Raw genomic sequence first — 57,671 nt, forward strand, 5'->3', positions numbered from 1 at the left:
CTGAGCTTGCTGCGCAGCTGACCTGTGCTGTTGGGGCTGAATACCATCTTGAAAAGAGGCTTGTTGTCAGAGATGTACCGGACTATCTGAGAGAAAAACTCCTCCGCAGGAAGCTCCTCCAGCTTCAGTACCAGAAGTCCCAGCTCAACCAGAGTTTCAGACTCTATCTTGTCGTAAAGGTCATATACGTCCAGATAATGCTTGTAAAAGGTCACACGGTTGACCTCTGCTTTGTCGGCGATCTCCTGAACGGTCACCTTGTGAAGTTCTTTTTCCATAAGCAGTTCCGCAAGTGCATCACGCAGTGCCCTTCGGGTCCTGAGAGTTCGGCGGTCTGTAGTTTTTTCAGCCAAAACGGTTCACCTCTGTATAAAATAGTTGGGTTTACTGTGCATTTCCAATTATCCACCTTATTATAACACATATTTTTGATTTTTGCAACACAATGAGAGGGCAAAAGAGAAAAAACTGATTATTTCAATGTACGGACGGGGATCTTTGGCGACAATTTATCGCTTATTTGTAAATTAAGCTACAGCTTTCGCAGGGGATGTAGTTTATACTACATTTGAGAGGCGATTTGATTGTTGATTTTAACTAAAATGTGTGCTATCTTATACACAGAACAAAAAAGCTGGACAAAACAGAAAACAAAAAAAGAACAAAAGATAACAAATGGATAAACCAAGAAAAAGGAGGGAAGCTGAATGAGAGACTGTGACAAGAAAACAAAGACAGACAGAACAAACCCCAAGCTGGTAGTTTCACTGTGCTCAGGGTTTGTTGCACTTGCAATGCTCACAGGGGTCGCAGTGTTCACCGCATCAGCTTCCGGAGTTTCACAAAACCGTCCCAAGACGGTGAAAGCTGCCGAGGTGACGCAGTCACAGTCAGATTACCGGGATATCCTGCTGGCACAGCAAAGGTCAGATAATATGACAAAGGTCAAGTCTTCCGGGTCCGGCACTCAGCTGGCAGCAGGTGCTCAGGACAGCAGAAAAACCGCTGACAGCAGTTCGCAAGACGAAGCGTACAAAAGAAATTATATATACTACGTTCCGGCACAAGCCCACAAAACAGTAAAAAACAAAGAGGATCTTACAGGCAGATATATTGAAAAAGAAAACAAGAACATTCAGATAGAATTTTCAAAGAATGACAATAAGTCCTACCGCTGCGTGGTAACTAAGGATGAGTCGGAAAAAGGAAAGGCAGTATACGAATTTATATGCACCACAGGTGATTCATATCTGACATATACAGGCGGTATCAGGTACCGTATCACTCAGAACGCTGTAACAAAGGCTCTTGAGAAGAAACAAGAGAGCAAGGATCATTGCGGAAAGATCTATCTCAGCGAGTCGGGACTTACCTGGACCGACAGCGACGGATCCCACGGAACTTTCACACAGATCACGGACTAAGCCCAAAATTCCCCCCAAAGGAATTTTCCATATATTCTCTCCCCCTTTTCAGACGCTCGTAATAATACGGGCGTTATTTTTTTTGAAAAAAGCGGTATTTAAACTTGGTTTTAAGCAGGCAGATTATACTGTGTTCAGAAAAAGAAAGAGGGTGACAAAATGTTCGTAAAAAAAACAAGACTTCTGGTAGCTGTTCTTGCCATTTGTATGCTGGCAGCAGGCTGTGCGGATTCCTCCGGCTCATCGTCGCAGGACTTGTCCGAGGCGGGACAGGAAAGCTCCGTTTCCGTATCGGCTGACAGCGAGGGATCGTCCGAGGGCGACAGCAGCTCGCAGAAGGAAAAAAAGTCAAAGAGCAAAACAGACAGCTCGGCAGGCTCTGATGATACCTCTGCGGATACCTCCACAGGAGCAAGTGAAAAGAGCAGGAGCAAAAAGGACAGCTCACAAAGCTCAGGGGATAACAGCGGTTCTTCCTCCACAGGGAAAAAGTCCAAAAAGAGCAAAAAGAGCAAGACCGAAAGCGGCTCTGACAGCAGCTCAGGTTCGTCGGAGAAAAAGTCAAAGAGCAAATCCTCGGCGGACAGCTCAAAAGGAAGTAACGACAGCGCTTCTGCCACATCGGGCAGCGGCGCTTCCGCTTCTTCAAAAAAGAGCCGATCAAAGGTGAAAAAATCAAAGAGCACCTCAAGTGAAAGTGCTTCGGATACACAAAAAAGCAAGTCTGCAAAGACAAAGTCACAAAGCTCGTCAACCACTTCGGACAGCACCGTGAGCAGTGCTCAGTCATCTCAGGACAGCAGCACTCAGACGATGACGGATACCGCAGCGGAAGCTCAGACTGACCTGAGTGTGCAGACACCGGTCGAGACGGAGCAGGATCAAAGCGCACAGGAAACCTCGCCAAGCGAGCAGACACAGGAAAATACCGCTGATATTGAAGCTGACGGCGAAAATGAGCAGACAGACCAGAATGAACAGCAGGAGCAGACCACGGACGAAAATATAAATGGATCCGAGGACACAGAAAGCGTGCAGCAGCCTGCTGACGCTGAAAACATACAGGACGAGGACCCGTCGCCGCAGGAGCAGACATCTGATACCGAAAACGAAGAAGAGGGCGGTGAAAATGAGCAGACAGACCAGAATGAACAGCAGGAGCAGACCACGGACGAAAATATAAATGGATCCGAGGACACAGAAAGCGTGCAGCAGCCTGCCGACGCTGAAAACATACAGGACGAGGACCCATCGCCGCAGGAGCAGACATCTGATACCGAAAACGAAGAAGAGGGCGGCGAAAATGAGCAAACAGACCAAGAACAGCAGCAGGATCTGACCACGGACGAAAACAGCGATGAAGCCGAGAGCACCGGCAGCGAGCAGCAGGAGGATCAGGACACACAGGATACACCGACAAAAACATAGTAAAATAACAACAGCCCGATGACCGTCAAGGTACATCGGGCGTTTTGCTGCATCTTGTTATTTTATTCCGTAGGTGGTGTTGTAATCGGCGACTCTGAAGGTAACAGGGAATTGTGTGCTTCCCACGGTGGAAAGCTTGACGGTGAAGATAAAGCCGTCCTTTTTGCCGTTAAAGAACCTTGCCGAGCCTTTCCCGAAAGCAGGCACATTTTCCTCCAGTTTGTTCTCAGCCGGCAGCTTTTCTTTCAAGCATTTGATAAGCGCCTGTGAAACTGCGGTGGGCTCCACCTTATCGTCGTCATCACCGATAGAGTAATATATTCCTCCGAGCTTGCCGTCCTCCTTGTAGGAAAGGATCACCTTTACACTTGCCTCTCCGCCCAGCTTGACTCTGCCGGCAAAGACCTCCGACCTTTTGCCCAGGTCAAAGGTGAACTGTCCGCTGTAGTCTTCCACAGCATTTTTGTTGTCAAAAGCACCGTTTGTCTTTGCGCTCACCTCATCGGCGGTAAGACCTATGAACTGTGTGCTGCCCTCTCCCATAAAAGCACCAAGAAAATCAGCCTCTTCAACTACCTTGCCCTTTTCCGCATTGCTTGAGGATGAGGACAATGTCACCTTTTCTCCCTCTGTCCTTGAAGAGCTGTCGCCGCAGGACGCAAATGCACTCAGGGCAACAACAGCTGATAAAACAGCAATAACTATTTTTTTCACTTTAACTCCCCCTTGTGATATTTTATAAATGATAGCACATTTTATTTGAAAAATCAAGGGTATTTTAATACCTGTAAAAGTTGACAATCAAAGGGTATAAGTGTATAATACATTCAGGTATGCAAATTTTCTTTTACGAGGTAGGCAATGGAGTATTTTTATAAGGCGTATTCCCACACAGGAAACAGAGATAAAAATGAGGACAGCTTTTCCCTGCGCCAAGGGGAAGGCGTACTTTGTGCCGCCCTTGCAGACGGCATGGGCGGATTCGGAGGGGGAGAGATAGCCTCCCAAACGGTGATACAAGCCTTTGAGCAGGCGTTTGACCTTGACCCTATGACCCAGCCCTGCCGGATCGTTTTAAATGCCAATGAGATGATACTTCAAAAGCAAAAAGAGCTTGGAAATAAAATGAAGACCACCGCAGCGGTGGTGAGGATAGATGCCCAAGGGGCACATATAGCCCATGTGGGAGACAGCAGGGTGTATGCCTTCAAAAACGGCAGGATAGTGATGCGGACCGTTGACCACAGCGCAGCCCAGATGAGCGTGGACGTGGGGGAGATAACTGCCGATGAGATACGAACCCACCCGGACAGATGCGTGCTTACCAAAGCGCTTGGCTCATCCCGGGAGCTCAGACCTGCACAGGCGCAGCTTCCTGCGGACAGCTTTGACTGTATGCTCATATGCTCCGACGGGTTCTGGGGGAGCGTTACGGAAAGTGAAATGTGCCTGTGCCTTGCCCAAAGCCAAACCCCCGGGCAGTGGCTTGAGCTTATGCAGAGCGTAAGGCAGAACAATATCTCACAGGATGATGATAACAATACGGCGATTGCCATAATGAAACAAAGGGAGGGATAAGCGATGCTGTGTATGTACTGTATGAAGGATATGGAGCAGACTGCACAGGTGTGCCCGCATTGCGGCAGCAGCAGGAGCTATTCGGTGCCTCCCCACAGACTTATCCCGGGTACAATGCTTGCCCAAAGATATATCGTGGGCGTGGCAAAGGGCGAGGGCGGCTTCGGTATAACCTATGCAGGCAAGGATACACGCCTTGACAGGATAGTTGCTGTAAAGGAATATTTCCCCTCGGGACTTGTGAACAGAAATGCCACAGTCTCTCCCGTGGTGACAAGGACAACGGAGGAAAACGGCGCTGATGCCTTTGAAAGGGGCAGAGAAAGATTCCTTAACGAGGCAAAGACCCTTGCTAAATTTTCCGGGGAACTGGGCGTTGTACATATCCTTGACTTCTTTGAGGAAAATGATACCGCATACATAGTTATGGAATACCTTGACGGAATGAGTCTGGGGGAGTACCTTAAAGTCAACGGCACAATGACAGCGGCGGACACGATAACCATACTTATGCCCGTTATGCTGTCCTTGAAAAAGATACACAAGCAGGGACTTATCCACAGGGATATAAGCCCGTCAAACATAATGGTGCTTAAAAACACCGTCAAGCTCATAGATTTCGGTGCGGCAAGACACGCCACAGGAAGCGGCAACAAGAGCATTTCGCTTATGCTCAAGCCCGGCTATGCCCCCGAGGAGCAGTACCGCAGCAAGGGAGTTCAGGGTCCCTGGACAGATGTTTATGCCCTTTGCGCCACCATTTACAAGTGCATTACAGGCGTTACTCCCGACGAGGCAAATGACAGACTGCACTGTGATGAGTTAAAGACACCGTCACAGCTTGGAATAAACGTTGCTCCGTCCTTTGAAGCTGCGCTTATGAAGGGTATGAGCGTCCTGCAGCAGGACAGGTATCAGACTGTGGATGAGCTGCTTGAGGCTCTTACCGGCTTTGAAATATCCGACGACCCCAAGACGCTTGTGGGAGCTTCCGCAGGCAAAAAGGCATATGACCCCGAGGACGATAACCGCACCACCATGGTCTCTCAGCTTTCAAGCGAGGACAATGTTACACGCTTTGTCCCAAGGGAGCAGGCAGTGCAGCAGCAGGCTTACAGAGCACCTGTGCAGCCGCCGCAGTTTGCCCCCGAGCCGTCCTTCCCCGGAGCTGTGCAGGGATTTGCCCCCGGCAAGGAAAACTCCGAGCTGGATAACAAGGTTGCCGACAGGATAAAAAAGCGCAGGCAGAAAAAGGCGCTTATGGCGTTTTTTATCATACTGCTGATAGTTATAATTGCGCTGGTGGTAATGGTGCTGGTGAAAAACTCCTCGGGCAAAACGGGAGGCTCTGACAGCAGCGGAAAGACGGTTACAAACAAAGACGGCGTTGCCATTACAAACAGCAAGGTGGATATGGACCTGGAGTCAAGGTACGTGAACTTCTATAAAACAGCCGTTACCGTGGACAGCATAAAGGAAGTCAAAAACAACAGCAGCATACAAAGCATCTATATAAGTCAGTGCGAGGTCACCCAGGGTGCTATTGACGAGATAGGAGAGCTGGGGGATAGGATAAAGACACTGAGCATTGAGGAGAGCAAGGGCTTTGATGACCTTACCCCTGTTTCAAAGCTCACCAATCTTTACAGCCTTTCCATAAAAATGTGCGGACTGAAAAACGACGACTTCAAAAAGATAGACACAAGCGCAATGAAGGGACTGGGATATGTTGACCTTACAGGCAACCCGGACCTTTCGGACATAAGCTTTTTGAAGGGCGGAGAAAAATCAATATATACCCTGGGCATATCCTACACCGCCGTAAGCGACCTTTCTCAGATATCCGGCTTTGAAAAGCTCAGCAGGCTCACTGCGGAAAAGTGCAGGATATCCGATATATCTGCTCTTAAAAACAAAAGGATAGGCTTTCTGACGCTTACGGATAACAGCATAAAGGATCTTTCTCCCCTCAGCGGCAACACGGCCATAACCAATCTTGACCTGGCAGGCAACCAGTTGGAAAGTCTTACTGCGCTGGAGGACTGCACCAACATAAAAAATCTTAATGTAAACCACAATAAGATAAAAAGCCTTGCAGGACTTGAAAAGCTTATAAGGCTGGAAAAGCTGGAGTGTGCCGACAACCGGATAAGCGACATCGGCGGCATCATCAACTGTACTGTGCTTTCCTATGTGAATATAAGCCAGAACCAGATCAGCGACATAAGCCTTCTGAGCAAAAGCAGCCAGGCGCTGAAGAGCCTCTTTGCAGACGAAAACCGGATAAGCGACCTGTCCCCTGTGAGCAAGGCGACCGGGCTGAAAGCCATCAGCTTTAACAGCAACAAGGTATCCTCCCTTGACCCGCTCAAGGACTGCACCAAGCTTGCCGCCATATCAGGCGATAACAACACCATACAGTCCCTTGAGCCGATAAAGAATATGTCGGGGCTTACTCTGATAAGCTTTGCCCACAACAAGATAAGCGATATGTCCCCGGTGGAAAAAATATCTTCCTCCAGAATGTATGTGCTTGACCTGAGCAACAACAACATAAGCACCCTTTCCCTTGCCTCGGGAAAGACCTATGAGAGCGTGCTGGTGTACAGCAACCCCATAAATTCTCTTGACAACGTGAAAAACATAAGGGGTCTGACCATTGCCATTTCCTATTTTGAAGGCATCAAGCTCAAGGAGCTGAAGGAAGGATACCTGAAGCTTTCCATTGTGGATTGTCCCCTTGACAAGCAGGTGGCTATCGAAAAGGAAGTGGGAAGATACTCCGTAAGCTTTGTCAGCGCAGAGGAAAAGGAAAAAGAGACCAATGAGAAGAAACAATCTGTTTTCAAGCAGATAAATTCGTGATAACGGCACAAACAGGGAGTTGGGAAAATGGCGAACACAGTCTATTACAGCGAAAAATATAAAGGACCGCAGCTGCTTGTGGTGTGGCAGGGTACCATAAGAGCGGTGAGCCTGGGGGGAGAGATGACCCTGGGCAGGCGCACCCCTGAAAACGTGGTGGATATACCTGTTGATGCGGACTTTGTTTCACGCTCTCACGGAAAGTTCATCTGTGACGAGCAGGGCTGCTTCTACGTGGACACCAAAAGCATGAACGGTACATATTACAACGGCTGCGCCGTTTATCCGGATAACCCATACCGGCTGGTGAACGGTGACGTGCTGCATATTTATAACGGCGAGCCAAAAAGCGGCAGCGATGTGGTGACACTTATCTTTATGTTTGACCACCCCCAGAGCTTTACCGCCCAGACCATAATGCTTGACGGGCAGACTGCGGAAATAAATATCGGCAGAAGCTTTGATAAGGACGTTACCGTGGGTTCCCAGGCGGTATCTTCCGACCATGCGGCATTTTTTGCGGATATGTACGGCTGGGCTGTGGCGGACCACGCAAGCGTAAACGGAGTGTTCCTTAACAACAGCAGGATAACCTCCCCACTTTATCTGAAAGTAGGTGACTGCGTAAGGATAGTGGACACCAACTTTGTATACCTGGGAGACAGGATAGTTTATCAAAGCTTTAAAAGTGAGGACAATACAGGCGTGGGCACCACTCTTGAGGTTCATATCGCTAAAAGGACTATCCGCAGCCTTTTCAGCGTCCATGCACTTCTCAGAGATATAAACGTGACCTTCCACAGCGGAGAGATGATACTTATCCTCGGGGGTTCCGGAGCGGGAAAAACCACCCTTGTCAACGCAATTCTTGGATACGAGAAGGCGGACGGCAAGATAACCTATAACGGCATTGACCTTTATACCGACGAAACAGGCTTACAGCAGAAAATAAGCTTTGTGCCCCAGTCGGACCTTATGAGGGATTTTGACAGCGTATATTATACCCTGCGCAATGCAGCGGATATGAAGCTCCCTGACAATATGTCCGATGAGGAGATAGAGAAAAAGGTGATCGAAACCCTGCGGCTGTTCAACCTTGACAAGGTGGAGGACAGCCTGGTGAAAAAGCTTTCCGGCGGTGAACGCAAAAGGCTCAGCGTTGCCATTGAATATATCGCCGACCCGGAGGTGTTCTTCCTTGACGAGCCGGACAGCGGTATCGACGGACATTACACTATCCAGCTTATGAGCATATTGCGAAAAATAGCCGACAGAGGCAAGATAATCGTTATCATCTCCCACAGCGCAAACCGTATCGCCGAGAACTTCGACAAGGTCCTTGTGCTGGCAAAAAGCAAGCAGGATCAGTGCGGATACGTATCCTTTTTCGGGACTAAGGAGGACGCATACACCTTCTTTGATACCGACAATCTTGAGGATATAGTGGGCAGAGTAAACGACCAGCCCGATCATTATATTCACAAATTCAACAGCCTTTACAGGTAAAGGAGAATATATATGCAGTCATCAAGGGGAGAACAGATAAAGGTATACTTCGGCAAATGCTGGAGAATATTCAAAAACGAGAACGGCTGGAAGGTGTTTATCAGCTCCGCAATAATCACCTTTCTCATAAGCCTTGTTACCGGAGCGGATATGTTCAAGGGCTACCGTGCCACACGAAACGGAGCCTTTGCCATGGTGTGCGCCTGTATCTGGATAGGCATTTTCAACTCTATCCAGTCGGTGTGCAAGGAAAGGGATATCATCAAGCGTGAGCACCGCTCGGGCATGAGCATTTTTTCCTATGTGAACGCCCACGCACTTTTTGAGCTTATACAGTGCTTCCTTGAAGCGGTGATAGTAACGGTGATGACCCTTATCTTCAACAGCGATACCGTTCCCTCTGCGGGAGCGATAATGCCTGTGGCGCTGGAGCTGACGGTATCGTTTTTTGTTATCATCTTCAGCTCGGATATGCTTGGACTGATGATATCCTGCATAGTCAAAACACCCCAGACAGCCATGACGGTCATGCCCTTTGTGCTTATCCTGCAGCTGATAATGTCCGGCATGATATTTGAGCTCAAGGGATTTACCGACAAGCTTTCCAACCTTATGATATCAAAGTGGGGTCTTAACTCCATATGCATAAGCGCAAATGTCAACGCAATGGCAGGCGCACCCGGGGACGAAAGCTATAAATTTGAAGCTTTGAACCTGCTGAAAATGTGGGGATTGCCAATGCTTTTTGCACTGGTCTATATCCTTGTGGGGATAATGTTTTTGTCCCTGGTGGACAGAGATAAGAGATAAAACGGGCGCAACAGGTTAAAAATACCCGGTGACAGGTGATTGATTTTTGTGAAAAGATAATGTATAATGTAACAAAACAAGGTAAGGGGAGATGAAGCGCTATGGCATACAAACGTTATAAAATGAAGAAAAACCCCACTTTTTTTGATGCAGCTGTGCTTGCGGTGTTCATCCTCTGCCTTATATTTGTGGCAGGCTACTTTTTACAGCGCTTCATTCACAGCGGTACACGCAATTCCATAAAAGGTCTGAAAGAACCGGTACAGCGTGAAGTTGAAGGCGGCACGGTGTATATGGATAAAGGCGGTTTCGATATTACTGTAACCTTTAAGTGCTCCTATGATATTGAGGCACTGGTGGTGCATACCAAGGATTACCGTGGGGACGACAATATGGCGGACGCTATCTCACCTGTGGACCTGGGACTTGCCTGGGGCAGAGTTGCCGCGCTTAACGAAAAAGTGGATTTCCAGTGGGACCAGGCTAACAGGCGGTGCTACTGTGAGGTCAATAGCCAGGAAGATATGTATCTTGTCGGCGGCATGGATTATCTGAGCCAGAACTTTTCAAACAACCATATCATACCCGCCGAGGAGAATGTGAGAAAGGATATCGAGCGTGTACGCCGGGGCGACCACATCCGGCTGCGGGGATATCTGGTAAATGTGGACGGCGTGGAAAAGAAAACCGGTCAGGGAGGATATTACTGGTACAGCAGTACCACAAGGACTGATACCGGTGACGGTGCCTGCGAGATCATATATGTCACCAACGTTGACTGGATAGACTGAATGCAGGAGAAAAAATAGCAGGGAGATCGTATATCTGCTTGACTTTTGCAATGCAGATGTGATATACTGAAAGCGGAACCAATGAATGTCAGGAAAGGAGATTTGTTATGACTATCAATAAAGAATCAAAAGGAAGCAAACTTACAATGGCTATCCAGGGAAGGGTGGATACTACTACCGCCCCTGAGCTGGACAAGCAGCTGAGAGAATCTATCGACGGGGTCACAGACCTGATACTGGATTTTACAAAAGTTGAGTATGTATCTTCCGCCGGACTCAGAGTCCTGCTGTCGGCACAGAAGATCATGAACAAGCAGGGTCAGATGAAGCTGATCGGCGTCAGCGACGATATAAAGGAGATATTTGACATCACGGGATTTTCCGAGATACTTACCTTTGAATGATCCCCTTGCAGAGCATAAAGGAGAAAAAATGAAGGAAATAGATATTACTGCTGTGGTGGAAAATTTGTCCACGGTCATTGATTTTGTCGATGAGCAGCTTCAGGCGGCAAACTGTCCCATGAAGATACAGATGCAGATAGATGTGGCAGTTGAAGAGATATTTGTGAATATTTCCAACTATGCCTACGGCCCCGATGTAGGACCTGCCACGGTGAGAGTCAGCATTACTGACCAGCCTCCCATGGTGGACATCACGTTTATCGACAACGGCGTGCCTTATGACCCCCTGAAAAGAGAGGATCCTGATATTTCCCTGTCTGCGGAGCAGAGGGGGATAGGCGGTCTGGGGATATTTATTGTGAAAAAGAGCATGGACGATGTCAAGTACGAGTACCGTGACGGGCATAATATCCTTACGCTTAAAAAAGGACTTAACTGAAAATAATTATGTGAAAGCAGGACGGGAGACCGCCTCTGCTTTCTTCTTTAGGAGGATGTATATAATGGCATTTACGGTGAAGACACTGGAATTCCTCGATGAAAACTATGTGCGCAACGACAGAGAGTGGTTCAAGCAGAATAAACAAAGATATGAGCGGGAGGTCATCGCTCCCTTTGTGCAGCTGCTGGAAAAGCTTGCCCCGGTCATTGAGAAAACGGACAGCGAGCTTATTTGTTCTCCCAAATGTATCGCACGTCTGTACCGTGACGCAAGACGTGTTAAGGGCGGTGCGATCTTCAGAGATTCCCTGTGGTGTTCTGTGAAAAAGAAAAAAGCGAGCGCATATGACTGCGTTGCGGAGTTTTATTTCTATGTCTCCACCCGTGGTTTCGGATACGGCTGCGGTTATTATATAACCCCTACCGCCGTTATGGAACAGCTGCGAAAAGCAGCAATAGACGGCGATAAGCTCTTCAAAGCTGCAAAGAGAGCCTATGAAAAGCAGGACAGATTCTATCTCTCGGGGGAAATGTATAAGAAAAATCATTTTCCCGACCAAAAGCCCGATATCCTGGATTGGATAAACCGGCGCAGCATCTGTTTGTGCTACGACAGTCAGGACCCCAGCGAGCTCTTTGACGAGAACCTGTTTGACCGGGTGGCACAGGACTTTGAGGCTATCTCACCCGCCTATAAGTTTTTCAGCGAAATGGAAAAACGTGCCCGTGGAGAATCCCGGAAGCCCCATAACATTAAATAGTCAAAGTTTATTTTTGTGGAAAAACACAACATGACATCCTGCCTCTGATGTGGTATAATAATAACGGGTACATATTATCCCCAAGCAGCACTCCCGATGCGGCGGCAAGGCAGCGGGCAGACAGATGCTGCGCTTGTGAGGGTAAGTTTTCAGGTCATTCGCATATGCCGCAGTGCGTTGCCCTTTGTTTAGGAGGCGTGGAATGAATCCGCTGGAGACAATAAGAGAAAAAGTCAGAGTGTTAAGGGACAGTGACCCGAATATCCATGTGAATGTGACCATTGCCCGACCGAAGATAAAACTGGACAACTGTCCGGCACAGATACTTGAGATCTATCCCAATGTGTTCAGACTCAGAGATATAGGTCAGGATAAGCTTTATACAGTAAAATACTCCGACATTCTCACAGGACAGGTGGAGATAGTTGAGCTGGTAAGGAAAACCGGTGCGTGAATTGCAAAAAGCCGCTTCGATAAAGAAGCGGCTTTAATTTTATTATGGGAAGGAAATTATTGTTTTAACATCAGTCAACCTTGGGCATTTTAGCAACGCTTTTTGCGATCTCCTCATCGGTGGGGATATAGTCGCTCATTTTGCCGTCGTTGAACGCCTCATAGGCATACATATCGAAATAGCCTGTGCCGGTGAGACCGAAGAGGATAGTCTTTTCCTCGCCTGTTTCCTTGCACTTGAGAGCCTCGTCGATAGCGACTTTGATAGCATGGCTGCTTTCGGGAGCAGGAAGGATACCCTCGGTCCTTGCGAACTGTTCTGCGGCAGCAAAAACGCTGGTCTGCTCCACAGAGCGAGCCTCCATAAGACCGTCAGCGTAAAGCTGTGAAAGTACGCTGCTCATGCCGTGGTAGCGAAGTCCGCCTGCGTGGTTGGGGGAAGGCATGAAGGTGCTTCCAAGGGTGTACATCTTAGCCAGAGGGCAGACAGCACCTGTGTCGCAGAAATCGTAGCCGTAGGTACCTCTTGTAAGAGAAGGGCAGGATGCAGGCTCAACAGCGATAAACCGGTAGTCAGCCTCACCTCTGAGCTTTTCGCCCATGAACGGGGAGATAAGTCCGCCAAGGTTGGAACCGCCGCCTGCGCAGCCGATTATCATATCCGGCTTGATGCCGTATTTGTCCATTGCTATCTTCGATTCAAGACCGATCACCGACTGGTGCAGCAGTACCTGTGAAAGCACCGAGCCGAGAACGTATCTGTAACCCTCCTGTGTCGTCGCAGCCTCAACAGCTTCGGAGATAGCGCAGCCCAGGGAGCCGTTTGTGCCCGGGAATTCAGCGTTTATCTTTCTGCCGACATTTGTTGTCATTGACGGCGACGGAGTAACGTTTGCACCGTAGGTACGCATGACCTCACGTCTGAACGGCTTTTGCTCATAGGATACCTTTACCATATACACCTGGCAGTCAAGACCCAGATAAGCGCACGCCATTGAAAGAGCGGTGCCCCACTGCCCTGCGCCTGTCTCGGTGGTAACGCCTTTAAGACCCTGGTTTTTAGCGTAATAAGCCTGTGCGATGGCACTGTTGAGCTTGTGGCTTCCGGAGGTATTGTTGCCCTCAAATTTGTAATATATCTTTGCAGGTGTTCCAAGAGCTTTTTCCAGGCAGTACGCCCTCACCAGAGGAGAGGGTCTGTACATTTTGTAAAAGTCCAGTATCTCCTGTGGTATGTCGATATATGCAGTTGTGTCGTCCAGCTCCTGTTTTGCAAGCTCTGTGCAGAACACATGGCTCAGCTCCTCAAGGGTGCAGGGCTGATGTGTTGCCGGGTTGAGCAAAGGGGCAGGCTTGTTTTTCATATCTGCACGTACATTGTACCATTGCTTGGGCATTTCATTTTCTTCAAGATAGATCTTGTAAGGGATTGTTTTTTCGTTGTTCATAGCACTCATCCTTTCTGTAATTGCGGGAGACAAGGGAAATAAAAAACCTGCCCCATTCTTATAATGGGACAGGATATTTTTTCCTGCTGTGCCACCCAATATCAGCATTTCGCTGCTGTTAACGTACCAACATACGCCTCACCCTTAACGCAGGTTCTACGTCTTACCTAATTCAGCTTGCGCCTTTTCAGCTTGCCCTCACGAGTCCATTCTCAATATGTCCGAATACCGTGATCCCACCGTCCACGGCTCTCTTTGAAACGGGTGCATAAAGTTACTTACTCTCGATCAATGGTTTGTGGCTGTTATTCATTTGGTGTTGCCATAATAGCACATTATTTTTTGTTTGTCAAGGGGTTGTGGAAAAATTTTTTTACCTGAGCATGATAACTTTCAGATTTTCCTCGCTCAGTTTAAGCTCTATTCTGTCGCCCGAATCCTTCTTTTTCAGCACATATTCGCTTATCTCGCCCTTTTCCTTGAGCTGCTTTGCCAGGTCTTCCACCAGCTTCAGTTTATTCTCACGGTCTGAATTTGTATACTCCGGCGTGAGCATCAGTTCTTTGAATTTAAGGCTTATGTCGGAGGCTGCACTGCCCGAAGGTGAAGCGGTACGTTCCTTAGGGCCGTCAAAGGTATTTTCCTCTGCTTTTGCGGCTTTGTTGGTATTTTCCTCCGCCGGCTGAGCCATATCCTGTTTCCCCTCCATTTGCTTCATATCAACGGTGCTGCTTGTTTGGACAGCCACTGCTTTTTCGCTGTCGGTGGAGACCTTATCCTGCTTTGAGCTCATAAAAACAACCGTTCCTGCCACAACTGCCACAAGGCAGGCTGCGGCGGCAGCGTATTTTACAAAGCTTATGCCCTTGCGTTTTGTTTCAGGCTGCTCAGACTGCACGATCTGCTCAGTCTGCACCGGCTTGACCGGCTGCTGCGGGTCTATATGCTGCTGTATTTTTGCCCACATTTTATCCATATCGGGAGAGTTTTGCTCCATATGGCTGCGGTAGCCGTCTTGTATTCTGTTAGCCATAAGTTCCACCCTCCTTGTAGATCTTTTTAAGCTTTTCTATTGCCGTTCGGTAATTCCAGGACACCGTTCCCATCGGCATCTCAAGAGCCAGGCTTATCTCCTTCAGAGTCATCTCCATACCGATATGCATATCCACCACCATGCGCTGGTTGGGGTTAAGGTGTTCAAGAGCCTGTGAAAAGCTCATTTCACCTGTTACCTCTTTTTCAATGTCCCCCGTGTCGGGGATAATGTATTCATTTTCGCCTGCATCTATTTCAAAGCTTTGCCGCCCCGCCTTTCTCAGAAAGTCAAGGGCGAGATTTTTTGCCATGACCGTGAGGTAGCGCTTGTGACCGCTCCCCGGGCGGTACAAAGAGGCGTTGTCCCAAAGCTTGATAAAAAGGTCCGCCGTCAGGTCCTCAGAATCATGGGGGTTTTTCACAATGCCGTATATGACCTGATATATTCGTTTTGCATAAGCATCATAAATGCTTTTCAGACCGCTTTTGTCTCCTGCCGTGACAAGTGCTATGGCACTGTCAAATTCCGCATCGGTCATTGTTATCCCCCTTTATCATTTTATTATACGTTTGTGCGGGCAAGGATTTATGGTTAAAAGCTGCACAAATTTTAGTCCGCTGATTTGTGCAGCCTGTAAAATCACATACCGCTCGTCCACATTATACAACATATTCCCCCACATTGCAAGCAGGTCGGCAAGAAAACCGCAAACAAAAAAATCCCCTTCCCGCCTTTGAGCAGGAAAGGGATATGGATAATTGATCTTAGTATGCCTTGCCCCACAGGACCATGCACTTTGCAGGCTTTCCGCAGCACACGCAGGTGTCGCTTATATGCTCCTGTTCGTCGGGGATACATCTTGAGCCTACGCCGGTAACTTCCTTGACCTTGTCCTCGCAGGCTTCATCTCCGCACCACATTGCCTTGACAAAGCCGTCGCCGCCTGCTTCAAGAGCCTTGGCTATCTCGTCCATGTCCTTGCAGGTATATGTGCGCTTTGTGCGGTTTTCCAGAGCTCTCTCATACAGCCCGTCGTGAACAGCCTGCAAACGCTCTTTCACAGCCTCTGCAAAGCCTTTGAGTCCCCCGTTCAGGGTGATGAAGGTCTTTTCTCTGTTATGTCTTGTTACTGCAACGCACTGACCGTTGTCGATATCCTTGGGACCTATCTCGATACGGACGGGAACGCCCTTCATTTCATACTCTGCAAACTTCCAGCCGGGCGAGTTGTCGCTGTCGTCAAGCTTTACTCTTACCCCTGCGTCTTTGAGGCAGTCTGCAAGCTCCTTTGCCTTGTCCAGAACGCCCTCTTTGTGGAAAGCAATAGGAACGATGACCACCTGGATAGGTGCCACTGCCGGCGGCAGAGCAAGTCCGTTGTCGTCGCCGTGGGTCATTATTATGCCGCCGATAAGTCTTGTGGACACGCCCCATGATGTCTGGTGGGGATACTGGAGCTTATTTTCTCTGTTGGTGAACTGTATGCCGAAAGCTCTTGCAAAGCCGTCTCCGAAATAGTGGGAAGTGCCTGCCTGGAGAGCCTTTCCGTCGTGCATAAGAGCCTCGATAGCGTAGGTGGACTCTGCGCCTGCGAACTTGTCGCTCTCGGTCTTCTGACCCTTTACCACAGGTATAGCCAGGGATTCAACGCAAAAATCCGCATAGCAGTCCAGCATACGTCTTGTTTCCTCGATAGCCTCCTGCGGTGTCTCGTGGATAGTGTGACCCTCCTGCCACAGGAACTCTCTTGAGCGCAGGAAAGGTCTTGTGGTCTTTTCCCAGCGCACTACCGATACCCACTGGTTATACAGCTTTGGCAGGTCACGGTATGAGTGAACTATATTTGCGTAATGCTCGCAGAACAGCGTTTCCGAGGTAGGTCTTACGCACAGCCTGTCCTCCAGCTTTTCGTTTCCCCCGTGAGTGACCCATGCCACCTCGGGAGCAAAGCCTTCAACGTGATCCTTTTCCTTCTGCAAAAGGCTTTCCGGGATAAACATAGGCATACAAACATTCTCATGCCCCAGAGCCTTGAAGCGTGCGTCCAGATCCTTCTGGATATTTTCCCAGATAGCGTAGCCGTAAGGTCTGATAACAAGGCAGCCCTTAACGCTGGTGTATTCCACAAGCTCAGCTTTTTTGCATATGTCGGTGTACCACTTTGCAAAATCCTCGTCCATTGATGTGATGGCATCAACCATCTTTTCGTTTTTGTTTTTTCCCATGTTTGAAATCAACTCCATATATATCCTTGTTATAAATTTTGTAGTTAAGATCGTACTCCTCCAGCTTCTGGGGATCGAAAGGTCCCGAAACGGTGTAGTTCTCAGGGTCTGTGCCCGTGGGGGCATCGTCACCCTCCTCACCGCTGCTGCGGTTTTGGTCGATCTTACGGGCGATCTTAGGCGTAAGCAGGCAGGCAAGCAGGATAAGTCCCATTACTATGACTATGCCGCCCATATATTTCAGCAGCAGCACCACAAGCTCCCTGTTCACCCATATCACCTCACAAAATACATACAAAAGGATTATAACACACAATATATGAAATTGCAAGAACTTTTATATTAACAAATCCCCCGCAGCGCACAGGCGCAGTGGGGGAGTGCAGTATCAGTTGAGATAATATATCCCTGCGTTGAGATAGCAGGCAAATGCCACCCACAAAGCATAGGGTATCTGTAAATATGCGGCGACGGGAGAAATGCGCCTGAAGGCAGCTATCATGATGATGATAAGGATAAGCAGCCCCACAAGCCATATCAGCGACACCAGGAAGGTTTCCATTACAAAGAAAAATACATTCCAGCACAGGTTGAATACCAGCTGGATACCATAGATCCCCAGAGCCTCCTTGGTGTAGGAAGAGTCCTCGTTCCACACAAGGTAGCTGGAGATGCCCATGAGTCCGAAAAGAATGGTCCACACCACGGGGAACAGCCACGAGGGGGGAGAAAGGGGCGGGATGTTCACACGGTCGTAGATGTCCATTGAGCCTTTGGTTATGAAATAGCTGAGCAGCTGAACTGCGAAGGGAATGGCAAGAAAGATAACAAATGGTTTGAATTTAAGCTCGTTTATAAATTTTTTGATACTCAGTTCCAAAATACATCACCTCACAATATATTATGCGAGGCGCAGCTGTCATTATTCATAAACAGCTTAAACAAAGCAAAAAAACACCGCAGCTATTTTTCAAACGGCACACCGTATTTTTCGTAAAAAGCTTTTATGTCCCTGTCGCTGCGTACCAGCTCGCTGTATTTCAGCTCACGGGTCTTTGTATCGTAAAATCCTATGGTCCTTTCCCCTGTGCAGGTGCTGGACATAACTTTTATCTTCAAGCCCTCACAGTCTTTGGGCACGCCAAGAGCCTTCCTTTTCAGAAATTTCGTTTTTCACACCTCCGAGATCAGCTTTATATTCTCCGCACTCAGCCTGCTGTCGGTGTAAACGCCCTCCCACAGCCGGTCTGTGTTGTCTGAATATTCCACTTCCTTTGAGTATTCCTTGACCGCCGGTATCTGCCCGTCAAAGTCAAACTTTCCCTCCAGCCACAGCAGTATATCCCACATTCTCACAAACCATACGTTGAGTATGCAGCCTGCAAGAATAGCCATGCAGTCTGCGCCTCTGGCACATTGGATAACATACCTGTATATGTTGTATACCGCCACGGCGCAAAGCTGCCGCTCAGCCTCGGGGTGCGCCCTGTCAAAGGCGTCTGCGGCGGATAGTATATCTTCAAGGCGAAGTCTGATCCTGTCAATGACCCCGGGCAGCAGATCTTTCATATATTCAAGCTCCTCAAAGCACCCCATCACCTCAGCGCAGGCTTTAAGCCTGTCCGCCTCCGAGCCGTCCGCCCCCAGCTGTGAAACCAGCCGGCTCAGGTATTGCTTGTCCGAGAAAGCCTGTGCAAGCTCGTTGAAACAGTCTGCGATCTCCCCGTCATCGGCTTGCTGTGCGTTGAGCCCGAAGATAAGCAGTGCCTTCAGCTTCCGGGAAAGTGAAAGCCCCTGTTGCTGCATAAGGTCGATAAGTACCTTTCTGGCTTTAAGTACCGCATCTAAGCTTTGGCTGTCAAATTCAAGGTCATCCTCCTGCTCACAGGTCTGATATGCGCAGAATTCAATGTGTCCTGCGTGCTCCAGCCATAGCCTTGCGGACTCCTCACAGCAAAGCCCCGTGCCGGCTTCCTTGTACTCGCCGAACCATTGGTAGAACCGTGGGTGCTGGGCGCATATCTCGGAAATGTGCTCCTGGCCGTATTCAAGCAAAACAGAGCAAAGTCCTTCCCGGTTCAGGAAAGGACATTGCCCGTTCTCCTGTTTGATGTAGTATTCCCCGCCTTGTGAGGTAATATGGCTGCATATCCCGTTGTCAAGGGACTTGTAGTAGTTGTATGTATCAGGGTCTATCTCGATGTCCCACCCCATGCGGCAGCAGTTGTCCTTGCATTGGGAGCCAAGGCAGCGGAAATCCTTGAAAAAAACAGGGCTGAAAACCTCCATAATAGTAACTCCTTGATGTTTTATGCCAATATTATATTACACTTTCCGCCCTGTTGTCAATGAGTTATTTGTCTTTGTTTTTAAGCCCCTGCATGAAACCGTCAAGCTGTGTGGAGCACACGTCGCCGCCGATAAGCTTGTTGTCGCATATCATAAGGTTGCATACCACATCGCCCTTGTCCTCGTGGTCCTTGTAGTTGTTTATCTTGTAGGTGTAAATGTCGCACTCCTTGCCCTTGTAAGGCGTAAGGTCAAAGCCCTGCTGCTTCTGAAGCTCGTTGTAGCTTTCGTACACCTCGTTGAACTCCTGCGGGATGGTCACCTTTTTGCAGTCGGAAAACTCTTTTTCCGTCTCCCAGCCCATCTCCTTGATGAACTCCTGGCGCTGCTGTTCGCTGCCGAGCTCATAGCTTTTTTTGCGTGTGAACTTGTAAGCCGTAAGCCCCACTATCACCACAAGGCAGACTATTGCCGCCACCAGCGCAGCTGCCAGATAATTGGGTTTTTTTAACTTTATGGTCTTTATAAACATCTTGCTTCCTCCGTTCTTGTCAGGTTTGTACATATATATGTCCCGGCGGAGAAAATATTACACAAGGCGAAAAAAGCCCGTGACTTGTAAGAATTTGTTAATAAACACGTGGTTTTGACATAATGCGAACACCATATGTTGAAAAGTGTTTTAACAGCGTTGTGCATATTTACTAAAAGATAAAAGGCAAATTAATAGTAAATAACGATTTTACACTTTTTGTGTAATTTTGCTTTGACAATTTCAAAATATGTGCTAAAATAGAATGTAGGTAACACTAGAAATATGTGCTCCGGCAGAGCGGGAGTTAATCAACGGTTTTTCGTAGATATCCAAACAAAGCATAAGGTCGGGTACTTATATATTTGCCATTTGAAAGGAGTAATAGGTCGATGTCAAAAATTATAGCAGTTACTTCAGGAAAGGGCGGCACAGGTAAATCTTCGATCAGTGCGTGTCTCGGTTATGCTCTTGCAAAGCAGGGCAACAGAACTCTTATTATAGAGCTTGACTTTGGTCTGAGATGCATGGACATCATGCTTGGAATGCAGGGAAACATCACATATGACCTGGGAGATGTGCTTGAGGGCACCTGTGATGTGAACAAGGCAACCACCACAGTAAGGCTGGCTTCAAACCTCAGTGTGCTGTGTGCACCTTCGGATCCTTTTGTTCAGCTCAAGGCTGAGGATATCGAGAGGATCACTCAGGAAATGAGAAAGTATTTTGAATATATCCTTATAGATACCTCTGCGGGTATCAACGGTTCGGTATTTGACATTGTTACTAACTCAGATCTTATTCTTATAGTTACAACTCCCGACCCTGTATGCGTAAGAGACGCACAGATGATGAGCGACGAGTTCTATAAGAGAGGCAACCAGAAGCAGAGACTTGTTATCAACAAGGCAAACAAGAGAATATTCGAGTTTGATGAGATGGACGATCTGGACGCTATCATAGATACCGTAGGAGTTCAGCTCCTGGGAGTTATCCCGGAGGATTCGGCAATACCTCTTGCAACAGGAAAGGGTGTTCCGCTTTCATCCAGCTCGATGGGATTTCTGGCATTCTCCGCAATATCCCGAAGGATAAAGGGCGAGCATATACCGCTGTCCATAAAGATGTAAGGATAAAAAATCCGGATGTAAAAATGAAGAAGAAACGGAGGGTTTTGGTTGAATATAGCGCTTATTGCACATGACTCCAAGAAAGAACTGATGGTGCAGTTCTGCATTGCATACTGCGGCATACTCAGCAAGCATCGCCTCTGTGCAACGGGAACCACAGGCAAACAGGTCTCCGAAGCCACCGGATTGTCTATCCAGTGTTATCTCAGCGGATCTCAGGGCGGAGATCAGCAGATAGCTGCAAGGATATCCTGCAACGAGATAGACCTTCTGATGTTTTTCAGAGATCCTATATCTGCCAAGCCCCACGAGCCCAGCGAGGCAAACCTGCTCAGGCTTTGTGACGTTCACGATATACCCGTAGCCACGAACCTTGCTACAGCTGAGGCATTGATACACGCTCTTGAAAGAGGAGATCTTGACTGGCGTGATATCGTTAATCCAACAAATCATTGACAATAAAAAATCAGCATATGTGCGGTGAACGGGAGAGTAACCGAAGATGCAGCGGCATAGCGAGGACCGTATGGTGAAAGGGTCTGCGCACGTCAAGGCGAAGGACACCCGGGAGCATTCCGATCGATAAAAAGACCGGGCGTATGATCTGCGTTAAGGATCTCAGAGTGACAAAGATGCTGCGTGCAGCTTTGTAATTAGGGTGGTATCACGATCACGGTCGTCCCTTTGGGGTGACCGTGTTTTTTGTTTGCGGTTGACTAAAATGAGAAAATAGGTTATTATTAGTTATTGCAGATAAGCGATCGAAAGGAAAGGTTGAATAAAATGGCTTTGTTAGCAAAAAAACCAAAGGGAACGGCTGATGTGGTGCCGGGAAAGTCTTATATGTGGCACACGGTGGAAAAGATAGTCTCCGAGACCGCACAGCAGTACGGATTTAAAGAGATACGCATACCTACCTTCGAGGATACTGGACTGTTTGTCCGTTCCGTGGGGGAGACCACCGATGTGGTGCAGAAGGAAATGTATACCGTTTCCGCAGCAGGTGACTCAAAGTTCACCCTGCGCCCCGAGGGGACGGCAGGCACAATGCGTGCAATGCTGGAAAACGGCATTATGAACGAGGGATTTCCCCAGAAGGTGTATTATATCCTCTCCTGCTTCCGACATGAAAATGTCCAGGCAGGCAGACTCAGAGAGTTCCACCAGTTCGGCTGCGAAATGGTGGGAAGCGCAAGCCCCAGAGCTGATTCAGAGGTCATTGCCCTTGCAAAAAGCGTGCTGGACAGAGTGGGCTTGCAGAATATCGAGCTGAATATAAATTCTATCGGCTGCCCCCAGTGCAGGGAAAAGTACAGACAGGCTCTTCGTGAGTACTTTGAACCGTATAAGGACAAGCTCTGCCATACCTGCCGGGACAGGCTGGACAAGAACCCAATGAGGATACTGGACTGCAAATCCCCCGAGGATCAGGCTATTGCCAAGGACGCTCCGGTGATACTTGACTATCTGTGCGACGATTGCAGACAGCACTTTGAAAAGCTCAAGCAGTACCTTGGAGAGATGAAGATAGAGTTTAGCGTAAACCCACGGATAGTAAGAGGTCTTGACTATTATACCAGAACAGTGTTTGAGTTTATCACCACCGAGATAGGCGCACAGGGCACAGTCTGCGGCGGCGGAAGATACGACGGCCTTATCGGTGAGCTTGGCGGCGCACAAACACCTGCCCTGGGCTTTGGAATGGGACTGGAAAGACTGCTGCTTGTTATGCAGAAGCAGGGCTGCGACTTTATCGAGGAAAAGACCTGCGACCTGTATTTTGCCACAATGGGCGAAAATGCCGTAGGCAAAGCTCTGGAGCTGACAACACAGCTGCGTGACGAGGGGTATTTCGTGGAGTATGACCTGGTGGAAAGAGGCTTGAAGCCACAGATGAAATACGCCGATAAGATAGGCGCAAAGTTCGTGGTGGTGCTGGGTGACAACGAGATAGATTCCGGCAATGCAAAGCTTAAAAATATGGCAAGCGGCGAGCAGACGGATATAAAGCTTGACGCAAGCTTTGTGGACACGTTTTCACAGGCTGTTATCGGAGAGATGTTCAGCGGACTTGAAGCTGAAGTGGGAAATCTGTTTGGAAAGGACGAAAACTAATGAGTAAAAGATGCCAGCAGTGTGATATGATACCTATCGCACAGATACACAACCCCCAGGAGTATATGATATGCATAGATTCCTTCGGAAGAATGGTGGAAAAGGGAGAAATGGAGCTTGTTTACGCTACCTGCCCCCTTGACACGGTGATAGACGAGCAGGGAAGATTCTATTCCAGAAAGCTGTTCCACCAGTTCAGATGTACAAGCTGCGGAACTGTCTACGGAATGTATGTGGATGCCACCCAGGGGGGCGAGATAAAGATAAACGACAAGGTCTTTGACCCGGACGAGTACGAAGCAAAGGACGAGGACTAATGCTTATCATCATTCCACGGAAGTACCGGTTTGAGACGACCCTTGTCCCAAAGCGTGTGGCAAGAAAGCTTGACGGGGAGCTCACCGAGTTCAGACCCAGCCTCAACGTCCTTGCCACGGGAAAGTTCATGAAGTCACACAAGTTTGAAAACGTGTACTACGGCAGGCGTGAGGGGCAGCAGTTCAGGGTGTTTTACCACAGGTTCAAAAAGCGTGACGGAGGGGAGACGGGATTTTTCGGGAAGTATGAAAAGTCCGAACACGGCACGCTTATAACAGGAACATTCCGCAAGGGCGTATCCACCTATATTTTCGGTATCATCTGGGCGGTGCTGACCCTGCTCAGCGGGCTTGTCTGCCTGTCGCTGAAACAGGAGTACGGAGCTGTCGCCTGCGCTGTGCTGTTTGTGGCAGGAATGTTCTTTCTTTTCTGGGACAACAAGATAAAGTATCTTTACAGCTATCTTGACGGATTCCCAAGATACGAGGAGAAGAACGACGCACCAAGTGTGAGTGAGTAATAATAACAGGTTTTTCGATCAAGCCTTTTCTCGTAAAAAAGGCTTGCGGGTCGAGGGCAGAGCCCTCGTCGCTCTCCGCAGAGAGCGAAATCCCCTTACGTCAGGCGCACGGAAAAGGGTGAATTTCAAAACAGTCCGGTGGACTGTTTTGAGAGAGGGAAAGCCCTGCAAGAGAGGGCTTTCCCTAATGAGAGTATTGTACTATTTATCCTCAAGCCTACAGGCTTGACGGAGAAGATGAAAAAATAAGGAAAAAGGAAGTAATCAAAATGCTTGACACAATGAAAGGTCTGCGCAGGACACATTACTGCGCCAAGGTGCCACAGGAGGAGGGCAGCGAGGTCGTGGTATGCGGCTTTGCAGACAGGGTGAGAGACATCGGAAACCTGCTGTTTATAAATCTGCGTGACCGCACAGGACTTTTGCAGCTTGCTTTCAACGACAACACCGACAAGGAGATATTTGAAAAGGCAAGAACCGTCAGAGCCGAGGACGTGCTGCTGGCAAGGGGCGTTATAAGACCCAGAGAGAGCATAAATCCAAAGCTCCCCACAGGTCTTATCGAGGTGGACGTAAAGGAGCTGCGTATACTTGCAGCTGCGGAAACAACGCCGTTTGAGGTCACAAATTCCGACAAGGTAAGGGACGAGCTGAAGCTGAAATACAGATACCTTGACCTTAGAAATCCAAGGCTCCAGAACAACATCATCACCCGTCACAGAATAGCTAAGGTGGTAAGGGATTATTTCTACGAGAACGATTTTCTTGAGATAGAGACCCCCATGATGATGCGTTCCACCCCGGAGGGAGCAAGAGATTACCTGGTGCCTTCAAGGGTCCATCCGGGCAAGTTCTATGCCCTGCCCCAGTCTCCCCAGATATATAAGCAGCTGCTTATGATAGCCGGATACGACAGGTATATCCAGCTTGCAAGGTGTTTCCGTGACGAGGACCTTCGTGCGGACAGACAGCCGGAGTTTACCCAGATAGACCTTGAAATGTCCTTTGTTGACGTTGAGGATATCCTGGTAATGGCTGAGGGCATGGTGCAAAGACTGTTCAAGGAGATACTGGATATAGATATCCCCCTGCCGCTGCCAAGAATGACCTTTGCCGACGCTATGAACAAGTACGGCTCGGATAAGCCGGATACACGCTTTGATATGCAGATACAGGACATTACCGATACCGTTAAGGATATAGATTTTGTTGTGTTCAAAAGTGCTGTGGAAAACGGCGGCTCGGTAAGAGCTATCGTTGCAAAGGGCGGCGCAGAAACATACACAAGAAAAGAAATAGATAAGCTGGTGGAGCACGCAAAGGGCATCGGCGCAAAGGGTCTTGCGTACATACGCTGGGCTGACGAGCCGAACTGCTCCTTCAAGAAGTTCCTGGGGGAGGGCGACCTTGACAGGATACTCTCTGCCGTGGGCGCAGAAAAGGGCGACCTGGTGCTTATCTGTGCAGACAGAAACAAGGTCGTGCTCAATACCCTTGGCGCAATAAGACTTATCTGCGGCAAACGCCTCGGGCTTGTAAAGGAAGGCTACAACTTCCTGTGGATAACCGAAATGCCGTTCTTTGAGCAGGACGATGAAACAGGGGAGTGGGTCGCTGCTCACCACCCGTTCACAATGCCTCTTGAGGAGTGTATCGAGTTCCTTGACAGCGACCCCGCAAAGGTAAGAGCAAAGGCATTCGACCTGGTGCTCAACGGCACCGAGCTTTCGTCGGGTTCAATGAGAATTACCGACCCGGCATTGCAGAAGAAAATGTTTGAATCCCTGGGCATGACCGATGAGGAAATAGATGCCAAGTTCGGATTCCTGGTGGATGCTTACCGCTACGCTTCACCTCCCCACGGCGGAATGGGTATCGGCCTTGACAGACTTGCCATGATAATCTGCGGCGCAGACTCTCTGCGTGACGTGGTTGCCTTCCCTAAGGTACAAAACGCAAGCGAGCTTATGAGTGCCTGCCCTGCCGAGGTGGACGAAAAACAGCTTGAGGAGCTTTACATTAAAACCGTCGCACCCGAAGAATAGTATCTATTCAGGGGAACTCTTTTTGAAAAGGGTTCCCCTGTTTCTTATCTGAAATGCCTTTTTATGACGCAAAAAGTAATTGTTTTGTGCGGATTTACAGAATTGTAATGCAATGTTTGTGGAAATATGCTACAATGAAACGGTCAGTTATCATAAAACGCAAGGAAGTGTAATTTTGGAAAATATACAGGAAAATAAAATGGGTACCCAGCCTGTGGGCAGGCTTATGATCTCAATGTCTCTGCCAATAATGGTCTCCATGCTGGTGCAGGCTCTTTACAATATCGTTGACAGCGTCTTTGTGGCAAAGCTGGATCAGGACGCCCTTACCGCAGTTTCTCTCGCTTTTCCCATACAGACCCTTATGATCGCCCTGGGAGCAGGCACAGGTGTGGGAATAAACGCCCTTTTGTCACGCTCGTTGGGAGAAAAGGAATTTGACAGGGCGAATAAAGCCGCAAACAACGGCTTATTCCTGGCTTTCGTCAACTTTCTTATCTTCGTGGTGGTGGGACTTACCGTCACCGATGCTTTTTACCGTGCCCAGACAGACTCTTCTGTGATACAGTCCTACGGCAAGGATTATCTTTATATCGTCACCGTGGCAAGCCTGGGTCTTTTTATGCAGATGACTCTGGAAAAGCTTTTGCAGTCCACAGGAAAGACCATATATTCCATGTATACCCAGGGGCTTGGCGCAATAGTGAATATGATACTTGACCCGTGCCTTATCTTCGGTCTGGGACCATTCCCGAAAATGGGTGTGGCAGGCGCCGCCGTGGCAACCTGTATCGGTCAGTTCTTAGCCGCCCTTCTGGGACTTTTCCTCAACATTAAAGTCAACAAGGAGATAAAACTCAGCCTGCGCAGATACCCCCCCGAGATAAAGACCTTAAAGCGTATCTACGCCGTGGGCCTGCCCTCCATAATTATGCAGTCCATAAGCTCGGTGATGACCTATTGCCTCAACAAGATACTTATCGGCTATTCAAGCACCGCCGTTTCGGTGCTGGGAGTCTATTTCAAGCTCCAGAGCTTTATCTTTATGCCCGTGTTCGGACTTAATAACGGCTATATACCTATTGTGGCATATAACTTTGGCGCAAGAAAGAAAAAGCGTATCCTTCAGGCTTTCAGATACGGCTCGGTGTATGCCGTTTCCATAATGGCAGTGGGAATGGTCTTGTTCCTTACTATCCCCGAAATATTGCTGGGCTTTTTCGATGCCGGGGACGAGATGCTGGAAATAGGCGTGCCTGCCCTGAGGATAATATGTACCCACTTTGTCATCGCAGCTTTCAGCATTATGATGATATCCACCCTTCAAGCCCTTGGCAGAGGCGTGGACTCTATGATAGTTTCCTTCTGCCGCCAGCTGATAGTGCTGCTGCCTGCGGCATATCTGCTGTCAAAATTCTTCGGACTGAATGCTATCTGGTGGGCGTTCCCCATTGCAGAGGTGGTTTCCCTTTCTCTTTGTACGCTGTTCGTCGTAAGGACCTATAACAAAATGGTCAAACCTATGGAGGACGAAACACAGGAAAATGGGTGAGCAGATTAGACTTGACAGACTTGTGGCTTCACAGCTGCCGGAGGTGTCACGGGCAGGAGTGAAAAAGCTCTGTCTGAAATGTAAAATAACCGTCAACGGCAAAACCGTCCGCCGCAGCGATATACGGGTGGATACAGATGACGAGATAATCGTGGACGGCAAAAGAATAGCGTATAAAAAGCATATCTATATCATGCTCAATAAGCCACAGGGGGTGGTGTGCTCCACAAAGGAGGGAGAAAGCACCACCGTGCTTGACCTTGTCCCGGAAGAAATGCGCAGAAGCGGTCTTTTCCCCGCAGGACGACTGGATAAGGACACCCTGGGATTTGTTCTTATCACCGACGACGGAGAGCTTTCACACAAAATGCTTTCGCCCAGAAGCCATGTGCCGAAAACCTACCTTGTTCAGCTTGAAAAGCCCTGGGAAAAGGAATATGAAAGCATTATGGCGCAGGGCATGACTATCGACGGCGGGGAAAGGTGCCTGCCGGCGGAATTCAAAGGTCATGATGACGACCCGTGTATGTGCGAGCTGGTGCTGCATGAGGGAAAATTCCACCAGGTGAAAAGGATGTTCTCCGCTTTGGGAAATAAAGTTGTGATGCTAAAGCGCATAGCTATCGGAGGACTGCCGCTGGACCCTGAATTGGCTTTGGGACGGTGTTTGGAGATAATGCACAAAGATGTTGAAAGATTATTGACAAAGTGACTGAGCGACTGTAAAAATATGTAAATCGTATGTGAAATTTCGTCAATATTCATAGTATAGTATATTAAAGTTTAGTAAAAAAAACCCTTGAAGATACGCATGAAATTTGGTACAATATGTTCGTAGCTAATGCGTATATTAGTAAATCTTTATTATAGGAGGTCCTCTTAATATGGCAAGTGTATCATTGAGAGAAGTCTACAAAAAATACTCCGGAGGAGTTATTGCTGTATCCGATTTTAATATCGAGATCCAGGATAAGGAGTTCATTATTCTGGTAGGTCCTTCCGGCTGCGGAAAGTCCACCACACTGAGAATGATCGCAGGTCTTGAGGAGATCAGCGAGGGTGAGCTTTACATCGGCGACAGACTTGTAAATGACGTTGCACCTAAGGACAGAGATATTGCAATGGTATTCCAGAGCTACGCTCTGTATCCACACATGACAGTATTTGAGAACATGGCATTCGGACTTAAGCTGAGAAAGGTTCCAAAGGACGAGATCGCAAGAAAGGTTGAAGAGGCTGCAAGAATCCTTGACATCGCTCACCTTCTTGACAGAAAGCCTAAGGCTCTTTCCGGTGGACAGAGACAGCGTGTTGCTCTTGGTAGAGCTATCGTTCGTAACCCACAGGTATTCCTTCTCGACGAGCCTTTGTCCAACCTGGACGCTAAGCTGAGAGCACAGATGAGAACTGAGATCTCCAAGCTGCACCAGAAGCTGGGTACAACATTTATCTATGTAACACATGACCAGACAGAGGCTATGACAATGGGTGACCGTATCGTTGTTATGAAGGACGGTTACATCCAGCAGATCGACACACCAACAAACCTCTATCAGAACCCTGTTAACCAGTTCGTTGCAGGATTCATCGGTTCACCTCAGATGAACTTTGTTGATTCTGTACTGCGTAAGTATGGCGACAAGTACGTTGTAGAGTTCGGCAGAACCGCTACAAGAAACGAAGAGGGCGTAACTTATTCTGTTGAGATCCCTGAGGGCAAGGTTGACGAGGAGGCACTTTCTCCGCTGGTTGACCAGGAGGTTGTTCTGGGTATCAGACCTGAGTGCATCCATGACGAGCCTGCATTCCTTGCACAGGCAACAACAGGCGTTGTTGATGCAAACGTAGAAGTTACAGAAATGATGGGTGCAGAGACATATCTGTATCTCAACTGTGTAGATATTCCTCTCACAGCAAGAGTTTCACCTCGTACAACTGCTCGTACAGGCGACAATATCAAGGTTGCTCTTGATCCTAACAGGATCCACATCTTTGATAAGGAAACCGAAAAGGCAGTTGTAAACTGATAACTTGATAATTTTTAGGGACACGGTTGATCCGTGTCCCTTTTTTTTCTGGGGGTTTCTTGACAATTCGTTAAAAGCGTGATACCCTATTACTTAAAAGTAAAAGGTCGTCGTGTTTTTCACAAGCGCAGTGTGCATTCGGGGGCGTTTTTTAACCTGTTGGGTCCTAAAAATCACCTGTTAGCGAAAAACTATTTACAAATCAAAGGCATTGTATTACAATGGCCATAGTGGAGGTGGAGATGTGAAAGTAAGGATAGAGATAGACGACAGCGTTACAGAGGACGAGGTCGTTATCCGATGTCATAGCTTTGACAGCAACACCGCCCGTATACAGCAAGCCCTTACAGAGCTTACCGACAGTACACAGCTCACTTTCTTCAAGGACAATGCCGAGTATTATATGCCCATAGACAGGATACTGTTTTTTGAAACATCCTCCGGTGGCATAGACGCACATACCGCTGACGATGTCTTTACTATCAAGAAAAAGCTTTATGAGCTTGAGGAGATATTGCCAAGGTCGTTTATGAGAGTGTCCAAATCGGCGATCCTTAATCTGAATATGGTGTACTCGGTGGAGAAAAATATAACCGCCTCAAGTCTGGTGAGATTTATGGGCACCGATAAGCTGGTCTATGTTTCAAGGATATATTATAAGGCAATGAAACAAAGACTTGATGAGAGAAGGCACCTCTGACGGCGTAGAAAAAGAGAAGTCGTTAAGTGCATATGCAATGGTAATTGCAAGGGAGATAATATGGGCAGCAGGATAATTCTTAACGACATTCACAGGCTCTGCGCCTTGGAGCCTGCACAGGAGAGGATAAGAGAAAATCTGAACCTGGGAGATGCTGATGTGGTGGAATACTGCAAAGGTATGCTGTCAAGGGAAGATTGCAGGATAATGGGTAAAGGCGAAAATATACTGTGTATGATAGGAAATATAATAATTTCCGTAAACAGTGCAACTCATATGATAATCTCGGCGCATAAGCTTTAACGCCGAGCGTGGAATTTTATCGAAAGGGAGGACACGAAATTGAAAAAGTTTACCATCAAAAATGTGCTTTGGGGATTCCTTTTCATAGGCATAGCAACTATGATAATCTGCCGTGCAGCAGGACTGCTTCCTGATTTTGATACGGTGAATATCTGGTCGCTGCTTCTGGCGGCACTTCTTATCCCGCTTTTCGTTGTGGGATGTATGCACCTTGTGTTCAGCGCAATATTCTTCCCCATGGCTATCTGGGCAATTATATTCAGCGAACAGCTGGGGATACAGAAATTCACTCCGTGGCCCGTGCTGGGTGCGGCACTGTTTTTAAGCATAGGCTGCGCACTTCTTGTTCCCAGAAACGTAAAGTGGTTCAAGAATGTCTGGGACGGTGACGATGCCTTTTCAAAGCACGAGGACAGCGAGCATTGGACAGACGAAAATGTTGCCGGAGGCGGAAACGGCGACCTTAAAATGAACACCAGCTTCGCAGGCTCCAGCAAGTATATCAACAGCGAGGATTTCAGAGGCTGCGATATAAACTGCTCCTTTGGCGGAACAAAGGTGTACTTTGATAAGGCAGTTATACAAGGCAGATCCGCTACCATCAACCTGAAGGCAGAGTTCTCGGGAGTCGAGCTGTATGTGCCCAAGGAGTGGACGGTGAAAAATATGCTGCGCACCAAAATGGGCGGCGTGGAGGAAAAGGGAGCCAAGGATGCTGCCAAGAGCGGCAAGTTCGTAGTGCTTACAGGAGACACTTCGTTCAGTGGGGTAACAATACATTATTGCTGATACTCACACAGCGGGAAACTGAACAAAGCAGATCAATTATGTGGGAGAGCAAAAGATCCGGCGATGATCCGCCGGATTTTTTGTGCTTTACAAACCCGGATAAATGTAGTATAATGTCTGTAAATAAAAAAAGGGGGAGTGGCATTATGCCAAAAGGAAGTAATAAGATGAAAATTGCAGGACTGATAGCCTGCATAAGTGCCGGCTTTGTTGCCGGATTGTGTATCTATACCATGATACAGCTGTCAAATATGTCGTCCAGCTATATCTTTTATCAAGCGGGCGTGGACAGCTCGTCTGTCTACGGTGTGCTTGCAGCGTTTATCATCGTGCATATTTACAGAGCTATCGCAGGAGCATATGCCGTCAGCAAAGCGGAAAAGCCGCAAAAAGCCGGAGGAGCAATGGCAAACGCCATTATCGCTCTGATTTTCAGTGCCATCTGGATGATGCTTATGATCTACTCTGCAAACCGAACAGCATCACTGAATGCTCTGGGAGTTATACTTCTTGTGCTGTCCATTGCCGATGTTGTAATGTTTATCGTAGTGATCGTTGGCACAGTTCAGAACGGCAACAAGGTGATCGTCAACAGCTGGGGACCAAGCCCCTACGGCGGCTATAACCAGATGCCCGGCGGTATGCCCGGACAGTATCCGCAGCAGCCGCAGCAGCCATACGGATATCAGAACGATCCCTACGCAAACCGGCAGCAGTATACCCCCTTCGGGTATCAGCAGCCTTACGGTGCACCGCAGCAGGGAGGATTTACCGACCCACGCTTTGCACAGCAGCCGTATCAACAGCAGTATAACAACCCCTACGGCGCACAGCCTCAGCAGGGCGGGTACTATCAGCAGCCTATGCAGCCCCAGTATCAGCAGCAGCCTTATCAGTCACAGCAGCCACAGCAAGCCCAGCCTGTTAATGCTGCTGCATCGACCGAGCACCCACAGTCGCCCCACAGCGAGCCTGTGACTGCCGACTCGCCGACACAGGGAGAATAAAAAACAAAAAAAGAGCTGTTAAAACAACAGCTCTTTTCTTTATGCTTGTTTTTATCTTCTCTGGGATCTCTTTTCTTTCTTTGCAGCCTTGCCCTTGCCCTTCTTGGCTTTGTGCTTTTCCCACATTACCCAGAGTGTAGGAGCGATGCAGTTGGATGAGTAAACACCTGCGATCATACCTATGATAAGAGGGAATGCAAAGCTGATGATGGAAGAAACGCCTGCGATAAAGCATACCATGCATACAGTAGCCATAGCCAGCACTGTTGTAACTGTGGTGTGGATGGAACGTCCCATTGTCTGTGTAATGGAAAGGTTGACCAGCTGGTCAAGCTCGTACTTGCTGCCCACAAGCTTCTCGTTCTCTCTGATACGGTCATAAATAATGATCGTAGCGTTGATAGAGTAGCCCAGGATAGTAAGCAGTACAGCCATGAAGTTTGCGTTGATGTCAAACCTGCAAATAACGAAGCAGCCGTAAACCATACACATATCGTGTATAAGTGCCACTACCGAGAACACACCTGCGGATATACCGCCGATCTTTCTGAATCTGAAGCCGATGTAGATTATGGTGATGACTGCGGCAAATGCGCAGGCAACCAGACATTTCAGGAAAAAGTCAAGACCGTTTGAAGCGGCAACGTCGGTGGACTCCAGAAGCTTGACGTCGTTGTCCTTGAATTTCTCTGTGAGCGCAGTCTTGATGGAGTTCTGCTTGTCATCGCTGATGCCCTCCTTGGAGGAGAACTGTATCTTTATCGTTTTGGAATCGGATGCGGTGTCCTCGCCTAAGGTTATGGTGCATTTATCGTCCACCGTATCGCTTACAACCTTCTCGATGTCCTCGGTCTTAAGCTCGCCTGTGTATGAATATGTGAGGATAGTACCGCCCTTGAACTCGATAGCCACATTGAGCTTGATGACCAGCGTCAGCACGATGAAAGTCACGATAAGCAGACAGGAGATCGCATAGAATATCTTGCGCTTTTCATAGACCTTTAAGATCTTTGGTTCTTTTTTATCCATCTATCTTAGCACCTCCATACAGCTTGCGGTTTCTGAGGAACTTGAACTTGGAAAGAGATGCCAGCATAAGTCTTGAACAGAAAATACCGAATACAAAGTTAAGAATGATACCCACCAGCAGGGTGTAGCCCAGCGAGTAGATAGTACCTGCTGTGGATGCGCCGAAAGCAGCGAACAGCGGGCTGAGCAGGGTGCCGAACACGCTGTCGGTAGGTCCGAAAGCACCCATAAGTATAATTGCTACGAACACGACTGTGATGTTTCCGTCGAACACAGCGCTCCACGCTCTCTTGTAGCCAAGCTCGATAGCGCCGTTAAGGGTCTTGCCGTTGTTAAGCTCTTCCTTGATACGCTCTGCGGTGATAACGTTTGCGTCAACGCCCATACCGATAGCAAGAATGATACCTGCGATACCGGGAATGGTGAGTGTAAAGGAAGAAATATTCCCGAAGAATCCGGAAATGCAGGCGATGGTACCTACGACCTGTCCGAAAAGAGCGATAGAAGCCACAAATCCCGGCAGACGGTAGAAGATCATCATGTAAACTGCAATGATGCAGAAGGCTATAACTCCTGCAAGGAGCATTGCGCTAAGTGCGCCCTCACCCAGAGATGCGGAAATGATGTTTGTGCTTGTGGTGGAAAGCTTGAACGGAAGCGCACCTGCGTTTATCTTGTTTGCAAGGCTGCTTGCCTCGTTCCATGTAAAGTTACCTGTGATGCGGCAGCTGCCGTCTCTTATAGGCTCGTTTACTCTCGGAGCGGAGATGCAGTTATCGTCCATCCATATGGAGATCTGACCGCCTGTTCCGGAAAGCTCGGTGGTAGCGTTTGCAAATGCCTCCTTGCCGCTTTCGTTAAGCTCAAGGCTTACTGCAAATCCGGAATTGCCGTCGGAAGTATCCGAATAAGCTGTTGCCTTTTTAACGTCCTTACCTGTGAGTACCTGTTCTCCCGAAGCCTCGGAACCCTTGCGGAAGGTAAGCAGTGCAGTTTCGCCCAGCTCTGCCACAGCAGCCTCAGGGTCGAAATCAGATTCCCCTGCCTGCCACGGGAAGGATACGATAACTCTCTTTTTGGAGTAGTCCACATAGACCTCACTGTCTGTGATATTAAGTCCTACAAGTCTCTGCTCGATAATAGCCTTTGCAGCGTCCATGTCGTCGTTGGTAATGTCCTCCACCTTCGGCTGATCGCTGCCCTCAGCAGGAGCTGCGGGTTCAAAGGTAGCGTTTACACCGCCCTGGATATCTATACCCCAGCGGATCTCCTCAGCACCTTTGATATAGGTGTGTTTGGTGTCTCCATAGTAGGTGTGCACTCCGAAGAATGTGAGATAAGCAAAAGCCAGAATGCATATCACAACGATGAAAAACACCGGTTTTTTAACTTTTTTCACCTTTTTTCCTCCTATTTTCATGTTCCGCACAAGCGGAGCTGTATACTTCATCACCGAGGGCATAAGCCGAAAGCTTTGATGCCGTCAGATATACACATATACATTGGCTATTAAATTATATTACTTTTTTTCCGAAAAGTCAAGTGTATGCGCCCATTCTTTTACATTCACCGGGGCATTTTGCGCATATTGTACACAACGGTTTTGACTTTTAAGGGAAAATGTGTTATAATATTCATGCAAAATTAACCCCTTATAGGGGGAAAACTGAAACGGAGAATTACACAAATGGACATTAACGCTACCCTTGCAAAGGAATTTGGTCTGAAACAGGAGCAGGTGGACAACACCGTTGCTCTTATAGATGACGATAAGACGATACCCTTTATCGCCCGGTACAGAAAAGAGGTCACAGGCTCTCTTGACGACCAGGTGCTGCGTGAGCTGAATGATCGCCTTACATATCTTCGCAATCTTGAAAAGCGCAAGGAGGAGGTCCGTGGGTCTATCACCGAGCAGGAGAAAATGACCGACGAGCTTGACAAAGCCATAACCGATGCCATGACGCTTGTGGAGGTAGAGGACATCTACCGCCCGTATAAGCCCAAGAGAAAGACCAGAGCAAGCATTGCAAGAGAAAAGGGACTTGAGGGACTGGCTGAATTTCTGCTGGAACAGACAGATACCGCCGATCCCGAGGCTCAGGGTGCAAAATATATTGATGAGGAAAAGGGCGTGGCAAATGCTCAGGACGCACTGCAGGGCGCAATGGATATTATTGCGGAGGATGTTTCCGATTCTGCGGAGCTGAGAAAATATCTGCGTACCCTTTTCTCCCAGATAGGAAAGGTAAATGCCTGTGCGTCAGGCGAGGACGCAGATGCGGTGTATCAGAACTACTTTGAATTCTCCGAGGGAGTTTCAAGGATCGCAGGACACCGTATACTTGCCATTGACAGAGGCGAAAAAGAGGGTGCGCTTAAAGTCAGCGTTGACGTTCCCGAGGGAGCAGGGGAAAGAGCGGTCACCTCACGCTATGTTAAAAACCAGTCCCCCTGCGGCAAGCTTGTGGAGGCTGCCTGTGTTGACAGCTATAAAAGGCTTATTTACCCCTCTATCGAGCGTGAGATACGCTCCGAGCTTTCTCAGAATGCCCAGGAGGGCGCAATAAAAGTGTTCTCCTCCAACCTTCGCCAGCTGCTTATGGCACCCCCCGTAAAGGGCACCGTAACCCTGGGACTTGACCCGGGATATGCTCACGGCTGTAAAATTGCCGTTGTGGACGAAACGGGCAAGGTGCTTGACACAAGCATAGTTTACCTTACTCCCCCCAGGAAAGAGACAGAAAAGGCTAAGAGAATAATCTCCCGTATGATCGAAAAATGCGGCGTTACCACCATTGCCATAGGCAACGGCACCGCATCAAGGGAGTCGGAGCAGTTTGTGGCGGAGCTGCTTAAAGAGATACCGCAGAAGGTTTCCTATATGGTGGTATCGGAAGCGGGAGCGTCGGTTTATTCCGCCTCAAAGCTTGCCGCCGAGGAGTTCCCGGACTACGACGTTTCTCTGCGAAGCGCAGTTTCCATCGCCAGAAGAATGCAGGACCCTCTTGCGGAGCTTGTAAAGATAGACCCTAAGGCTATCGGCGTGGGACAGTATCAGCACGATATGCCCAAAGCCCGTATGGACGAGGCGCTCAGAGGCGTTGTTGAGGACTGTGTGAACTCGGTGGGGGTCGACCTTAACACAGCGTCCTATTCGCTTTTGTCCTACATTTCCGGAATAAACAGCACCGTTGCAAAAAACATCGTTGCGTACCGTGAGGAAAACGGCGCATTTACAGACAGGAAGCAGCTTATGAAAGTTGCCAAGCTGGGAGCAAAGGCGTTTGAGCAGTGCGCAGGATTTCTGCGTGTGCCGGGAGCCAAAAACCCCCTTGACAATACAGGCGTGCACCCCGAGTCCTACGGTGCGGCAAATGCCCTTATTGAAAAATGCGGCTTCTCTGTGGCGGATATGGGCAATAAGGAGCTTATCGAAAGCAAGGTAAAAAAAGAGGGTATAAGCACCCTTGCAGCCTCTATCGGCGTGGGTATCCCCACCCTTGAGGACATTGTGAAAGAGCTGGAAAAGCCGGGACGTGACCCCCGTGACGAGCTGCCCCCTCCTCTTATGAGAAGCGGCGACGTTATGGAGCTGTCCGACCTTAAAGAGGGCATGGAGCTTATGGGCACCGTGCGCAACGTAATAGATTTCGGAGCCTTTGTGGATATAGGTGTCCATGAGGACGGTCTGGTGCATATCTCCCAGATGTGCAATAAATTCATCAAGCACCCCCTTGAAGTGGTCAAGGTCGGTGACGTGGTAAAGGTGTGGGTGCTTGGGGTGGACCTCAAGCGCAAGCGTATATCCCTCACCATGAAACAGCCCAGATAAAATAATATCACCCGGGAAACGCCATCAAAAAGCTTTCCCGGGTGTTTTTGTCATTCGCCCCTGTTGTCAGTCAACGTAGTAGACCCTGTTGTCCCTGCGTGGTGCAGGCTCTTTCTGCTGGGTGCTGCGCCCCAAGATACAAAATCCTACGCCGATAAGGTCTCCCTGTACGCCCCATTTTTCAAGAAGCTCCTTGCCCTTGGGCGTTTCAAAAACCTGTCTGCACCTGTGTATCCAGCATGACCCCAGACCAAGGGAATGGGCTGCAAGGCACATATTTCCCAGAGCAAGACTGCCATCCTCCACAGCGGTGCTCCTTTGTGCGTCCGCCAGTACGCAGATAACGCAGGGTGCGCCGTAGAAAGGGTCCTCCCCCGAGCCCATGACTTCAGCGTTGAGCTTTGAGAGCAGGTCTCTTGTCTGCTTGTCCCTCACCGCCACAAACACCGGTGCCTGCGCACTTCTGCCGTTGGGAGCATAAAGTCCGCATTTTATTATCTGCTCAAGCTCCTCATCTGTCACTTGCTCGCCTGTATACTGTTTAATGCTTCGCCTTTGGAGTATAGCCTCAATTACGCTGTTCATCTTTGTTTTCCTCCTTATCCATCTCTCTGCGTATTTCAAGCACCTTTCCCATAACGATTATGTCGCTGTGATAGTCGTCAAGATAAATGGTGGGTGCGGTGTTCTCTGCGCTGAGAACAAGCACGCTGCCGTTGAATCTGTGAGTGCGGAAGGTTATTTTCCCGTCCTTTCTTATGGCATAGGTACAGCCTTCCTGCTGAAAGTCGGCGCACTTTTGCACCAGGATCATGTCCCCCTGCTTGATGTGAGGGAAATTATCCCTGTCGGTGCAAAGATAAAAAGTAAGCTTGCTGCTGTCGGTGGCACCGCTGTATATTACCGGGCGGTGAGCGACCACCTTTCCGCTGTGGTCCTTAACGGGTATCTTTGCCACCTTGCTTGGGTCATAGCTGTATTTTGCCGAGTTTTCGTACCCCATAAGCCAGCCCTCGGATACCCCCAGAGCTTTGGAGATCGCCGAAAGCTTGTCAGCCTTGGGTGAGAAACGTCCTGCCAGATAGGAGCTTATAAAGGATTTTGATATGCCCGTCATCTCGCACAGCTGGTGCTGTCGCAGATTTTTTTCTTTCATCACGCTTTCAAGCCGCTGGGAAAAAATGCTCATACAGTCTCCGCCTTTACCTTAGGTTTATGATAGGATTATACCACATCTGCGCCCTTTTGTAAAGCAAAAGTTTTGAAAACAACACCTCTGTGAGCCGATGTCTTTCTCACATCGTTATCTCCAGACTTGCGCAAGCGCAGCCACAGAGCTTTTCGCTGAGCGCATCGGGCTGGCACACCCCGGCATAAAGGGTAAAATCCTTTGAGTAGACCGCTTTTTCGCCCTTTTCGTTTACCGCCGTAAACATATCCTTGTCAAGGGCAAGACTTACTCTCTTTTTCTCCCCGGGCATAAGGCGGACTCTTTCAAAGCCGCAAAGCTTGTGGTTAGGCACAGCGTGCTCGCAGCGGTCCTTGATGTACACCTGCACCACCTCCTGCACCTCAAAGCTGCCGGTGTTTTCTATATCCACCTCTGCGGTAAAGTCCGAGTATGCAAGATCACCGCAGCGCACCTTGGAATATGTCAGACCGTAGCCGAATGGATATAGCACATTTCCCGAAACGTAACGGTATGTGCGGTTTTTCATGGAGTAGTCCTCGTAATCCGGGAGAGCGTCAGCGTCCTCGTAGAATGTAACGGGCAGCTTTCCCGAGGGGGAGATGTCTCCGAAAAGGATCTGCGCAAGGGCTTTTCCGCCCTCTGAACCGCTGTACCAGACGTGTATCAGAGCGTCGGAGTCAACAAGGGTGTTTATTGCGCTTCCTGCGGCGCACACCACGATAAGGGGCTTGCCTGTGGCTTTGAGCTTTTCAAGGAGCGTCCTCTGGCTCAGCGGCAGCATAAGGTCAGTCTTGTCACCCGAGCCGTATTCATTTCCTGCATCTCCCTGCTCACCCTCAATGGTTGCGTCCAGTCCCACACAGGCAACCACCACGTCGGAATTCTCCGCAGCAGCCATGGCTTCGGCATATCTGTCACCTGCATGGCTTATCTGGGAAACTCTGTCCTTGTAAAGGTGGCAGCCCTCTGCGAATATCACACGTCCGCCGAACCTGTCCTGTATTCCTGCGGCAAAGGTGGTGTATCTGTCTGCTTTAGGGGTGTAGTTGCCCTCAAGAGCCATTGTGCTGTCCCCGTGAGGACCGATGACCGCAACGGTCTGTATCTTGTTTTCGTCAAGGGGCAGCAGGCCGTTGTTTTTTAGAAGTACCATTGACTTCTGCGCCGCCTCAAGGGAAGCCTCTTTGTGCTGTTTGCAGCAAACAGCGGTGTAGGGAATGTCAAAGTGCTGTGTGCTGTCCAGCATACCAAGCCGTATCCTTGTCCTCATGGCGTGAACGCAGGCTTTTTTTATTGCCTCCTCGTCCACAAGGTCTCTCTCGTAAGCCTCCAGCAGATGCTCGTAGGTGCAGCCGCAGTTCACATCGCACCCTGCGTTTATCGCAAGAGCGGCGGATTCCATGGGTGAGGAGGTTATCTTGTGGGCTTCGTGGAAGTCTCTTATCGCCCAGCAGTCGGAAACAAAGTATCCGTCAAAGCCCCACTCCTTCAGCTTGTCCATAAGATAAGGGCTGGCGCAGGAAGGCTCGCCGTTGACAGCGTTGTATGCGCCCATTACCCCCTCCACCTTAGCTTCCTTTACCAGTCTTTCAAAGGCAGGAAGATACGTCTCGTTAAGGTCCTTTTCGCTGACCTGTGCGTTAAAGCCGTGGCGTGTCTCCTCGGGTCCGCTGTGAGCAGCAAAATGCTTTGCGCAGGCTGCCGCAAGCATGGTCTTTTCCTCTCCCTGAATGCCCTTTACATACTGTATACCCAGCTCGGCGGTGAGATAAGGGTCCTCGCCGTAGGTCTCCTGTCCCCGTCCCCAGCGTGGGTCACGAAAGATGTTGATGTTGGGAGCCCATAGGGTTATGCCCTTGAATTTATCCACGTCCCCGTATTTTGAATACCACTTGAATTTTGCCCGTGCCTCGGTGCCTGTTACCCTGCCTGCAAGGCGCAGCAGCTTGCGGTCAAAGGTCGCCGCAAGCCCGATAGCCTGAGGGAAAAGTGTGGAGATGCCGGAACGGGAAAAGCCGTGCAGTCCCTCTCCCCACCAGTTGTATGCCTTTATCCCAAGACGCTTGACCTCATCGGATTCGTATTTCAGTAAGCCTGCCATTTCCTCCACGGTAAGCTCCTGGACCAGAGCCTCGGCTCTTTCCTGCGGTGAAAGGGTCTCATCAAGATATTTTTTCATGATATTCCTCCTGTTGCGGTTAAATTTTCCTTACTTAGATTATAACCTTTTTTCACGGTAAAATCAACCGAAATCTGAATTTTGTTCCGGTGCACACCGCATTTTCTCCGCCCGGTGTACTGCCCCGGCTTTTCTCTTTTGAGCATAGGTGCATAAATGTGAAGCCGGCAGCAGAAAAGTTTTGTAGAAAATGAAGGATTGTAAACCGAAAGATGCAAAAATGATTGACTTTTGAAGCGACTTGCATTATAATCATATAGGTGATAATCGGGAAGTATAATGTTTTTTTGTCCGGTGCTCCCGATGCAAAGAATTTGAACATTTCGGTGGAAGAGGCCGACAAACTTTCATTTTTAGATTTATTATAAATCAGAATCTACCGCAGTACCCTTGCGTGGCAGCCGGGGGAAACCCTTTTGGAGAGAGGGTCGAAGAACGGCATAGCCGTTCTTCAGAGTAACCGTGGTAACGGTTACTCTATCCCGTCCAGACCCCCTTCCTAAACCTTTTATAGATTTTCGGCAATCGGGAGCCACACCTCCCGATCACCGAAAATGTGTAGAAGTTCAAGAGGAGAGTTTGAGGAAAAACTTTTTTCCAAGAGAATATCCCCAACTACTATGTAAGGATAATGTGATAAATTCTGAATTGACGAGGTGACACAGATGTGTGGGATAGTAGGCTTTACAAACAAGATAAAAGAAGCGGATGAAGTGATAGGCAGGATGATGGACAGGATAAAGCACCGTGGACCTGATGCGTATGGGAAATACGTAGATGACGGTGTTGCATTGGGTCACCGCAGGCTTAGCATCATAGACATAACGTCCCAGGGGGACCAGCCCATATTCAACGAAGACAGGAGCATGGTGCTGGTGTTCAACGGCGAGATATACAACTACCGTGACATTCGTAAGGAGCTTGCAGCGGCAGGCCATACATTTGCCACAAACACCGATTCCGAGGTGCTGATACATGGCTATGAGGAATACGGAGCTAAGCTTCTTGGCAAGCTAAGAGGGATGTTTGCCTTTGTTATCTGGGACAGTAAGAACAAGGAGCTTTTCGGTGCAAGGGACTTTTTTGGCATCAAGCCTATGTATTACGCAGTTATGGGCGATACGTTCATGTTCGGCTCGGAAATAAAGAGCTTTTTGGAGCACCCCGATTTCAAAAAAGAGCTTAACGAGCGTGCGCTTGAAAATTATCTCACATTCCAGTATTCCCCCACACAGGAGACCTTTTTCAAAAATGTTTATAAGCTTATGCCTGCCCACTATTTCAGATATAGCAGCGGGGAGCTGGAGGTAAAGCGTTATTGGGACATCACCTTTGAAGAGGATAAGAGCAAGAGCCTTAAAGACTGGGTGGACAGCATATCCGACACATTCAGGGATTCTGTGACAGCTCATAAGATAGCGGACGTAGAGGTGGGCTCGTTTCTTTCCAGCGGAGTGGATTCAAGCACAGTTGCGGCAGTAGCCGATGTTGACAAGACATTTACCGTTGGATTCGGGACAGATGAAAAGTACAACGAGATAGGCTTTGCCAAGGAGTTTTCAAAAGCTATCGGCAAGGATAATTACAGCAAGGTGATAAGCCCCGAGGAGTATTGGGGAAGCCTTGAAAAGATACAGTACCATATGGACGAGCCGCTGGCGGATCCATCGGCGGTAGCCCTTTATTTCGTGTGCAATATCGCATCCCGGAAGGTCAAGGTGGCACTTTCCGGCGAGGGCGCAGACGAGATATTCGGCGGATACAATGTATACAGCGACCCGGGCGGAACGTTCTACGACAGGCTGCCGGGATTTTTCAAAAGAGGGGTGGGCAAGTTAGCTTCAAAGCTGCCTGCAAAGCGTGGAGTAAACTTTTTTGTGCGAAAGGGAAAAACGGTAGAGGAAAGATTTATCGGCAACGCATATATGTTTACACCCAAGCAGCGCAAAGAGCTTTTGAAAATAACCACCGATGCGCCCGACCCAATGAAGATAACAGGGCATTATTACAAGCGGGTGAAAAAAGCGGACGACGTTACGAAGATGCAGTATCTTGACCTGCATTTGTGGCTGTCGGGAGATATCCTTCTGAAAGCGGACAAGATGAGCATGGCAAACTCCCTGGAGGTAAGGGTGCCTTTCCTGGATAAAAAGGTCATGAAGCTTGCCCAGGGGATACCCACAAAGTACAGGGTCACCCGAAAGGAAAAGACACAGCAGACAAAATACATCACAAAATATGCGATGAGGCTTGCGGCGAAAAAGAACACTCCCAAAGAAACGGAAAAGACCTCGGAAAAGAAAAAGCTGGGATTTCCCGTGCCCATAAGGGTGTGGCTGCGGGAGGACAAATACTGCGCCATTGTTAAAAAGGCGTTTGAGAGCCAAAGCTCGGAAAAGTTTTTTAACACAGCGGTGCTTGAAAAGCTGCTTGAGGACCACAAGGCTGGCAAGGCCGATAACAGCAGGAAGATATGGACGGTGTTCACCTTCCTTGTGTGGTACAGAGTATATTTTGAAAACAACGGAAAATATTGCCGGGCGGTGTGAAAGTGTCTTGACAATCCGGGCACTTGGATGTATAATGTTAGGTTAGAGATATTGCGTCCTTAGTGTCACACATTAGGGACGCTTTTTCAAGGTAAAACTGTAAGGAGTCGAGGTTATGGATTATAACAGAAAGCTTATTCTGGAGGACGGACAGGAGTATTACGGCTACGGATTCGGTGCAGACTGCGACAAGGTGTGCGAGATAGTTTTCAACACCTCAATGGTGGGTTATCAGGAGATAATCTCCGACCCGTCGTATACATATCAGGCTGTGGTCATGACATATCCCCTTATTGGCAACTACGGCATGGCTGATGACGATTACGAAACAAAGATACCGACTATCGGTGCGCTGGTGGTAAGGGAGTATAACGACGAGCCGTCGAATTTCCGGTGCAGTAAGACTCTTTCACAGGTGATGAAGGAGTACAACGTTCCGGGTATCTATGGCGTCGACACCAGAAAGATAAACCGCTCCATAAGAGATCTGGGAAGCCGAAAAGCCCTTATCACAGGGGCAGACACCCGGTTGGAGTGGGGCATGAAGATCCTGGAGCAGACCACTATCCCCACAGATGCAGTCAGAAAGGTGAGCTGTAAGGAGCCCTGGCTGTCAAGAACAGAGCATGAACGGTACACCGTTGTGGCAATCGACTGCGGAATGAAAATGAATATCGTGCGCTCGCTGAACAAGCGGGGCTGCAAGGTCATAATCGTGCCCTGGGATACCACAGCCAAGGAGATAGAAAGCTATAAGCCCGACGGCGTGTTTATTTCCAACGGACCGGGAGACCCCACCGATGTACCGCCGGTGATCGAAACTATAAAACAGCTCCGTGGAAAGCACGTTATCTTCGGCATCTGCCTCGGACACCAGATCATTTCCCTGGCGTACGGAGCAAAAACCTATAAGCTTAAATTCGGACACAGAGGGGGAAACCACCCTGTCAGGAACCTTAAAACAGGCAAGATAGAAATAACCTCGCAAAACCACTCCTATGCGGTGGATATGGAAAGTCTGAAAGATACAGACCTTACAGCGACACATATAAATCTGCTTGACAACACCATCGAGGGCGTTGAGTGCAAGGCGGACAAGGTGTTCAGCGTCCAGTACCACCCCGAAAGCGCACCCGGTCCACAGGACAGTGCATATCTGTTTGACAGATTTGTTGAGCTTATGAAGGAGGTCAGGGGAAATGCCTAAGAGAACGGATATAAAAAAGATACTGGTCATAGGCTCCGGTCCTATCGTAATCGGTCAGGCTGCGGAGTTCGACTATGCAGGCACCCAGGCTTGCCTTGCCCTTAAAGAGGAGGGCTACGAGGTAATACTGTGCAACTCCAACCCAGCCACCATAATGACCGACACCGCCATTGCGGACAAGGTGTATATGGAGCCGCTGACGCTGGAATACTGCGCAAAGATAATAAGATACGAGCGTCCTGATGCAATACTGCCCAATATCGGCGGACAGACGGGGCTCAATATCGCCATGCGCCTTGAAAAGAAAGGTGTTTTGAAGGAGTGCGGCGTGGAGCTTCTGGGTACAAAGAGCGACTGTATAGAAAAAGCAGAGGACAGAGAGCTGTTCAAGGAGCTGTGTACACAGCTTGGCGAGCCTGTGCTTCCCTCGGATATCGCAAACACCATGGAGCAGGGACTTGAGGTGGCAGAAAAAATAGGCTACCCCGTGGTGCTTCGCCCTGCATTTACCCTCGGAGGAACAGGAGGCGGATTTGCCGACAACGAGCAGGAGTTCCGCACGGTAATGAAAAACGCCCTTGCCCTTTCCCCTGTCCACCAGGTGCTTATCGAAAAGAGCATAAAGGGCTATAAAGAGATAGAGTACGAGGTGATGCGTGACTCAAACGACACCGCCCTTACTATCTGTAACATGGAAAATCTTGACCCTGTGGGAATACATACAGGTGACTCTATCGTTGTGTGCCCGTCCCAGACTCTGACCAATAAAGAGTACCATATGCTGCGTGACAGTGCGCTGAAGCTTATCCGGGCACTTCAGGTCAACGGCGGCTGCAACGTCCAGTTTGCCCTTGACCCGGACTCATTCCAGTATTACCTTATCGAGGTAAACCCGAGAGTTTCCCGCTCTTCCGCACTTGCCTCAAAGGCAAGCGGATATCCTATCGCAAGAGTTTCCGCAAAGATAGGCGTGGGAATGACCCTTGACGAGATACAGATAGCAAACACCCCCGCATCCTTCGAGCCTGCCCTTGACTATGTGGTAACAAAGATGCCAAGGTTCCCCTTTGATAAATTTGCCGATGCAAATAACTCCCTGAGCACCCAGATGAAAGCCACAGGCGAGGTAATGAGCGTGGGCAGGACTATTGAGGAGAGCCTGCTGAAAGCCATAAGGTCACTGGAGATAGGACTTTTCCACCTGGAGCATAAACGCTTTGAGTATATGAAAAAGGACGGATTGCTTGAGTATATAAAGATAGGCACCGACGACCGTATCTACGCTATCGCACAGCTTTTAAGGCTTGGGGTGGGCGAGGAAGAGATCGCACAGGCTACAAAAATAGATCCTTTCTTTATCCGCAAGCTGAAAAATATAACAGACGAGGAAGAAAAGCTGAGGGCACGCAAGGGCGACCGTGACGAGCTTTACACAGCAAAGAGAATGGGCTTTTCCGACAGGGAGATCGCAGTGCTTTGGGATATGACCGAAACACAGGTCTTTGAGCTTCGCAGCAAGCTGGGTATCACCCCTGTGTATAAGATGATAGATACCTGTGCGTCGGAGTTTGAGAGCTATATTCCGTACTTCTATTCCACATACGAGCAGGAAAACGAGTCTATCGTTTCCGACAAGAAAAAGATAATCGTCCTTGGCTCCGGTCCTATACGTATCGGACAGGGCGTGGAGTTTGACTATTCCACCGTCCATGCCGTAAAGACTATCAAGTCCGCAGGCTATGAGGCTATAATAATAAACAATAACCCCGAAACGGTATCCACCGACTATACCTGCTCGGACAAGCTGTATTTCGAGCCTCTGTGCGTCGAGGACGTTATGAACGTTATCCGGCTGGAAAAGCCGGAGGGTGTTATTGCCACTCTGGGCGGTCAGACGGCTATCAACCTTGCCCAGCCTCTGGCGGATATGGGAGTAAGGATAATCGGCACCGACTGCGCCGCCATCGACAGGGCGGAAAACAGGGATAGCTTTGAAAAGCTGCTTATCGACCTTAATATACCCCAGCCAAAGGGACAGGCAGTAACAAATATCGAAGCAGGCATTAAGGCAGCCGAAGAGATAGGCTACCCTGTGCTTGTGCGCCCGAGCTTCGTGCTTGGCGGCAGAGCCATGCAGATAGTTGCCAAGGAAGAGGCACTGCGCCACTACCTTAAAACCGCCGTTGAGATAGACGAGGACAAACCTGTGCTGGTGGATAAGTATATCCGAGGCAAGGAAGTGGAGGTGGACGCTATCTGCGACGGCGAGCAGGTGTTTGTGCCGGGAATAATGGAGCTTGTCGAAAGAACAGGCGTACACTCCGGCGACTCTATCAGCGTGTATCCGTCGTTCAGCATCTCAAAGAAGGTCAAGGATACCATACTTGAGTACACAAGAAAGCTGGGCCTTGGCATAGGTATAATCGGTCTGTTCAATATCCAGTTCATCGTTGATTCACAGGAAAATGTCTACATCATCGAGGTAAACCCCCGCTCGTCAAGAACGGTGCCGTTTTTGTCAAAGGCAACCGGCTATTCGCTGGCTGACATCGCAACCCTTGTCAACCTGGGCAAGAGCCTGAAGGAGCAGGGCATAACCGAGATATACCCCAAGGAAAAGGAACGCTACTATGTTAAGGTGCCTGCGTTCTCGTTCTCAAAGCTCAGCGGTATGGACGCATATCTATCCCCTGAGATGAAGTCCACAGGTGAGGCGATAGGCTACGACAAAAAGCTCCACAGAGCAATGTACAAGGCGCTTATCGCATCGGGCGTGCATATGCAGAACTACGGAACGGTGGTCGTTACCCTTGCCGACGAGGACAAGCAGGAGGCTTTGCCGCTGGTCAAGAGATTTTATAACATGGGCTTTAACATCGAGGCGACTATCGGAACGGCTAATTTCCTCAAAGAGCATGGCATAAAGACCCGTGTCCGCCGCAAGATAAGCGAGGGCAGCAAGGATATTCTGGATTCTATCCGCTCGGGATATGTAAGCTATGTGCTCAACACAAGGGCGATCCTTTCGGGCGTGCACTACGAGGACGGTGTGCAGATACGCCGCTGCGCTATCCAGAACAACGTCACGATGCTCACCTCGCTGGATACGGTGAGAGTGCTGCTTGATGTGCTTGAAGAAATGACAATGGGTATTTCGACAATAGATGCCGAATAAAAAAAGACCGATGAGAGCGTTATGCTTTCATCGGTTTTTTGTTATTGCGACAAATTAGAGTTTGTACTATTATCAAATCAGTAGAGGTATGCCCGAAGGGGTTTTAGGGGGCGATCGGAAAGCCCCCTAAACAAGAGCCATTCAATCCGCCTTTTTGCAGGCGGATTGCGGAAAAAAGTGAGTGTATTCTCCGTAGGGGCACGCCCTCTCTTGCAGGGCGTCCCCTCTTTCAAACAGTCCACAGGACTGTTTGAAATTCACCCCTTGCCGAGCGCGCGAAGCGTCAGGGTATTCCGCCGTCTGCGGACGGCGGCAAGGGCGCCGCCCTTGACCCGCCAGCCTTTTTTACGAGAAAAGGCTGGACCGAAAAACCTGTCTTGTCTTTGGCAAGCCCTTATAGGTCGTTCAGACCCACAAATACTGATTTATGCCTTTACTATTCTGAAGAAATGGAACACCTCAAATCCGTCTGCTGTCGGGGCAGCTTCCTCCCAGCCGTCGTCGCCCTCGGTGAAGAGCTTTCCGTCCTCCTCTTTCCATTTTCCGACGTGACCGACAACGAAATTGTCATCAAACGGCTCGCCCTCGTCGCCGACTATAGCCTTTGGCATAAGCTGCTTGAATGTTCCGTCCTGCTCAAACAGGTAGGCAGCCTGTGCCATGACCTTCTGCATCGGGTGGATACTGTCGTCGGCAGCGACCTGTTCTGCGGTTTTCCAAGTCTGCTTGAAGTCCTTATCCATTACGTTGACCTGTGCGATCTTCCACATACCAAGAATGTCCATAGTTACAACTCCTTTATAGTCAATTACTGCGGGAACAGCGGCAGCTTTTCAAGGAACACGATATCCTCTCTGTCTGCTGCCTCGCCCTCTGCAAGTACAGCGGATCTGCAGGCGATAACTCCCCCTGCCTCCTCGCACAGCTTTTCAAGTGCGGTGAGGGATTCGCCGGTGCTGATAACGTCGTCTGCGATAAGTACCTTTTTGCCTTTAAGCCGTGCAGCGTCCTCTTTGGACAGGTACAAAGTCTGCACACCCAGGGTGGTTATAGACTTCACGTTTACCGATATGGGGTCGGACATATACAGCTTTACGCTCTTTCTGCCGACTACATAGTTCTTGCCGCTTTGTCTTGCAAGCTCAAAAGCCAGGGGTATCCCCTTTGACTCAGCAGTGAGGATAACGTCAAAATCCCCCACCTTTTTGAGAAGCTCCCTTGCGCAGGCAACTGTCAGCTCCACATCGGAGAACATAACGAATGCAGCTATGCTGAGCTTTTCGTTGACCGGAAGAATAGGCAGCTCTCTTTCAAGTCCTGCAACTTTGAGTGTATAGGTTTGCATAATTATCAGTCCTTAAAATATATTTTAACAACATTATTTTAACACCGCAGGCAGGGTTTGTCAACACCGCATAGCTGCAAATCTACCTGTTAAGGGCATTTTTTCACCTGTGACACCTACCCCCTTGAAAAAGCCGGGAGTATGTGTTATCATGTGTAGGATGAAACAGGTGAGAAAAGGGGTGAGAGTATGAGCGCAGATGTGAGGGAGTATCAGTGCCCCAGCTGCGGTGCGGACCTGCATTTTGCCGAGGACCGGTTTATGATAACCTGCAGCTACTGCGGGGCAAGAGTTGAAAGAGAGCTTGACCGAAGCGAGCATGATAAGGTCAGCGCAAGAAAACAGCTGAAAACGGTAAAAAAATACTATGACGATACACTCACGCTCCACAAGCTACAAAAGGAACGTGACCGTGCAAAGCAACGGGTGAAGCTGTGCTCGGAAAACTCCCTGGCAGAGCTTACACTGCTTGAAAAGCACCCGTATATAGTGTTCGCAGCGGCTTTTGTGCTGTCCGTTGCAGTGTTTTTGTTTGACCCCCGTTCTGTGGGATTGCGGGTGGTGAGCCTGCTTATCCTGCTTGCGTCGCTGCCGGTGTTTGTTGTGCAGTTCAAAAAGGGCAGAGATAAAAAACAGCTTATCGACCAGTCTGCCCGGCGGCTGGATATAACTCAAAAGGAGTTTGTGAAAGCAGGGGACGAGCTGGAGAAGTTTGAGAAAAGCTTTGATATAAGCGTAATACCCCACGGGTACAGGGATATAAAAACCCTGGAGTATATGATCCATGTCTTTGAAACCTACCAGGCAGCTACCATGGGGGAGTGTCTGAAGCTGTGTGACGAGTATCTTGCGCAGCAGCGTATGGAGGATCTGAAAAGGCAGCAGCTTGCAAGGGTCATGATGATCTCCCAGTCGCTGAAAAGAGAGCGTGAAAGCAACGCCGTTTCCTCTGACGGGATCCCGCTTATGAAAAGAGGCTCCTTTGCGGAGATAGTGATGGCAAAGAAAAAAGCTGAGTCCGGCAGGGACGCAGGAGCAGATCTGATGATGGCTCTTGCCAGAGCAAGCGCAGAGGGGAAAAATAAGGAATAAGGAGAACGCATCGTGGAGGGCATATATAACGACGTGAAGTGCCGTACGGGCGAACAGCGCATTAACGGCGAATGGGTAAAAGCGCTTATATACGACACCGAGCTTGACGGAGAGAACGAACAGGCTCTTGTGAAAGCAGGCTTTACCGACCTTGAAAACGGATTGTGGGCAAAGGTGCTGACAAACGAGCAGTACCGTGAGATAAACAAGGCGTTTGAGCAGCAGCGTGAAAAGCGTGAAAAACAGCAGCTCAGACAAAAGAAGCAGCAAAATGAGAAGGATATAAACTTTGAAACGAGGCGGCAGGCGTATAACAGCAAAATGGCATCACGCAGAGCAAAAATGAGAACGCTGAAGCTGGACTTTGCGGGAATATCCATATTTGCCGAGATAATCAGCTTTGCGCTGATTGTAATATCGGTGCTGTACAGGTCAGACAGGGAGCTGAGATATCTTGCCCTGCCCATGTGGGTAAGCCTGTCGTTCATGCCGCTGTCGATAGTCGGTGTGGCTCTGGCGGCGTATAAAAAAGCCCCTGAGTTTTATATCGTTCTGGCAGGAATAATGGTCATAGCCGCAGTGGCAGTCCACGATATGGCGTCTTTGACCCTTGGGATAATAGCAGCAGCTTATGTGGCCTTTTACCTGCTCACCCACAGCATAACCAATATGAAAAGCGAGCCGGAATATCCCGATTACTTTGATAAAAGCCCCGGGGAGTTCAGATAAGGCTGCCGCCACAAGGAGCAAATGGCACTTTCACACAAGAATAAATAACTGCAATAATGCGGGACCGCTGCAAAATTATGGGCGGTCCTGCTTTTTTGTTCCCGGGACTTAAAAATGTGCCTGAAAGGTTGAAAACTATCAAAATATATGATATAATACAACTAAGTATATGCAGCCCCAAAGCAAGGGGCTTGGGATAGGATATTACCAATATCGGCAAGGGGGACATTTTGTGGAGAAGAAAGGCTCGAAAAGACAGTTTATACACGCCGTGATAGTGGCTTTAGTGTGCATTATAGTCAACTGTATCGGACGTGAGCTGGCAACAAAATACCAGCTGCCGGGCTGGTTGGATACATTCGGAACGTTTTTCAGCGCATACACCCTGGGACCTGTTCCCGGAGCAATAGTCGGTCTGTCAGGCAATGTGATACTTGGCTTTTGGACACGTTCTGTGCTGGCATATTCTGTTGTAAGTATATTTATAGGTCTGACCGTAGGCTTTATGGCACGCAAACGGTATTTTGATACCCTGTTCCATACAATGACCGTTGCAGGCTTTACAAGTATAGGAGCCGTGGTCATATCCACCGTGATAAACCTTATCATCGCCGACGGAAATACCGGCAATATATGGGGCAACGGCGTAAAGGATATGTTTATGGAAAGCGGCTGGAACAAGTACATTTCCTCGTTTGTGGGCGAGCTTTATCTTGAGTTCCCCGACAAGCTTTTTGCGGCGCTGTGTATGTATGTAATGGTAAAGCTTGTCCGCAGGGTGAGCCAAAAGGGAAGTAAGGATGCCGCAAGAGCATCTGCCGCCACGACCGCTGCCGTAGCAGTTCTGCTCAGTGCGGTGATAGCCCCTGTGGGCATACAGGCTCAGGCTGCCGATGCAAAGCAAACCGGTGAAGGTGAAACCGGCAGGGATTCCTATATACAGACCGTGTTCAACGGCACAAACGGACTTGCCTGCGGTCACGCAAATGCAGTAGCGCAGACCAACGACGGCGTTATGTGGATCGGTACATATGCCGGACTTTACAGATATAACGGAACCGAGTTCAAGCATATGATCGAGTTTGAAGAGATAAAAAACGTAAACTATCTTTATGTTGACGGCGAAGGAAGACTCTGGGTAGGTACAAACGATAACGGCGTGGTCATTGTCATAAACGAAAAGGTGACAAACGTTATAAAGCAGGAAAATGGGCTCCCCTCAAACTCTATCCGCTCAATAGTCCAGAGCGCAAGCGGCGAGTATTATGTGGGCACTGCCAGCGGCGTGGTCTCCATCGAGCTGAAAATGGGTATCACGGTAAAGAAAGAGATACCCGACGTGGGCTATGTAAACAGCATAAGCGCAGATACCACCGGCTATGTCGCAGCGGTAAGCAGCGAGGGCGGGCTGTTCATAATGAAGGACAATGAGGTGACAGCCAGGTTTGAGAACGGAGCCCTGGGTTCCGAGCTTGCAAGCTGTAACTTTGCCGCTGACGGGTCACTTTATGCCGGAACAGCCGACGGCAAGATACTTGTTATAAAACTGGGCGCAAACAAAGCCACTGTGGAAAAAACATATACCTGTAAAGATATCGTGAGGATAAACGGAGTTTACCCCGACATCGACGGGCGTGTATGGATATGTGCCGACAACGGTATCGGCTTTGTGGACGCAAGCGGAAGCTTCACAAAGCAGGAAACGGGTGATTTTGACCAGTCCATAAAAAATATGATGGTGGACTACCAGGGCAACCTGTGGTTTGCATCTCTCAGACTGGGACTTCTGCGTCTTTCCGGGTCATCCTTTACAGACCTGTTTGCCGACTGCGGCATACAGCCCAGCGTGGTGAATACCACCGCCATTGACAGAGACCTGCTTTATGCGGGGGCAGACAACGGTCTTATCATGCTTAACCTGAAAACACACAAGCGTGTGCTCAATGGGCTTACCGACCATTATAAGGGGGTAAGGATACGCTGTATATGCAAAGACAAAAACAATAACGTCTGGATAAGCACCTTCGGCAAGGGTCTTGCCGTGGTAGACAGACAGGGCACCATAACCGACTATACCGAGAAATTCCCGGAAATAGGCGACTGGATAAGGACCACACTTGAGCTTGACGACGGCACCATAGCTGTCAGTGCCTCCGACGGCATCTTCTTTATGAAAAACGGCAGCATCAGCTCAAAGATAGCCTATGATGATAAATTCGGACTGGCGCAGGCACTTTGCTTCCTCCAGACTCCCGACGGAACACTTTATGCAGGCACCGACGGAAACGGAATAGCCGTGATAAAGGACGGCAAGGCGCAAAAGCATATCACCCGTGAGGACGGACTTACCTCAGAGGTCATCCTGCGTCTGGTACACGACCCGCAGGATAACAGAGTCTATATCGTTACCTCCAACAGCATATGCACCATGTCCGACGACGGCAAGGTGTCACAGGTCAAAGCCTTCCCCTATTCCAATAACTATGACGTTATGATAGACAATAGCGGAGACCTGCTCGTGACCGGAAGCGCAGGTATATATGTTGTAAACAAGAAAGCATTGCTTGAGGGCAAGGACCCCGAGTATACCATACTGGATTCCCGATCGGGACTGGTGGGCTCGCTGACAGCAAATTCGTGGAATTCCGCCGACAGCAGCAGGAATGTATACCTTTCCTCTGACCGTGGCGTTTTCGTGATGAACCTTGACAACTATCTTCTCAGACAGAGATCCTTCAGAATAATGCTCACCGAGATGCGTCTGGACGATAAGACCGGCAGTATAGACCGTGATACCGACCTTGCCATCGACCGTGATGTGCATAAGATCGAATTTTTCCCCGAGATAATCAATTATACCCACGATGACCCCACGGTCTCCTACTACCTTGAAGGCTTTGAAAAGGACTGGACTAACGTCCGCCGCAGCGAGCTGATCTCGGTACAGTACACAAACCTTGATCCGGGAAATTATACCTTCCACCTTGCCATAAGGGACGACGGCGGCAATATCGTTGAGGAGAGCCAGTTCAGGTTCCATAAGCAAAAAGCTATCTACGACAACGGCTGGTTCATGATCTATGTTATCGGCGTAGCAGGCGTGTTTGTAGGCTGGCTCACATGGTTCGTCACAAGAACAAGGATCCAAAGAACTCTGGAGCTTCAGCAGACAAAGCTGTCCATGGCTTTGCAGCAGGTACAGATGGGCAACGAAACGATCCTTGCCATCGCAAAAACAGTCGACGCCAAGGACCTTCGTACAAGTAAGCATTCCCAGAGGGTGTCGGAGTATTCCGCAATGATAGCCCATGAGTACGGCTTCACAGACGACGAAGTCGAAAATCTGCGAAAGGCAGCACTGCTGCACGATATCGGTAAGATAGGTATACCCGATTCGGTGCTCAATAAGCCTGCAAGGCTCACCGATGAGGAGTATGCCGTAATGAAGACCCACGTTACAAGAGGAGCGGAAATACTCAAAGACTTTACCCTTATCGACCACGTCGTGGAAGGTGCAAGATTCCACCACGAGCGATATGACGGAAGAGGCTATCCCGACGGTCTGAAGGGTGAGGAGATACCTCTGTACGGAAGGATAATCGCCATTGCCGATGCCTTTGATGCCATGACCGCAAACAGAGTCTACCGTAAGCGACAGGATTTTGATTATGTCATGGGCGAGCTGCATAAGGGCAGGGGAACACAGTTTGACCCGCAGCTGCTTGACATTTTCCTCAAGCTTATCGACGACAAGAAGATAGATATCGACGCTCTCTATAAGGGCGAACACCAGAAGGATGAGGAGGAGCAGCAATGACAAAGGGAATGAAGAATATAATTGCCGCCCTCATTGCCGGGGTGATGTCCATAGCCGTTTTTTACGGGGTGTACCGATTTGAGCAGTCACACAGCAGGAAGAATAAGGACATCAAAGCCGGGTTTATCTTTGACGGCGATGCCAGCACCCCCTATACCGCCAATTTTATCAAAGCGGTCAACCAGATAAAGACTACCTACGGCGATAAAGTGGAGGCAGTTGAAAAATACAACGTGCCCTATGAAGATGCCGAGGAAGTGATGACCCAAATGGCTGACGACGGGTGCGCTATTATCTTCACCAATTCCTACGGGTACGGAGAAACCGCAAAGAAAATGGCGGAGAAATACCCCGAAATACAGTTTTGCGAGGCGACCTGCGACAACGCAAATTCCGAGCCGCAGCTTAAAAACTACCATAACTTCATGGGCGAGATATATCAGGCAAGATATGCCAGCGGCGTAGTTGCCGGGGCAAAGCTCAAGGAAATGATAGAAAAGGGCGTTATCACCAAAGACCAGGCAGTTGTTGGCTTTGTGGCAGCCTACCCGGTGGCGGAGGTGATCTCGGGATATACCGCCTTTCTTATGGGCGTGCGCTCACAGTGTGAAAACGCCGTGATGAAGGTAAAGTATATAAACACCTGGACAAATTACGCACTTGAAAAGAATGTGGCGCAGCAGCTTATAGACGAGGGCTGCGTGATAATATCCCACCACTCCAACACCATAGGCTCGGCGATAGCCTGTGAGAATGCCGGCAAGAGCTATCCTGTGTACCACGTGGGATACAACCAGGACATGATGAACGTTGCCCCCAGGACTGCCCTTACCAGCTGCCGCATAGACTGGGAGCCGTATATGTCAGCCGCCATTGAAGCGGTGATAAACGACCGTGACATTGAGAGCAATTCAGAGGGCAGAAAGAACGGAAGAGATGTAAGCGGCGGATTCAAAGAGGGGTGGGTAAAGCTTCTTGAAATAAACTCCGCCCTTGCCTCCGAGGATATCAAAAAGCTTGCGCAGGATACAATAAAGGACTTTGAAAAGGGAAAGATACACGTTTTCAAAGGGGATTATACAGGAGTTGACCCCAACGATCCCAACGATACATACGACCTGAATAAGGAGTATGTGGAAAATGAAAAGTCCTCTGCCCCCACCTTCCATTACGTCCTGAAGGATATAATCACCGTTGTGGAATAAAAAAACCTCCCGGCAGGAAGAAAAGATACCCATATAGAAGTTTTGCCCCTGAGCATTTCAAAGTGCTCGGGGGCATTGTGTTTTTCGGCTTCTAAGAAAAATCAGAATTTAGAAGACAACGCAGTATTTAAGACCTGCCAAGGATAAAACAGGTTTTTTGATCCCAGAGTAACCGTTACCACGGTTACTCCCAAGAGAATGGCAAAGCCATTCTCGGAGCCTTCTTTCTCGTAAAAAAAGCTTGCGGGTCGAGGGCAGAGCCATCGTCGCTGTCCGCAGACAGCGAAATCCCCATACAGCGTGCGCTCCGCAAGGGATGAATTTCAAAACAGTCCGGTGGACTGTTTTGAAAGAGGGGACGCCCTGCAAGAGAGGGCGTCCCCTTTGAAAAGTCTTAAACTGTTTTTCCTCAAGCCGCTTGCGGCTTGACGGTGGGAGTTTTTATTATCATATGATCTTGTTCACGTAGGGTATAAACTTCAAAAGCCGTACAATGATGTATGATGCTATAAGTACCCCTATGGAAATGCCCGTTACGGTAAGTGCGCCGCCGCTTGCGAAAGGATCCACCTTCCATACCACAAACACCAGCTTCAGCGCAGCCATGTGAATAAGATAAATGCCGAAGGAGCACTTTTCAAGCTCGGCGGCTATCATGTCGATGATCTTCACAGGCTTGTTTTCCGTCAGCTTCACAAGTCCGAATACACCTGCCGAAAACAGCACTGTAACAATGAATGAATAGTTGCCCAGCAATGCGTTTACTTTGGGAGCACTGTTTCCGCCTGCCGACCAGATGCTAAGTCCGGTCACTGCCGCTGCGCCCGCAAGGGTAAGGATCACGCAAAGGGGCACATTGAGCCTGATGATCCCGTTGTGTATCGCATACCCCAGAAACAGGTATAAGGGGTATACGCTGGCTGTGCAGATGTAAAACGCAAGGTCTTTCCCCGTCAGCCCCTCAATGGTCGGCAGTACAGACAGGAAAACTGTGTACACCGCAAGGATGTAAATAATGTCCTTTGACTGTGCCGATCTTGTTATAAGCTTGTAAGCGGGCAAAAGAAGATAAAGCGCTATCATAAGGTAAAGATACCACATATGCTTCCAGCCGCCGCCGTAAAGCACCTGCCGCAAGCCCTGGGTAAAGGATTTTGCACCAAAGTCTTTTGTTACAAGCAACCCGTCAAAGCAGGAAAACAGCACCGAGAAAACCACAAGCGCTATTGCCATCCGCAAAATAAGCCTGCCGAATAGTTTTTTGTAAGTCAGCTCTCTGTTTTTGTCAAGCAGCAGAGCACCGCTTACCATAACAAAACATGGGACCGCCCACATCATCAGATTTCTGACCGTGAGCATGGCAGCCATATCGCCTTTGGTCTTTGAAAAGGCCGCAGCCGCATAAAAGGTGTGCAGAAACACCACCGCAGCGCAGGCAATGGCTTTTATCCTGCTGAAATAGATTATCCTCTGCTTCAATTAAACAGCCCTCCGCCGCCGATGCAGCCCTCGTCCGGGTCTGCCGTGGTCGCAGCCGTAGTTGCAGCTGTGGTAGTCGTGGTTGTCGTGGTGGTTTTCGCCTTAGTCGTTGTAGCTACGGCAGGCGCAGGCTTCTGTGTCTCCTGTGCGGTGGTCGTGGTCGCTTCGGTGGTAGTGGTGGTCGTTGTCGTTTCCTCCGTAGCAGCAGTAGTTGTGGTCGTAGTTGTCTCGGAGGTGGTGGCGGTAGTTTCCGTCTGCGATGAGCTGTCCTTTGCGGACGAACTTTCCGACTTTGAACTTGAGCTGTCCCCTCCGCAGCCGGTGAGAAGCAGTGCCGCAAA

The 57,671-nt window shown here is 49.0% G+C and carries 53 protein-coding genes (2 of these 53 cut by a window edge); 33 read left to right on the top strand and 20 right to left on the bottom strand.

Annotated features, from left to right (window positions below):
* Positions 1 to 353: the 5' portion of a TetR/AcrR family transcriptional regulator gene (locus T494_RS0101595; RefSeq protein WP_028504787.1), read on the bottom strand. The gene continues 220 nt to the left of window position 1, outside the view; only the first 353 of its 573 coding nucleotides appear in the window; its start codon is at positions 351 to 353; its stop codon lies beyond the left edge, outside the window.
* 354 nt (positions 354 to 707) lie between these two features.
* Between T494_RS0101595 and T494_RS0101605 the strand changes: the two genes are divergently transcribed.
* Positions 708 to 1,424, top strand: a complete 717-nt coding sequence (locus tag T494_RS0101605; protein ID WP_028504788.1) for a hypothetical protein — start codon at positions 708 to 710, stop codon at positions 1,422 to 1,424.
* Positions 1,425 to 1,583: 159 nt separating this feature from the next.
* The gene (locus tag T494_RS0101610; protein ID WP_028504789.1) at positions 1,584 to 2,852 is read left to right on the top strand and encodes a hypothetical protein; all 1,269 of its coding nucleotides are present in this window, start codon (positions 1,584 to 1,586) and stop codon (positions 2,850 to 2,852) included.
* 57 nt (positions 2,853 to 2,909) lie between these two features.
* On the opposite strand, the gene T494_RS0101615 is transcribed toward T494_RS0101610, so the two are convergent.
* Positions 2,910 to 3,566: a hypothetical protein gene (locus T494_RS0101615; RefSeq protein ID WP_028504790.1), complete on the bottom strand. Its 657-nt coding sequence runs from the start codon at positions 3,564 to 3,566 to the stop codon at positions 2,910 to 2,912.
* Positions 3,567 to 3,713: 147 nt separating this feature from the next.
* Between T494_RS0101615 and T494_RS0101620 the strand changes: the two genes are divergently transcribed.
* From T494_RS0101620 to T494_RS0101660, 10 genes are all read left to right on the top strand, one after another.
* Positions 3,714 to 4,430 carry a protein phosphatase 2C domain-containing protein gene (locus T494_RS0101620; protein WP_028504791.1) on the top strand — a complete coding sequence of 239 codons (717 nt, stop codon included), beginning with the start codon at positions 3,714 to 3,716 and terminating at the stop codon, positions 4,428 to 4,430.
* A gap of 3 nt (positions 4,431 to 4,433) precedes the next feature.
* Positions 4,434 to 7,295, top strand: a complete 2,862-nt coding sequence (locus T494_RS13235) for a leucine-rich repeat domain-containing protein (RefSeq protein ID WP_051539856.1) — start codon at positions 4,434 to 4,436, stop codon at positions 7,293 to 7,295.
* A 27-nt stretch (positions 7,296 to 7,322) separates the two neighbouring features.
* The gene (locus T494_RS13240) at positions 7,323 to 8,801 is read left to right on the top strand and encodes an ATP-binding cassette domain-containing protein (RefSeq protein ID WP_051539858.1); all 1,479 of its coding nucleotides are present in this window, start codon (positions 7,323 to 7,325) and stop codon (positions 8,799 to 8,801) included.
* A 12-nt stretch (positions 8,802 to 8,813) separates the two neighbouring features.
* Entirely contained in the window at positions 8,814 to 9,611 is a 798-nt protein-coding gene (locus T494_RS0101635; protein WP_028504792.1) for an ABC transporter permease, read from the top strand.
* Between the two features lie 101 nt (positions 9,612 to 9,712).
* Positions 9,713 to 10,402 (top strand): hypothetical protein, encoded by a 690-nt coding sequence (locus tag T494_RS0101640; RefSeq protein ID WP_028504793.1) that lies wholly within the window; start codon positions 9,713 to 9,715, stop codon positions 10,400 to 10,402.
* 107 nt (positions 10,403 to 10,509) lie between these two features.
* Positions 10,510 to 10,806 carry an STAS domain-containing protein gene (locus T494_RS0101645; protein WP_028504794.1) on the top strand — a complete coding sequence of 99 codons (297 nt, stop codon included), beginning with the start codon at positions 10,510 to 10,512 and terminating at the stop codon, positions 10,804 to 10,806.
* Positions 10,807 to 10,834: 28 nt separating this feature from the next.
* A complete protein-coding gene (locus T494_RS0101650) occupies positions 10,835 to 11,245 on the top strand; it encodes an ATP-binding protein (RefSeq protein WP_028504795.1) in 411 nt (136 codons plus the stop codon).
* Between the two features lie 64 nt (positions 11,246 to 11,309).
* Entirely contained in the window at positions 11,310 to 12,008 is a 699-nt protein-coding gene (locus T494_RS11935; RefSeq protein ID WP_051539861.1) for a DUF2461 domain-containing protein, read from the top strand.
* 47 nt (positions 12,009 to 12,055) lie between these two features.
* Positions 12,056 to 12,214, top strand: a complete 159-nt coding sequence (locus T494_RS14085; RefSeq protein WP_155984001.1) for a hypothetical protein — start codon at positions 12,056 to 12,058, stop codon at positions 12,212 to 12,214.
* Positions 12,211 to 12,462, top strand: coding sequence for a hypothetical protein (locus T494_RS0101660; RefSeq protein WP_028504796.1), 252 nt, complete (start codon positions 12,211 to 12,213; stop codon positions 12,460 to 12,462). Before T494_RS14085 ends, T494_RS0101660 begins: the two co-directional genes overlap by 4 nt.
* Positions 12,463 to 12,532: 70 nt before the next feature.
* Here T494_RS0101660 and T494_RS0101665 read toward each other — a convergent pair whose 3' ends face one another.
* The 9 genes from T494_RS0101665 to T494_RS0101705 form a co-directional block, all read right to left on the bottom strand.
* Positions 12,533 to 13,909: a TrpB-like pyridoxal phosphate-dependent enzyme gene (locus T494_RS0101665; RefSeq protein ID WP_028504797.1), complete on the bottom strand. Its 1,377-nt coding sequence runs from the start codon at positions 13,907 to 13,909 to the stop codon at positions 12,533 to 12,535.
* A 373-nt stretch (positions 13,910 to 14,282) separates the two neighbouring features.
* Positions 14,283 to 14,942, bottom strand: coding sequence for a hypothetical protein (locus tag T494_RS0101670; RefSeq protein WP_028504798.1), 660 nt, complete (start codon positions 14,940 to 14,942; stop codon positions 14,283 to 14,285).
* Positions 14,935 to 15,483, bottom strand: a complete 549-nt coding sequence (locus tag T494_RS0101675; protein WP_028504799.1) for an RNA polymerase sigma factor — start codon at positions 15,481 to 15,483, stop codon at positions 14,935 to 14,937. Before T494_RS0101675 ends, T494_RS0101670 begins: the two co-directional genes overlap by 8 nt.
* Positions 15,484 to 15,709: 226 nt before the next feature.
* On the bottom strand, positions 15,710 to 17,170 hold the full coding sequence (gene proS, locus T494_RS0101680) for a proline--tRNA ligase (RefSeq protein ID WP_028504800.1): 1,461 nt from the start codon (positions 17,168 to 17,170) through the stop codon (positions 15,710 to 15,712).
* Positions 17,139 to 17,441: a hypothetical protein gene (locus T494_RS0101685; RefSeq protein WP_037343625.1), complete on the bottom strand. Its 303-nt coding sequence runs from the start codon at positions 17,439 to 17,441 to the stop codon at positions 17,139 to 17,141. Before T494_RS0101685 ends, proS begins: the two co-directional genes overlap by 32 nt.
* Before the next feature lie 117 nt (positions 17,442 to 17,558).
* Positions 17,559 to 18,050, bottom strand: coding sequence for a TspO/MBR family protein (locus T494_RS0101690; RefSeq protein WP_242836365.1), 492 nt, complete (start codon positions 18,048 to 18,050; stop codon positions 17,559 to 17,561).
* A gap of 83 nt (positions 18,051 to 18,133) precedes the next feature.
* Positions 18,134 to 18,310: a hypothetical protein gene (locus T494_RS0101695; RefSeq protein ID WP_242836366.1), complete on the bottom strand. Its 177-nt coding sequence runs from the start codon at positions 18,308 to 18,310 to the stop codon at positions 18,134 to 18,136.
* Positions 18,311 to 18,343: 33 nt separating this feature from the next.
* Positions 18,344 to 19,459, bottom strand: a complete 1,116-nt coding sequence (gene fliB, locus T494_RS0101700) for a flagellin lysine-N-methylase (protein ID WP_028504804.1) — start codon at positions 19,457 to 19,459, stop codon at positions 18,344 to 18,346.
* Between the two features lie 64 nt (positions 19,460 to 19,523).
* The gene (locus T494_RS0101705; protein WP_028504805.1) at positions 19,524 to 19,991 is read right to left on the bottom strand and encodes a DUF4830 domain-containing protein; all 468 of its coding nucleotides are present in this window, start codon (positions 19,989 to 19,991) and stop codon (positions 19,524 to 19,526) included.
* Between the two features lie 392 nt (positions 19,992 to 20,383).
* Here T494_RS0101705 and T494_RS0101710 point away from each other — a divergent pair, with 392 nt between their 5' ends.
* The 13 genes from T494_RS0101710 (at position 20,384) to T494_RS0101770 (ending at position 32,497) form a co-directional block, all read left to right on the top strand.
* The gene (locus T494_RS0101710) at positions 20,384 to 21,121 is read left to right on the top strand and encodes a P-loop NTPase (protein WP_028504806.1); all 738 of its coding nucleotides are present in this window, start codon (positions 20,384 to 20,386) and stop codon (positions 21,119 to 21,121) included.
* A 48-nt stretch (positions 21,122 to 21,169) separates the two neighbouring features.
* A complete protein-coding gene (gene mgsA, locus T494_RS0101715) occupies positions 21,170 to 21,577 on the top strand; it encodes a methylglyoxal synthase (protein WP_028504807.1) in 408 nt (135 codons plus the stop codon).
* A gap of 327 nt (positions 21,578 to 21,904) precedes the next feature.
* Complete coding sequence (gene hisS / locus T494_RS0101720; protein ID WP_028504808.1) at positions 21,905 to 23,236, top strand: histidine--tRNA ligase; 1,332 nt, start codon at positions 21,905 to 21,907, stop codon at positions 23,234 to 23,236.
* Positions 23,236 to 23,553, top strand: coding sequence for a hypothetical protein (locus tag T494_RS0101725; protein ID WP_028504809.1), 318 nt, complete (start codon positions 23,236 to 23,238; stop codon positions 23,551 to 23,553). The genes hisS and T494_RS0101725 overlap by 1 nt, the downstream gene beginning before the upstream one ends.
* On the top strand, positions 23,553 to 24,074 hold the full coding sequence (locus T494_RS11940; RefSeq protein ID WP_051539864.1) for a hypothetical protein: 522 nt from the start codon (positions 23,553 to 23,555) through the stop codon (positions 24,072 to 24,074). The genes T494_RS0101725 and T494_RS11940 overlap by 1 nt, the downstream gene beginning before the upstream one ends.
* A 269-nt stretch (positions 24,075 to 24,343) precedes the next feature.
* A complete protein-coding gene (gene aspS, locus T494_RS0101735) occupies positions 24,344 to 26,119 on the top strand; it encodes an aspartate--tRNA ligase (protein ID WP_028504810.1) in 1,776 nt (591 codons plus the stop codon).
* A 175-nt stretch (positions 26,120 to 26,294) separates the two neighbouring features.
* Positions 26,295 to 27,671 carry an MATE family efflux transporter gene (locus T494_RS0101740; RefSeq protein WP_028504811.1) on the top strand — a complete coding sequence of 459 codons (1,377 nt, stop codon included), beginning with the start codon at positions 26,295 to 26,297 and terminating at the stop codon, positions 27,669 to 27,671.
* Positions 27,664 to 28,383: a pseudouridine synthase gene (locus T494_RS0101745; RefSeq protein WP_028504812.1), complete on the top strand. Its 720-nt coding sequence runs from the start codon at positions 27,664 to 27,666 to the stop codon at positions 28,381 to 28,383. Before T494_RS0101740 ends, T494_RS0101745 begins: the two co-directional genes overlap by 8 nt.
* A 172-nt stretch (positions 28,384 to 28,555) precedes the next feature.
* Positions 28,556 to 29,698 (top strand): sn-glycerol-3-phosphate ABC transporter ATP-binding protein UgpC, encoded by a 1,143-nt coding sequence (gene ugpC, locus T494_RS0101750; RefSeq protein ID WP_028504813.1) that lies wholly within the window; start codon positions 28,556 to 28,558, stop codon positions 29,696 to 29,698.
* A 244-nt stretch (positions 29,699 to 29,942) separates the two neighbouring features.
* A complete protein-coding gene (locus T494_RS0101755; protein ID WP_028504814.1) occupies positions 29,943 to 30,398 on the top strand; it encodes a LytTR family DNA-binding domain-containing protein in 456 nt (151 codons plus the stop codon).
* A 60-nt stretch (positions 30,399 to 30,458) separates the two neighbouring features.
* Entirely contained in the window at positions 30,459 to 30,701 is a 243-nt protein-coding gene (locus tag T494_RS0101760) for a DUF3781 domain-containing protein (RefSeq protein WP_028504815.1), read from the top strand.
* Positions 30,702 to 30,740: 39 nt separating this feature from the next.
* Positions 30,741 to 31,490: a hypothetical protein gene (locus tag T494_RS0101765; RefSeq protein WP_028504816.1), complete on the top strand. Its 750-nt coding sequence runs from the start codon at positions 30,741 to 30,743 to the stop codon at positions 31,488 to 31,490.
* A 146-nt stretch (positions 31,491 to 31,636) separates the two neighbouring features.
* On the top strand, positions 31,637 to 32,497 hold the full coding sequence (locus T494_RS0101770; RefSeq protein ID WP_155984002.1) for a hypothetical protein: 861 nt from the start codon (positions 31,637 to 31,639) through the stop codon (positions 32,495 to 32,497).
* Between the two features lie 51 nt (positions 32,498 to 32,548).
* On the opposite strand, the gene secF is transcribed toward T494_RS0101770, so the two are convergent.
* Both secF and T494_RS0101780 read right to left on the bottom strand, forming a co-directional pair.
* Entirely contained in the window at positions 32,549 to 33,526 is a 978-nt protein-coding gene (secF, locus tag T494_RS0101775; protein ID WP_037343629.1) for a protein translocase subunit SecF, read from the bottom strand.
* Positions 33,519 to 34,925, bottom strand: coding sequence for a preprotein translocase subunit SecD (locus T494_RS0101780; protein ID WP_028504819.1), 1,407 nt, complete (start codon positions 34,923 to 34,925; stop codon positions 33,519 to 33,521). Before T494_RS0101780 ends, secF begins: the two co-directional genes overlap by 8 nt.
* Positions 34,926 to 35,213: 288 nt before the next feature.
* Between T494_RS0101780 and T494_RS0101785 the strand changes: the two genes are divergently transcribed.
* A complete protein-coding gene (locus T494_RS0101785; protein WP_028504820.1) occupies positions 35,214 to 37,361 on the top strand; it encodes a Tex family protein in 2,148 nt (715 codons plus the stop codon).
* Between the two features lie 66 nt (positions 37,362 to 37,427).
* Here T494_RS0101785 and T494_RS0101790 read toward each other — a convergent pair whose 3' ends face one another.
* The 3 genes from T494_RS0101790 to T494_RS0101800 all read right to left on the bottom strand — a co-directional run bounded on the left by T494_RS0101790 (position 37,428) and on the right by T494_RS0101800 (position 40,732).
* A complete protein-coding gene (locus tag T494_RS0101790; RefSeq protein WP_028504821.1) occupies positions 37,428 to 37,946 on the bottom strand; it encodes a nitroreductase family protein in 519 nt (172 codons plus the stop codon).
* The gene (locus tag T494_RS13245; RefSeq protein ID WP_051539867.1) at positions 37,930 to 38,550 is read right to left on the bottom strand and encodes a helix-turn-helix domain-containing protein; all 621 of its coding nucleotides are present in this window, start codon (positions 38,548 to 38,550) and stop codon (positions 37,930 to 37,932) included. The genes T494_RS0101790 and T494_RS13245 overlap by 17 nt, the downstream gene beginning before the upstream one ends.
* A gap of 106 nt (positions 38,551 to 38,656) precedes the next feature.
* The gene (locus tag T494_RS0101800) at positions 38,657 to 40,732 is read right to left on the bottom strand and encodes a glycoside hydrolase family 3 C-terminal domain-containing protein (RefSeq protein WP_028504822.1); all 2,076 of its coding nucleotides are present in this window, start codon (positions 40,730 to 40,732) and stop codon (positions 38,657 to 38,659) included.
* Between the two features lie 665 nt (positions 40,733 to 41,397).
* Between T494_RS0101800 and asnB the strand changes: the two genes are divergently transcribed.
* From asnB to carB, 3 genes are all read left to right on the top strand, one after another.
* Positions 41,398 to 43,281 carry an asparagine synthase (glutamine-hydrolyzing) gene (asnB, locus tag T494_RS0101805; RefSeq protein WP_028504823.1) on the top strand — a complete coding sequence of 628 codons (1,884 nt, stop codon included), beginning with the start codon at positions 41,398 to 41,400 and terminating at the stop codon, positions 43,279 to 43,281.
* 115 nt (positions 43,282 to 43,396) lie between these two features.
* Positions 43,397 to 44,488: a glutamine-hydrolyzing carbamoyl-phosphate synthase small subunit gene (carA, locus tag T494_RS0101810; RefSeq protein ID WP_028504824.1), complete on the top strand. Its 1,092-nt coding sequence runs from the start codon at positions 43,397 to 43,399 to the stop codon at positions 44,486 to 44,488.
* Positions 44,481 to 47,663 carry a carbamoyl-phosphate synthase large subunit gene (gene carB / locus T494_RS0101815; protein ID WP_028504825.1) on the top strand — a complete coding sequence of 1,061 codons (3,183 nt, stop codon included), beginning with the start codon at positions 44,481 to 44,483 and terminating at the stop codon, positions 47,661 to 47,663. Before carA ends, carB begins: the two co-directional genes overlap by 8 nt.
* Before the next feature lie 425 nt (positions 47,664 to 48,088).
* On the opposite strand, the gene T494_RS0101820 is transcribed toward carB, so the two are convergent.
* Entirely contained in the window at positions 48,089 to 48,448 is a 360-nt protein-coding gene (locus T494_RS0101820) for a hypothetical protein (RefSeq protein WP_028504826.1), read from the bottom strand.
* A gap of 23 nt (positions 48,449 to 48,471) precedes the next feature.
* Positions 48,472 to 49,008 carry a phosphoribosyltransferase family protein gene (locus T494_RS0101825; RefSeq protein ID WP_028504827.1) on the bottom strand — a complete coding sequence of 179 codons (537 nt, stop codon included), beginning with the start codon at positions 49,006 to 49,008 and terminating at the stop codon, positions 48,472 to 48,474.
* A 189-nt stretch (positions 49,009 to 49,197) separates the two neighbouring features.
* Between T494_RS0101825 and T494_RS0101830 the strand changes: the two genes are divergently transcribed.
* From T494_RS0101830 to T494_RS11950, 4 genes are all read left to right on the top strand, one after another.
* Complete coding sequence (locus tag T494_RS0101830) at positions 49,198 to 50,100, top strand: PrgI family protein (RefSeq protein WP_028504828.1); 903 nt, start codon at positions 49,198 to 49,200, stop codon at positions 50,098 to 50,100.
* Positions 50,101 to 50,112: 12 nt separating this feature from the next.
* Entirely contained in the window at positions 50,113 to 50,829 is a 717-nt protein-coding gene (locus T494_RS0101835) for a hypothetical protein (protein WP_028504829.1), read from the top strand.
* A 232-nt stretch (positions 50,830 to 51,061) separates the two neighbouring features.
* Positions 51,062 to 54,646: an HD domain-containing phosphohydrolase gene (locus T494_RS0101840; RefSeq protein ID WP_051539872.1), complete on the top strand. Its 3,585-nt coding sequence runs from the start codon at positions 51,062 to 51,064 to the stop codon at positions 54,644 to 54,646.
* Positions 54,643 to 55,851: a BMP family ABC transporter substrate-binding protein gene (locus T494_RS11950; protein WP_051539875.1), complete on the top strand. Its 1,209-nt coding sequence runs from the start codon at positions 54,643 to 54,645 to the stop codon at positions 55,849 to 55,851. Before T494_RS0101840 ends, T494_RS11950 begins: the two co-directional genes overlap by 4 nt.
* 447 nt (positions 55,852 to 56,298) lie before the next feature.
* Here the strand turns inward: T494_RS11950 and T494_RS11955 are convergent, their stop codons facing one another.
* Entirely contained in the window at positions 56,299 to 57,330 is a 1,032-nt protein-coding gene (locus tag T494_RS11955) for an acyltransferase family protein (RefSeq protein ID WP_051539878.1), read from the bottom strand.
* Positions 57,327 to 57,671: the 3' portion of a hypothetical protein gene (locus tag T494_RS13250; RefSeq protein WP_051539881.1), read on the bottom strand. Its footprint extends 36 nt past the window's final position; the window shows 345 of its 381 coding nt (coding positions 37-381); its start codon lies off the right edge, out of view — the gene reads right to left on this strand; its stop codon occupies positions 57,327 to 57,329. The genes T494_RS11955 and T494_RS13250 overlap by 4 nt, the downstream gene beginning before the upstream one ends.

Origin of the sequence: Ruminococcus sp. FC2018 (genome assembly GCF_000621805.1) — a bacterium.
In the GTDB taxonomy this organism is placed as follows: Bacteria; Bacillota; Clostridia; order Oscillospirales; family Ruminococcaceae; genus Hominimerdicola.

What these genes read in the sequence shown, in the direction of transcription:
- T494_RS0101605 (WP_028504788.1), top strand. Translation starts at nt 708, where the DNA reads ATGAGAGACTGTGACAAGAAAACAAAGACAGACAGAACAAACCCCAAG.
- T494_RS0101610 (WP_028504789.1), top strand. Translation starts at nt 1,584, where the DNA reads ATGTTCGTAAAAAAAACAAGACTTCTGGTAGCTGTTCTTGCCATTTGT.
- T494_RS0101620 (WP_028504791.1), top strand. Translation starts at nt 3,714, where the DNA reads ATGGAGTATTTTTATAAGGCGTATTCCCACACAGGAAACAGAGATAAA.
- T494_RS13235 (WP_051539856.1), top strand. Translation starts at nt 4,434, where the DNA reads ATGCTGTGTATGTACTGTATGAAGGATATGGAGCAGACTGCACAGGTG.
- T494_RS13240 (WP_051539858.1), top strand. Translation starts at nt 7,323, where the DNA reads ATGGCGAACACAGTCTATTACAGCGAAAAATATAAAGGACCGCAGCTG.
- T494_RS0101635 (WP_028504792.1), top strand. Translation starts at nt 8,814, where the DNA reads ATGCAGTCATCAAGGGGAGAACAGATAAAGGTATACTTCGGCAAATGC.
- T494_RS0101640 (WP_028504793.1), top strand. Translation starts at nt 9,713, where the DNA reads ATGGCATACAAACGTTATAAAATGAAGAAAAACCCCACTTTTTTTGAT.
- T494_RS0101645 (WP_028504794.1), top strand. Translation starts at nt 10,510, where the DNA reads ATGACTATCAATAAAGAATCAAAAGGAAGCAAACTTACAATGGCTATC.
- T494_RS0101650 (WP_028504795.1), top strand. Translation starts at nt 10,835, where the DNA reads ATGAAGGAAATAGATATTACTGCTGTGGTGGAAAATTTGTCCACGGTC.
- T494_RS11935 (WP_051539861.1), top strand. Translation starts at nt 11,310, where the DNA reads ATGGCATTTACGGTGAAGACACTGGAATTCCTCGATGAAAACTATGTG.
- T494_RS14085 (WP_155984001.1), top strand. Translation starts at nt 12,056, where the DNA reads ATGTGGTATAATAATAACGGGTACATATTATCCCCAAGCAGCACTCCC.
- T494_RS0101660 (WP_028504796.1), top strand. Translation starts at nt 12,211, where the DNA reads ATGAATCCGCTGGAGACAATAAGAGAAAAAGTCAGAGTGTTAAGGGAC.
- T494_RS0101665 (WP_028504797.1), bottom strand. Translation starts at nt 13,909, where the DNA reads ATGAACAACGAAAAAACAATCCCTTACAAGATCTATCTTGAAGAAAAT.
- T494_RS0101670 (WP_028504798.1), bottom strand. Translation starts at nt 14,942, where the DNA reads ATGGCTAACAGAATACAAGACGGCTACCGCAGCCATATGGAGCAAAAC.
- T494_RS0101675 (WP_028504799.1), bottom strand. Translation starts at nt 15,483, where the DNA reads ATGACCGATGCGGAATTTGACAGTGCCATAGCACTTGTCACGGCAGGA.
- proS (WP_028504800.1), bottom strand. Translation starts at nt 17,170, where the DNA reads ATGGGAAAAAACAAAAACGAAAAGATGGTTGATGCCATCACATCAATG.
- fliB (WP_028504804.1), bottom strand. Translation starts at nt 19,459, where the DNA reads ATGGAGGTTTTCAGCCCTGTTTTTTTCAAGGATTTCCGCTGCCTTGGC.
- T494_RS0101705 (WP_028504805.1), bottom strand. Translation starts at nt 19,991, where the DNA reads ATGTTTATAAAGACCATAAAGTTAAAAAAACCCAATTATCTGGCAGCT.
- T494_RS0101710 (WP_028504806.1), top strand. Translation starts at nt 20,384, where the DNA reads ATGTCAAAAATTATAGCAGTTACTTCAGGAAAGGGCGGCACAGGTAAA.
- hisS (WP_028504808.1), top strand. Translation starts at nt 21,905, where the DNA reads ATGGCTTTGTTAGCAAAAAAACCAAAGGGAACGGCTGATGTGGTGCCG.
- T494_RS0101725 (WP_028504809.1), top strand. Translation starts at nt 23,236, where the DNA reads ATGAGTAAAAGATGCCAGCAGTGTGATATGATACCTATCGCACAGATA.
- T494_RS11940 (WP_051539864.1), top strand. Translation starts at nt 23,553, where the DNA reads ATGCTTATCATCATTCCACGGAAGTACCGGTTTGAGACGACCCTTGTC.
- aspS (WP_028504810.1), top strand. Translation starts at nt 24,344, where the DNA reads ATGCTTGACACAATGAAAGGTCTGCGCAGGACACATTACTGCGCCAAG.
- T494_RS0101745 (WP_028504812.1), top strand. Translation starts at nt 27,664, where the DNA reads ATGGGTGAGCAGATTAGACTTGACAGACTTGTGGCTTCACAGCTGCCG.
- ugpC (WP_028504813.1), top strand. Translation starts at nt 28,556, where the DNA reads ATGGCAAGTGTATCATTGAGAGAAGTCTACAAAAAATACTCCGGAGGA.
- T494_RS0101760 (WP_028504815.1), top strand. Translation starts at nt 30,459, where the DNA reads ATGGGCAGCAGGATAATTCTTAACGACATTCACAGGCTCTGCGCCTTG.
- T494_RS0101770 (WP_155984002.1), top strand. Translation starts at nt 31,637, where the DNA reads ATGCCAAAAGGAAGTAATAAGATGAAAATTGCAGGACTGATAGCCTGC.
- secF (WP_037343629.1), bottom strand. Translation starts at nt 33,526, where the DNA reads ATGGATAAAAAAGAACCAAAGATCTTAAAGGTCTATGAAAAGCGCAAG.
- T494_RS0101785 (WP_028504820.1), top strand. Translation starts at nt 35,214, where the DNA reads ATGGACATTAACGCTACCCTTGCAAAGGAATTTGGTCTGAAACAGGAG.
- T494_RS0101790 (WP_028504821.1), bottom strand. Translation starts at nt 37,946, where the DNA reads ATGAACAGCGTAATTGAGGCTATACTCCAAAGGCGAAGCATTAAACAG.
- T494_RS13245 (WP_051539867.1), bottom strand. Translation starts at nt 38,550, where the DNA reads ATGAGCATTTTTTCCCAGCGGCTTGAAAGCGTGATGAAAGAAAAAAAT.
- T494_RS0101800 (WP_028504822.1), bottom strand. Translation starts at nt 40,732, where the DNA reads ATGAAAAAATATCTTGATGAGACCCTTTCACCGCAGGAAAGAGCCGAG.
- asnB (WP_028504823.1), top strand. Translation starts at nt 41,398, where the DNA reads ATGTGTGGGATAGTAGGCTTTACAAACAAGATAAAAGAAGCGGATGAA.
- carA (WP_028504824.1), top strand. Translation starts at nt 43,397, where the DNA reads ATGGATTATAACAGAAAGCTTATTCTGGAGGACGGACAGGAGTATTAC.
- carB (WP_028504825.1), top strand. Translation starts at nt 44,481, where the DNA reads ATGCCTAAGAGAACGGATATAAAAAAGATACTGGTCATAGGCTCCGGT.
- T494_RS0101820 (WP_028504826.1), bottom strand. Translation starts at nt 48,448, where the DNA reads ATGGACATTCTTGGTATGTGGAAGATCGCACAGGTCAACGTAATGGAT.
- T494_RS0101825 (WP_028504827.1), bottom strand. Translation starts at nt 49,008, where the DNA reads ATGCAAACCTATACACTCAAAGTTGCAGGACTTGAAAGAGAGCTGCCT.
- T494_RS0101830 (WP_028504828.1), top strand. Translation starts at nt 49,198, where the DNA reads ATGAGCGCAGATGTGAGGGAGTATCAGTGCCCCAGCTGCGGTGCGGAC.
- T494_RS11950 (WP_051539875.1), top strand. Translation starts at nt 54,643, where the DNA reads ATGACAAAGGGAATGAAGAATATAATTGCCGCCCTCATTGCCGGGGTG.